This window comes from Coleofasciculus sp. A1-SPW-01, from assembly GCF_040217205.1.
GTDB classification, from domain to species: domain Bacteria; phylum Cyanobacteriota; class Cyanobacteriia; order Cyanobacteriales; family Coleofasciculaceae; genus Coleofasciculus; species Coleofasciculus chthonoplastes_A.
The window spans coordinates 1-57,671 of the sequence record NZ_JAVJNP010000015.1; the positions used below are offsets into that span (position 1 = coordinate 1).

Sequence of the window (57,671 nt, forward strand, 5' to 3'; positions counted from 1 at the left end):
CGCCCCAGGCAAGTCCCTAAACCCGCCCCTACAAACCATGCCCTTGATAGTCGCCAAGGGTGAACATTCGGTCAGGGCGGGTTTTGGACAAACGTTGTCATCAATCGCCCCAGGCAAGTCCCTAAACCCGCCCCTACAAACTCAAAATGTCTCCGGCGAATTTTGGCAGTGGCTTATCGCCCATCCCGAAATTCCGTTGTGTATTACTGAGGGCGCGAAGAAAGCGGGGGCTTTACTCACCGCCGGCTATGGGGCAATTGCCCTCCCTGGTGTATTTGGTGGCTATCGTGTCCCTAGAGATGAACAAGGAAATCGTATCGGCAAGTCTCGCCTAATCCCCCAGTTACTCAAATTAGCAACGCCGGGGAGAACGATTTATATTGCCTTCGACCAAGACACTAAACCCAGTACCATCAAAGCTGTTAATGCCGCTATTCGTCAGTTGGGATATTTATTAACCCAAAAGGGATGTTCTGTCAAGATAATCAGTTGGCATCCAGACCAAGGAAAAGGGGTGGATGATTTAATTGCCAACCATACTCAAACAGCATTTGACGAAGCCTATCAAACGGCTGTCCCCCTAGATACCTGGAAAGCCCAATCCTTAACCGGGCTGACGTATCCGCCCACGATACAGATAAATCGTCGCTATTTAGGGGAATTATCGATTCCTGAGGATGCCAAGTTGATTGGAATTAAATCCCCCAAAGGGACAGGGAAAACTCAGTGGTTAGAAACAATTGTTCAAGAGGCAATTAAGCAGCAGAAATGGGTTTTGGTGATTGGTCATCGGGTGCGACTCGTGGAGGCGTTATGTCAGCGCTTTGGCTTGAACTATGTCACTCAGATAGAGGATACAGAAACGGGTGCTAGGTTAGGCTATGGTCTCTGCGTTGACTCTCTCCATCCTACGTCTCAGGCTGGCTTTGAGGCGGTGAACTGGTCAGATGGCGTGGTAATTATTGATGAAGTGGAACAGGTTCTTTGGCATGGGTTGGATTCGGATACTTGCAGTAGTAACCGAGTAGCGATTCTGAAATCTCTGAAGACATTGATTCAGAATGTTTTGGGAGATGAGGGACAAGTTTATGTGGCGGATGCGGATTTGAGTGATGTTTCTATCGATTACTTGATTTCTTTATCGGGGGTTCCCCAACATCCTTATATTATTCACAACACCTGGAAACCCAGCGAGGCTGAATCCTGGCGGGTAAACTATTATCCAGAACGTAAGCCAGAACGCTTGATTCAGGATTTGGAACGACACATTGCAGCCGGAGGGAAACCCTTTGTCTGCCTTTCCGCCCAGAAACGGGGGAGTCAGTGGGGAACCTGTACGTTGGAAGCCTATCTACGTTCTCGATTTCCTGAGGCGAAGATTCTCCGCATTGATTCGGAATCTCTGACTGAACCGACTCATCCGGCGTATGGCTGTATGCGTGATTTGGATGGGGTGTTGAGTCAGTATGATATTGTTCTGGCAAGTCCGGTGATTGAAACGGGTGTCAGTATTGAGTTGCAGGGACATTTCACCTCGGTTTGGGGAATTGCGATTGGGGTGCAAAGTGAGAACTCGGTGCGTCAGGCGTTGGGGCGAGTGCGGGAAAATCTGCCTCGGTTCCTGTGGGTGGCGTCTTGTGGGTTTAATCGGGTGGGCAATGGTTCTACGTCGATTCCGGCGTTGCTGACATCGGGACGACGTTTGACTCAGCTTAATATTCGATTATTACAACAATCTGATTTTGATGCCCTGGATGATATTGAGACGGGTTTTCAGGCGGAATCGCTATTGTGTTGGGCAAGAATGGCGGTGAGGCATAATGCGTCGATGTTTCAGTATCGGGAATCGGTACTGGCGGCGCTGCGTGGGGAAGGGCATCAGGTGGTTGAGGCTTCGGAAGAGGAGATGGGAGAAGGGGGTAGTGTGTCCTCTGTTTCCCAGACACCGGGAAAGATTGAACCCGATTCGCTGACGGCTGCGATCGCGGCGGTGAAAGACCAAAATTATCAAGCAGAATGTTTAGCGATCGCGCGGGCTAAAAATCTGAGTGATCATCAATATCATACTGGGCAAAAACGATTAGTGAAAACCCTTGCCCAACGACGGGCGATTCGCAAATATGAGTTAAAGCAGCGTTATCGAATTCCAGTGACTGCCCAACTGGTGGCTAAGGATGATGAGGGTTGGTATCAAAAGCTATTGCTGCATTATTTTCTCACCTTAGGGCGAGATCATTTAGCGCAACGGGATGCGGCGATGGCACGTAAATTGATTGAGTTAGGCGGTGGAAGTATTTTCTTGCCCGATTTTAATCGTTCTCAATTGGGGGCGGCGGTAGGGACAATGGAACTTTTGGGGGTTCCCGTTTTGTTAACGGATCGGGGGCGTGAGTTAAGAGGGACAGATGAGGATTTGCAGGCGATGGCGCGATTGGCATTATCGAATCGGGCGTCGATTAAAACCACGTTGGGGATGGGATTGGCGCGAAATGCGACACCGATTCGGATTGTCCGGCGTTTGTTAGATAAAGTTGGCTATGGACTTCAATGTATTGGTCGTGAAAGTAAACGTTTAAATCGCGTGCGTGTCTATCAGGTGGTTCATCCCTCGGATGGGCGGTTTGAGGTATTTCAGCAGTGGTTGGCGCATAGTTGTGAGGTGTTAGAGAAGTCTCATCAACGACTTGATGCTTGTTCAAAAGAGGCAAAAAATAAGGCTGATGTTGATGCCGGGGTTGACTATGTACAGCTTTGTCTTAATTTGTCGGATTGTTGATTGTCATTTGTCATTTGTCATTTGTCATTCTGAATGAAGCGACAGCGGAATGAAGGATCTCATTAGTGCAGCAGGGGGAGAAACAGCTGACCCGTTAAAATATCCCCTGCTTGCAGGCAGTCAGGGCGGGTTTAGTTACTTATGGGTGATGTCAGAAATGATAGTAAGCTGTCATGCATTTAAATTGGGTATTAGTAGCGAGCAAGATGCTCGCACTACAAGGCTTTCGCCGTTATTGATATTAAGGTTTAAATGCCGAACAGCTTAGTGAAACCCGCCCCTACACATTCAAAATAGAGACGTATTAAGCTATGTCTCTACACGGTTTCACGCTTGAGCCGGCTGATATAATAAAGGATCTAACTTTCCCTGACTATCTAAACTGTAGAGATCATCACAGCCACCGATATGCTGGTTGTTAATAAAAATCTGGGGAACGGTTCGCCGTCCGTTTGCTCGTTCTGCCATTTTCATTCTGGCACTTCCATCGCCGTCGATTTTATACTCTGTGAAGTTAACGCCTTTCCACCACAGTAATATCTTGGCACGAATACAAAAGGGGCAAGTTTGCCAGGTGTAAATTTCCACGTTAGCGTTGATGCGTTCGGGATGACGTCCGAGGAGGGAGTTGATCAAGTTGAACATTTTATCACTATTTTCAAGGGTTCTATTTTCTATTCTAAGATATTAAGGTGTGTTAAGCCAATCCTTGTCCTCTATCATTTTTTACCGCTAGTGCTAGCGTAATTTAAAATTATTAAAGAATAATATTACATTAATTTATATAACAAATCAACATTATTTTTTCGGGGTTACGCACTAGGGAATACAGCAGTTCGTTTCATCGATTAAATGACCGCCTAAACCACCCTACAGAGAATTAATGGTTTTGCAATCAATGGTCTCTCAGTTTAGATTAAGTTATTTAGTTTACCGGAATTTTCACCAAAGAGCTTGATAGTAATGGTAACATGTTACCTCCAATCGCTATGTTGGAGTTAGCAGTTGGAGATGAAGGAATTCAGACGGGAGATATCAGACGGGAGATATCTGATGGGTTCAAAGCTGAAAACCTGGATTAAGCAGTGGCAAGGAGTATTATTAATCGCACCGAGTGTGACGTTGATTATCCTTGCCCTGAATGCGGCGGGTTTATTTCAGCTATTGGAATGGGCTACTCTGGATCAATATTTTCGGCTGCGCCCTCAGGAATCCCCAGATTCTCGTATTCTCTTAGTCACGATTGATGAAACGGATATTAATCAGGTGGGGCGGTGGCCCATTCCGGATGGGGTTTTGGCTGATTTAATTACTACGCTGAAAGCGGCTGAACCACGAGTGATTGGTTTAAATCTGTATCGAGATTTACCTGTAGAACCGGGACATCAGCAATGGGTGGAGGTGATGCAGTCTACGCCAAATTTAATTGGGGTAGAAAAACGAGTGGGCGATCGCGTGGCTTCTCCACCCACTCTGGACGCTTTAAACCGAGTTGCTTTGGCGGATCTGATGGTGGATGCGGATGGCAAGATTCGCCGAGGGTTATTGTCGATTAAACAGGAAAATGATGAGTTGCAATTAAGTTTAGCCGCCCGTTTAGCGTTACAGTATTTAAAGGCTGAGGGGATTACCTTAGAGGAGATTAATGCTAATCAGCAGCGTTATCGCTTGGGGAAAACTATCTTTACGCCTTTCCAGACTCATGATGGGGGGTACGTGGATGTAGATGCGGGAGGGTATCAAATTCTCTTAAATTATCGCGGTGTTTCAGACAGCTTTGATACCGTTTCCTTAAGGGATTTTTTAGCCGATCGCCTTCCGCCGGAAAAAATCCGCGATCGCATAATCTTAATTGGGTCTAAAGCCCAAAGTACAAACGATTTATTTTTTACCCCTTATGATAGCACAATATTTGCCCCTCCCCGTCGCGCCGCTGCTGTTGTTATTCACGCGAATTTAACCAGTCAAATTATCAGTAGTGCCATTGATGGACGCCCCTTGATTAAAGTCTTAGCCAATCCAGTCGAAGGGGTACTGGTTTTGTGTTGGTCGTTTCTGGGTGCAGCCGGAAGTTTAGTTTGGCTAAAGAATAAATGGTTGAATCCCAAAACCTTACTTCAATTACTTGCCCTAGGCATTTATATTGTATTAGCAAGTGGTTGTAGTTTAATTGGCACGTATCTCTTATTTCTAGCCGGGTGGTGGTTACCTGTAATTCCTTCACTACTCGCCTTGACGGGTTCAGCCGTTATCACTGCCGATTATCAGAGTCGGCGGTTACAGCAGGAAGCGCAACAGAAATATCGCCGTATCTTTGAAAATGCCCTAGAAGGTATTTTTCAGACCACTCTTGATGGACGCTATCGCAGTGCAAATCCCGCATTGGCAAAGATTTATGGGTATAAGTCTCCAGAGGAACTAATTACCAGTATTACTAATATAAAAACTCAGCTTTATGTTGACCCGAAGCGGCGAGATTACTTTATTCAACTAATGGAACAACAAGGAGAAGTTGTCGGCTTTGAGTCGCAAGTTTATCGCCGGAACGGTAGCATTATTTGGATTTGTGAACATGCGCGATCGGTTTGTGATGATCAAGGAAATGTTCTTTACTATCAGGGATTTATTGAAGATATTAGCGAACGGAAGCAAGCGCAAGTCGAGCGTGAAGCGTTTACTAGAGAACTTTTCCAGTTGAATCAATCGTTCTCCCAGTTTGTCCCCCGACAATTCTTGCAGTTACTCAAAAAGGACAGTATTTGTGATGTTAAATTAGGCGATCAATCTCAGCAAAATATGTCAGTTCTCTTTGCGGATATTCGCAACTTTACGAGTTTATCAGAGGCGATGAAGCCGCAAGAAACCTTTAACTTTATCAATCGTTATCTTTCCTATATGGAACCTGCCATTATCCAGAATCAAGGCTTCATTGATAAATACATTGGTGATGCAATTATGGCGTTATTTAGTGGCAGTGCCGATGATGCGGTCAACGCAGCAATTGATATGTTGCAACACTTAAAATGCTATAATCAAGAGCGACAAAAAGCCGGAGAATGTCCTATCGAAATCGGAATTGGGATTAATACTGGCTTGATGATGTTGGGGACAGTGGGCGGTAAAACCCATATTAATAGTACGGTGCTGAGTGATGCTGTGAATTTAGCCTCTCGCTTGGAACATTTGACTAAAGAGTATGGGGTATCGCTGCTGATTTCACATTACACCTTTGACCATTTGCGTGACCCTTCTAACTATTCGTTTCGTATCATTGGTCGGGTCAAGGTTAAAGGTAAATCCCAAACCGTGTCGGTGTTTGATGTGTTTGATGCTGATCCGCCTCCTGTGCGTCAGCGGAAGCTGAAAACAAAGACAATGTTTGAACAAGCATTATGCCTTTATTCGCAACGAGAGTTTAGTAAGGCGGCTAAATTATTTCAACGGTGTCTAGAGTTTGTGCCTGAGGATAAAACCGCTAAAATTTATCTGCAACGCTGCCATAAGTAGAGATGTAATAGGCTAGATTGGCACACAGGTAACATGCCGTTTTTAATTTTATAAAAATTTTAATCTTCCTCCAAAAGAGTACGGGTATGGTTACAACGGGACTGTATAGAGAAAAAGAACCGAATCATTGGGTTTAACCTCTTGTCAATGAATTTTACCGGATTTTTTGTCTCAAATCCAGTTCAACTGATGAATCCAGTTAATCTTAACTCTCTACCGCTCAAGCTAAACAGTCAAAAAGCATTAAAATGGTTCTGCTGTTTTGGACTTGTATCCAGTCATATTTTTTATGCGGCAAAGATTAATGCCCAACTGATTCCTGATGATACGTTAGGTGCAGAAAATTCAATCGTTGTTCCCCAAGAGGCGCGGGATTTGATTCAAGGGGGGGCAAGACGAGGGAGTAATCTGTTCCACAGTTTCCAGGAGTTCAATGTTGATCCCGGACAGCAGGTTTACTTTACTAATCCTGGGGAGGTTGACCATATTCTCACTCGTGTCACGGGAACGAATCTATCCAATATTTTTGGCACTCTCGGTGTGGAAGGGGCGGCAAGTTTATACTTAATTAATCCTAATGGAATTATTTTTGGTAAAGACGTTAGGTTAGATGTAACAGGTTCATTTATGGCGAGTACGGCGGATGGGATTCGCCTGGGTGAACAGGGATTATTTCGGGCAACAGAACCTGAAGAAAGTACACTCTTATCGATTCAGCCAGGGGTATTCTTTTTTAATTATTTGACGAGTGAATCGGCAACGATTACCAATGCGGGAAATTTATCGGTGGGAGGGAATCTTACTCTAGCGGCTAATACTCTTAATTTACAAGGTCAGCTTATCGCTGGGGATAATCTTACTCTGCACGCTAATCATACTATAAATATTCGAGACAGTCTGGTAAATCCGTTCATCGCTAAGGCTGGCGGAAATATGCAGGTACAAGGCGATCGCACAATTGATATTTTTGCCCTGAATCATCCGGATAGTGGTGTTTTCGCCAATGGGGATATGGTATTCCGTTCAGTTAATCCTGTGCAAGGGGATGCCCATTTCTGGAGTGGAGGCGAGTTTCGCATCGAACAGCTTGATGGGAATCTGGGAACTCTGAGGAGTCCCCATGATCCGGTGATTCGCAGCCGTGGGGATGTTTTAATGGGGGCTTATCAAGGCGCTTCACTGCATATTTTTGCGGGCGGAAGTGTAACGATTCCGGGTGGTGTTTTGATCAATAACGTCGATGCCGAAAATGGCATTGTTGAAAATGTTACTCTATCTGATGGTACATCAATATTAATTAATGGGAAAAATCAACCCACCCTGGATATCCGGGCTGGAACTACCGCTTTTGGGATTCCAGTTATCAATGGAATTCCATCGGATGGAATTATTGTCCCGCCGTTCCCCAATCCCCTGGAAAGTCCCACCAGTGCTAATATTACCATTGGCGATATTCTGAACTCAGGAGGAACTGTATTTTTAACTAATCAGTATCAGCCCAATCCCTCCTTATCTGGGGATATTACTGTTGGTTCAATAAATACCAGTTCCTTAGTTGGAAAAGCCGGTGATATCTTACTCCAATCCGTTGGTGATATTGCTGTGAGTGATATTTATGCTAATGGACTAATTGGGGGTCGTATTTCCCTAACAAGTGGCGCAACCCTAACCATCGATAATTCAATCATTGCTAGCGTCAGCAGTTTAGGAAAAGGCGGTGATATTGAACTCTCAGCCCCGTCTCTGGTGTTGAGTGGTGGGTCGAAAATTTTCAGCGTTACGGTTGGTTCTGGACAAGGAGGTAATATTGAGGTTAGCGCTGATTCAATTCGTGCTGACGATAACTCGGATATTAATACAATTGCAGCTAGTATAAATGATATCAATAATATCACTAATATTATCGAAATTATTGGCTCACCGACTGGTGATATTGGAGAACTCGATCAATTTTTTCAACCCAACACCCCATCTGGGAGTGTTTCCGGATCAGGAGGTAATATTCAGGTTAGTGCAGAATCGATTATCTTGGAAGATGAATCGAATATTGCGACAGCTACCTTTGCAAATGGTGGACAGGCGGGCAATGTGAGAATTAATGCGGCTTCAGTCAACCTGCTGGATGACGGTAGCTTAGGTTCTCTTACGTATGGGTTGGGTGATGCTGGAGATTTAACCCTAAATACTCGCCAATTACTGATTCAAAATACCAAAATTCAGTCAGGAATAGGAACAGGAATTTCTACCGCCGCCCAACCTTATAGCAGTGGTGATGCTGGGGATTTAATCATCAACGCTGAATCGATAAAAATTATTGGCAATCAACCCGGTGCGGCTGTTGCTCCAACTGACCTAAATAGCCTTTTAGAGTTGACTAATTTGGTCACAGGTTTAACCTCTGGAACTCAAGGTAGTGGAGATGCTGGAAATATTACAATTAATAGCGATCATTTGGTGGTGCGAGATGGTGCTGGAATTGTTACTTCGGCTGCCCCGAAAAGTACAGGAACTGCCGGAAACTTAAGCCTGGATGTGACTCAGATAGAATTACGGGGGAAGGGAGGAATAGGCACGTTTAGTTTAGCCTCTGGTGATACCAAGGCTGGTGATTTGTACATTAATGCCGAGCAAGTGAAACTTCGGGATGGCGCTGTAATTGGTACAGGGACGCTATCCGGAAATGGGGGGAATATTATCCTCACTGGAACGGATTTATTACTGATGCGAAATAATAGTTTAATCAGTACTACAGCCGGACAAACTGGGGCGGGTGGAGATGGTGGCGATATCAATATTGATGCTAAGTTTATCATAGCGATTCTGGATGAAAATAGTGATATTGTGGCTAATGCTTTTGAGGGAGATGGGGGGGATATTGACATAACAACACAAGGCTTTTTTGGCTTACAGGTGAGTGATAAACTTACCCCAAATAGTGATATTACAGCGAGTTCTCAGTTAGGCATTGATGGCAGAATTACGATTAATACTCCCAATGTTGATCCCTCTCGCGGCTTAACTGAATTACCGTTTAATTTTACTGATCCGTCGAATCAAATTATCGCGGGTTGTCCGGCTGATACCGGGAATCGCTTTACTGCTATCGGACGCGGCGGTATTCCCGATAATCCCCGTGACTATTTGCAAGGAAATTCGGTTTGGCAAGATCGGCGAAATGTGGCAGGGTTTTTGGATAATAAACCTGCTGTAAACCTGCCATCTGAGACACCTAAAAAGCAGATAATTGAAGCTGAAGGTTGGATTGTGGATGAAAATGGTACGGTGATTCTGACGGCTAAATCGAGTGGAGGTAACAGGGTGGATTTTGGGGAAGGATCGTCTTCTTGTGGGGGGAGAAATGACTTAGATTAAATTTAATGGGTGAGATTGCAATTATATTTTTTAACGCAGAGGAACGCAGAGGTTTTCGCTTCAGGTAGCAGAGGTGATTGAAGGATGGGGAGATAATTTTATAGAATGGGGGAAATAACTGGAAATGATCGGACAAAGGACGAATGACAAATGACAATAGTAACTCGTACTGATTTACCCCCAGCATTTCCTGATCATACTCAACTTCCTGAATCAGATGGTACGTTTGTGAAAAATTTTCAGGCGCATCCTCAAAGCATTATTTTAACCGATTCTATTGGCTCAGTTTTACGACAACTTCATCCTGATGGTCAATATGCTATTGGACAAGATTGTGGTATCTACTGGCGTGAAACTGACCCCCCAGAAAAAGGGGCTGAAGCACCGGATTGGTTCTATGTTGCTAATGTTCCGCCGCTGCTGAATGGAGAAATTCGCCGTTCTTATGTTTTATGGCGAGAATTCATGGCACCAACGATTGCGATTGAGTTTCCTAGTGGAAATGGAGAAGAGGAACGGGATGCTACACCTTTATCAGTTTCGGCTGAGGGTAAAACTACGAAACCGGGTAAATTCTGGGTTTATGGACATATTATTCGCATTCCTTACTATGCCATTTACGAAATTAAAAATGGCAAATTAGAAGTGTATCATCTGCAAGATTTTTCCTATCAACGGATAGAACCTAATGAACGGGGTCATTATTCTATTCCACCGTTAGAAGTCGAACTCGGACTTTGGCAGGGAACGTATCAAAATCAAACCCAACTCTGGCTGCGCTGGTGGGATAGTGAGGGCAATCTTTTACTAATTGGTGAAGAACGGGCTGAATTGGAACAGCAACGAGCGGAAACCGAACGACAACGAGCGAAAAAAGCCGAACAAAAAGTGGCAAAATTAGCTGCACGATTACGGGAAATGGGGATTGACCCGGATGCTGACGACTTAGAGTAAATGAGGGGTTATGAAACGGTTAAGAAGAAGCAGTAAAAAGCAACTATTTTTCTGGGGATTAGTCCTAGTCACTTGCTTCGTGGTGGTGACGGTTCGTCCTGTCGCGGCACAGTATTCTTCTAACCGTTTTTTGACCTCTCCCCCTACCCCTCTCCTACAAGGAGAGGGGAGACAGATAGACAATCTAGGAGAGGAGAGTATAGATACTTCTAACCTTGTCAGTCAAGGTAAAATCAATGAGGAATCTGGACATTTAGCTGATACAATAAAGACTTGGCAAGAGGCGGTAAAGGATTATGAAAAAGTTGGCGATCGCATGAATCAGGCGTTAGCGTTACATTACTTATCCTTAGCCTATCAAGACGGGGGACAATGGCAACAAGCAGAAGTGACGATTAACCAAAGTCTTGACTTACTCCAACCCCAAGCCAATCCCGCGATTCTAGCCCCCATTTTAAATACCAAAGGGAGTCTGCAACTAGCAATGGGACAACCGCAGGCGGCGCTAGACACCTGGAAACAGGCGGAAACGGTTTACGCCCAAGCCGATGATCAGATGGGGGTATTGGGGAGCAAAATTAATCAGGCTCAAGCATGGCAAAGTTTGGGAATGGTTCAGCGATCGCGGCAACTTCTCGAATCGGTACAGCCACAGCTAACCACCCAACCGGATTCTATCATGAAAGCCACTGGATTACGTAGTCTGGGTAGGGTCTGGGAAGCTATCGGTGATTTGCCAGCCGCCCAGACTATTTTACAAGAAAGTTTAGCTGTAGCACAACGCCTTAATTCTGCCCCCGATATCAGTGCAGCTTTGCTAAGTTTAGGTAATATTAGCCGCAATTTGGCAGAAATGCCAGCCGCATTAGCCTACTATCAACAAGCCGCCGAAATCGCCACGACTCCTCTATCTCAAGTCCAAGCAAAACTCAACCAACTTAAGCTAATAATTCATTTAGAACAGTTTACCGACGCCCAAGAATTAGTTCCCCAAATTCAACGTAATTTGTCCCAGTTGTCTCCGAGTCGAGAGGCGATTTATGCCCAGGTTAACTATGCTGAACGTTTAATCGAACTCGTCGAAACTGCCGACTTGCACCCTCAAGAAATCAATTATAAAACTATCGCCCAACAGTTAGCCGATACCCTGAAAGCGGCAAAACGCTTAAATGATAAACGGGCAGAATCGCTGAGTTTAGGCATCCTCGGAAAAGTATACGACAAAACCCAACAATGGTCTCAAGCTCAAGATTTAACCGAACAAGCCCTATTTTTGTCTCAGAGTATCAACGCGGCTGACTTATCCTATCAATGGGACTGGCAACTGGCACAAATCCTGACAAAGGTGGGCGATAAAAAAAGCGCGATCGCGGCAAATAAACAGGCATTTGATACAGTACAATCCTTACGGGGGGATCTGGTTGCCATGAATGCAGATGTGAGATTTTCCTTTCAAGAGGAAATCGAACCCATTTATCGTCACCTCGTTAGTCTTTTATTAGACTCTCCCTCACCCGAACATCTGCAACAAGCCCGGACTGTGATTGAATCCCTACAATTAGCCGAACTAGAAAACTTTTTCCGCACCGCCTGTTTAGAGACGCAAGCCGAACAAATTGATACCGTCATCGAAAAAGGTGATACGAAAGCGGCGGTGATTTACCCAATTATTTTACCCAACCGTTTAGCGGTAATTCTTTCCTTACCCGGACACCCTCTACAGACTTACCACACCAATGTATCTTCCCCAGACATTGAAGCCACAATCAGCCGTTTACGCCAAACCATGAATCCGGCGTTATCGAATAAAGAACGGCTCAAGCTATCCCAAACGGTTTATGATTGGCTAATTCGCCCGATTGACAATCAATTAACCAGTAATCAGATTAAAACCTTAGTCTTTGTTCTGGATGGCGTTTTGCGTAATATACCCATGACAGCCCTCTATGATGGCAACCAGTATTTGATTGAAAAATACAGTGTAGCGTTAACACCAGGATTGCAGTTACTCGAACCGCGATCGCTCAAACAAGTTCCCCTATTTTCTTTAACAGCAGGATTAACGGAAGCCCGTCAAGGGTTTCTTCCCTTACCGGCGGTTAAGCAAGAAGTTAAAGAAATTAGTGATGATTTACCTTCAGAGATTCTATTGAATGAAACCTTTACTCATGCCAAAATAGAAAAGGAACTCAAAAACCATTCTGTTAACATTCTCCATCTTGCCACCCATGGTCAGTTTAGTTCGCAACCCAAAGACACCTTTATTCTTACCTGGGATAAACGCCTCAATGCCAATACTTTATCTCAATTGCTTAAAACGAGAGAACAAAGCAATTCTGAACCGATTGAACTATTAGTTCTCAGTGCTTGTCAAACGGCGACTGGAGACAAACGAGCCGCTTTAGGATTAGCTGGATTAGCGGTGCGTTCTGGCGCTCGCAGTACAATTGCTACGCTTTGGTCAGTGAATGACCAATCCACTGCCGATACCATGATTAAATTTTATCGCCATTTGCGCCAAGGTGATGGCAACCGAGCGGAAGCCCTGCGGCAAGCTCAGTTATCATTATTAAAGCAAGAAGCCTATCAGCATCCCTATTACTGGGCACCTTTTGTTTTAGTGGGAAACTGGCTGTAATTCTTAATCAGAAAAAGCAGGGTTCAAAAACGTATTATTTTGGGGTCAGAGGTTGCTCAATTCCAACCAAACATAAATCCGAGGAGGATTGAAATCATGAACGTAGTTAAATCTTTATCCCTATTCGGCATTGCTCTATCCTTGGAAGTGTTAGTCGTTCCGGATTTAATGGCACAATCTGACTCAATTAATACCCAGTTGTGGGTAACATTTGAGCCGCCCAAAGAAGGCACTCCATACGATACAACTGGTGGCGCATCTCGGGGAACCTGTCCGGGGGATGAACTGATGGACAATGAAAGCTTATCCTCGTTAATGCCCACCCATAGCGAAACGGATGTTAAACGTCCCAGTTTTGCTGTATATCTTCCCAAAACCGGAGCTAAACAAGTATTTTTTAGCTTAAAAGATGCTGATGAAGACTATTTTTATCAGACACAACTGCCACTACCGACAACTCCGGGTACGTATCGTTTAGAGTTGCCAACCGATGCTCCAGCAATAGATTCTAATAGAGAATATCGGTGGTCTATAGGGTTGATATGTGGGCAAGCCGTCGATCCTAATGATCCTAGAGTTGGTGGGATGATTCTGTATAGGAGTCCCTAGTGCAAGAAGGCAGAAATAACGCCAACAGCTAACATCTCCCCCCGCGATTGCCTTACCAATAAGGCGGAGGATCGGTTGTAGGTTGAGTTGACGCTTGTTCCCCAACCAAACTCATTATCCCAGATCCCCGACTTCTTCAAGAAGTCGGGGATCTTGCTTGGACTTGGTAGTAGTATGAGTAAGGTGATTAGATCACGGTAAAATAAGTCTGGGTTAAACTATCAGCATTCACCTGATTGAGAATAGCTAACACCGTATTATCTGCCGATTTAATTAAGGTATTCCTATGTCGATGCTATCAGGAATAATCACACCGTTCTCGTCAAAGTCAACCACCAAGCGACCCACGTATTTATAGTTCCCATCGGTGTTAACCACAGCAACGGGATTGCCGTCAGATTCGGATTCACTACCCGGTGATTGAGGCGACGTAGGGGCGCATAGACGTGCGCCCTTTTCCCGGCTATGAATTCCCCTCATAAGTATAGGAAATTTCTCCATTCTTTATAAAGAGTTTAGCATTATATTTTTGTTTAAACTTTTTCTTTAGATTCTGTATTTCCGTTGAGTTAATTGGACATCTTGTGCTTGAAATAAAGCAGAGTTTAATGAGAGATTTACAATTACAGGACAACAACTCAATCCCTCGTTCAATTTGCTCCACTGCATGCTGAACATTAGAACCTTTTAACTCAATATAAACCTCTTCTTCATTGGGCAATATGAGCAAATAGTCGCATCTGATACCTTCTTTAATCACACAATCATCTACCTGAACAACTTTTATCGTAGCCCGATTGGGATTATGCAGTCGAAATTTACTTCGTTTATTTCGACTTCCAGGATCAGTCACAACAATATTGGTATCACTCTTGATTGTTTCACATCCGGCAAAATTTTTCATGGATTGATATCGAGGAGTTGATCAAACTGAATGGCTAGTTCATTTGATACGTCATCAATAATATTCGTATCTATTAATCCGGTTTCAAGATCAAGAATGGAATGGCAATAACCATCCGCTAAAGAATAGACAGCCAGATCATTAGGATCAAGGAATCTGGATGTCGGAACATAACGAGCTATTTCTTTTTTCTTTTCTTCAGTAGCATTAGCCGCCAAGAATCCGGCTTGAATAAGATTATTGAAAGCCGTTAATATATAAGGACTATGAGTTGTAATGAAAAACTGTAAGTTATCTTTCCCAGAGTTATAGACTGTAGAAATTAGCTCCACCATATCTCTCTGAGCGGCTGGAAAAATATGTGCCTCTGGCTCCTCAATATATATTGATTGACCCCCTATTTTGGTGGGTTTAGACAATGCAATTGATCTAAGAATAAGAGCTAATGGCAAGACTTCTTGCTGTCCCGAAGAAGAATTTGAAACACTAATCTTTCTGCCTCCATCCATCTCCAGATAGTCTTCCCCATCTTCTTGAAAATACTTGCCGCAAAGAATTTTTGTATTGAGTATAGCTATTTCCTTATTTAACTGTTTATTATCGCTCCTTCTTCCCAACCTTTCTAGTCTAATCGGATTTTTTACTCTTTCATAGTAATTCCCGAACTCAACCAGAAATGGATCGACAGCTTTGTTCTCAGATAAAAAAGTGAATATACTACTTTTTAGATTCGCAAAAAATGATCGACCTGCTGGAATATATAATTGTGTGAACGTGACAACTTGAGGAACTTTTTTGGCTACATCACGCAAAAATGATCGCTGTATATCATAGATAATATTGAAACGAGAGAGAACACTAACTGGCATATCTTGTTCAGCGGCTTTCTCATTTTGTTTCTGAATGATAGTTCTCAAATAAACAAATTCATCTTTAAAGAATTCTGAATAGTTAAGTACCACTTCCGGTGAGCTGTTCTTGTTTTTTCGTTTTCGGTAAATCTCAATAAAATCTTCACCGACATAATAACAAATTCTAAAATTTGCGTTTCCCCAGGATGATGACGGGAAATATTCATAAAATCGGCTTTTGAAATCTTGATCAAGCTCTTTTTTATATTTTGATCGTTCTGCTGCGTTAAGGATTTCAGATATAAAGCTCTTGAAGTAGAAGAGTAACTTGGCGACGACACTCTTCCCGCTGGCTTGGGGACCAATCAAAATATTAATGGGTTTGACATCTAGCGTAATATCTTTAATTCCCACAAAATCTTTAATTTCAATTCTTTCCATAATTCAATATCAGTAATATACTCTCAGCTTAGTGACAAAAGTGTTATCAGATAAGAGGTTCAGCCATCACAGCAGAAGATTGTATCCAGTAGGATTTTAACCGATCATCGTTCACACTATTACTGGATAAGGCGTTAAGCTAATTGTAGTACATCAGCATCAGAGAAATTTCAGTATAAAATTTTCACCCAAATACAGCAAATTTCTCTGCGTACCTCTGCACCATCCTTTGCGTACCTCTGCGTTAAAAAAATATAATATGAGTGCGAAGTCTCATGTACGGTTCTCAGGGGAGGGGAGAGGGGCGACCCTCAAACTTTACCCGACCATTACGCCCAGAAAACATAAGAAATTAGGGCTAAGGTTCCCTACTACGAACCCAAGCTAATCTACCCAATTAGGTGTGCCACGCCACTACAAAAGTGACATGCGTATCAGGTCATACAGAAAAGGGGAGAAATTTCTCCCCTGCTCCTCGGCTCTCCTGCAAGCTTCACCGAAAACGTTTTAGTTTACTGGCTGTTGAATCTGGGTTGAAGGAGAGGCGTCTGGAGCCACAGATTCGATCACATCGACTTCACCTACCCGATTGAGGGGCCAAAAGCGGACGATCGCTCGTCCAATAATCTTGTCACGCGGGACAAAACCCCAATAGTGAGAATCGTAGCTATTATTGCGATTATCTCCCAACACCAAATAATTGTCCTCAGGCACCGTCACCGGTCCATAGCTGTATTCGGGTTTCTCTTCGATATATTGTTCCCGCAAGGCTTGATCATTGACATAGACTCGTCCTCCCTTCACCTCCACGGTTTCGCCAGGAAGACCAATCACTCGCTTGATAAAGGCGTCTTTGAAATTTTGCTGTTTGAGCGCCTCTGTGGGAGAAAAGACCACAATATCTCCGCGCTGGGGTTGACGGAAGTTATAGCTAATCTTATCAATAATCAAGCGATCGTTAATCTGGAGGGTGGGTTCCATAGAACCTGAAGGGATATATCGCGCTTCTGCCACAAAGCTGCGAATCCCGATCGCGAGAAAAACACTCAAGCCAATGGTCTTGAATCCCTCTACCCAGGGATTTTCTGGCTTTTGTACCGATTGTTTTTCAGGGTCTCGATTTTGGGCACGAGTCATAGCCGTTGAATCACCTTAAGCAATCACGAGTTGGACGATGGAGGAAAATAAGCGGAGGAAAATCAGCCGATTAGTCGGCTCATCTCTTCCAATGTAACCGAAGCGGTTATAACCGACGGGGTTCCTCTAGTAACTGGACAAAATTCGCTCTAAAGTAGGAATACTGAAGCTATTGGGAATTTTAGCATTTTCTTATGTCCTCTGACTCAAGCTTACTCATCCGCCATGCTCGTATTCTCATGCCCACAGGGGACATTTTGCTGGGAGATGTCCTCACTCGTGGTCAAGAAATTGTCCAGATTGCCCCAGACATCTCAGCTTCGGCAGATAGGGAAATCGACGCAACGGGGTTAACATTGTTGCCGGGAGTCATCGATCCACAAGTTCATTTTCGCGAACCGGGCTTAGAACATAAGGAAGACTTATTTACTGCCAGTTGTGCTTGTGCCAAGGGAGGCGTTACTTCATTTCTGGAAATGCCCAACACTCGCCCCCTAACCACAACTCAAGCCGCCTTAGACGATAAGCTGAAACGGGCATCCGAGAAGTGCTTAGTTAACTACGGCTTTTTTATTGGCGCCACACCCGCAAATTTGCCTGATCTGCGTGAGGCACAGCCGACCTGTGGGATTAAGATATTTATGGGTTCGATGCGTGGGGGGCTATTAGTGGATAGCGAGGAAGCCCTCGACCCAATTTTTGCCGAGGGAAGCCGACTAATTGCGGTTCATGCTGAAGATCAACAGCGAATCCGGGAACGGCGGGAAAAATTTGCTGGAATTAATGACCCGGCGATTCACTCCCAGATTCAGGATAATCAAGCCGCCCTAAATGCGACTCAACTGGCGCTGAAACTCTCGAAAAAATATCAGCGACGGCTGCATATTCTGCATCTGTCTACCGGGGAGGAAGCCGAGTTACTCCGTCGAGATAAACCCAGTTGGGTAACGGCTGAAGTCACCCCCCAACACTTGCTCCTCAATACCAGCGCCTACGAGAAAATCGGCACATTGGCGCAAATGAACCCTCCCTTGCGATCGCCCCAGGATAATGCCACTCTTTGGCAAGCGCTATTAGATGGCGTCATTGACTTTATTGCCACGGATCACGCACCCCATACCCTAGAAGAAAAAGCCCAAACCTATCCCAATAGTCCCTCAGGAATGCCAGGAGTGGAGACATCCTTAGCCTTAATGCTCACCCAAGCCATACAAGGACGCTGTACCCTTGCCCAAGTCTCCAACTGGATGTCTACGGCTGTAGCTAAAGCCTATCGCATTCCCAACAAAGGCGCGATCGCTCCCGGTTATGATGCCGATTTGGTCTTAGTAGACTTAGAAAATTACCATCCGGTGCGGCGAGAGGAACTCTTAACTAAATGTGGTTGGAGTCCCTTTGAAAGCTGGAATTTGACTGGATGGTCAGTGATGACTATTGTGGGGGGTCAAGTGGCTTATGAACGGGGAAAACTGCACACAGAGGTACGCGGTCAAGCCTTGAGGTTTGATGGGTAAAACTGTGACTCTTCCTTTGGCTCAGTAATAAACCGTCTGCTTTAGAGTCTTCTACCCTCTGCCTTTTGCTATCCCTCAAACCCACCCTGTCTGAATGATTAATTAAGGCAAAGGACAAATGACGAATGACAAAGGACAAATACTATGACATTAGAAGCGCAAAAGCGATCACCACTTAAAGCTATTTTGATCGTCTTAATTGCTTTAATTTTAATTGTTTCTGCCTCTATAGGCGTAACCTTAACTGTTTCAGGAGGAGATATGTTTGCTGGAAAACGACCCACGAATCTTGGTGTTGAGTCAGGGAAGTTAACTACCTGTCCCGAAACGCCAAACTGTGTCAATAGTCAAGCTCAAGATGCCCAACATAAAATTGATCCGTTAACCTACAAATCAGCACCAGCTAAGGCAATAGCTGACCTGAAAACCGTGATTGAGAACATGGAAAGAACCAAAATTATCACGGAATCAGAGAATTATCTCTACGCCGAATTTACGACTAAACTGATGGGGTTCGTCGATGACGTAGAATTTTTCCTAGATGAAGAAGCGAATGTTATCCATGTTCGTTCAGCATCGCGTTTAGGACAATCCGATTTAGGCGTCAACCGCAAACGAGTGGAAACCATTCGCGCCAAATTCAACGAACTGCAAACCTAACAGGACTTACGCACAAACTCCACATATAGTAGGGGTACGGCAATGCCGTCCCCCTACAGGTAGTGCCTTCACTGCTTTTTCATGTCACGAGCCATTTTGCGGAACATATCCATGCTGGAATCCCTAGAGTCAGCGCGGCGGCGCTCAAAACTGTTTGGCTGTGACTCACTTACTTGCTGGTTTTGAGGAGTTGGCAACGGTTCAGGAGTGGCGCTGATTTGCTTATTGGAACGGATGACTTGCCCAAAAGCCGAGGTTTCGACCTCCTGCTGTAAGCCCTCCCCTAGGTTGTCTTTTTTCTTAGCAAACCGCTTCTTTACAGATGTGGGCGATCGCATATAGTTAATATCACCGAACGTCTTGGCGTCGTCTGGCTCTAAGAAGTAGGATCGCCGTTTTTGGGCTTCTGCGGCTTGTTCCGCTTCGTCTGTCTCCTCATCGACGTACTTGCTCTTTAACCCAAATAAATTACTTAGAAATCCCATAGCGAACTAATCCTGCCCTTAATTGATTACCTTTGTTACTTTATGTTAACAATAATTAATAATTATGTAAATGTTGTTCTAAAACTAGCTGAGTGAGGTAATAAACTGTGTAGTTCTTCTGCACTACATTGATCAGCGATAGCCTGTCAACCTGTAGAGACGTTGCAGGCAACGTCTCTACAGGATCTATGTAGTTCAAGCCGCAGAAAATTTAGCTGGATGGCACTAGCCGCTTGCGGAGGGATTCAGCTCGCCGCTTCGCCGTATCATTCTTCGGTTCATGCTTAATCGCTGTTTCATACGCCTCTAACGCTTGAGCGGTTAGCTGCTTGCGCTCGTAAACGTGACCCAAGTTATTGAGAGCTGTCACATAATCTGGCTCTAGTTTTAAGGCTTCCTTATACTGGCGAATGGCAATATCGTACTGATCTTGGGCAAAGTAGGCAAAACCGAGAGCATTATGAACCGGAGCTAGATTGGTTTCCTCAGCATCCGGAGCTTTAAGTCCCTTTTGGAATAGAATAACGGCTTGAGCAAAGAGTTTCTTGTCCAGATAGATACTACCCAACTCGTAGTAGTCTTGGACTGATCCTCGCTCTTTTTGCAGCTTTTGCTCCAGCTTGGAGAGGGTGCTTTCGATTTTACGGGTTTTGAACACTTGGCGAATTACTGCCAAAGCTGCAACGCCAAGCAGGACTAACAATATGATTAGATAAATTTGTGGCAGGGTTTCATCCATAATCCTGTGCAACTTATACGGGACGGGTTTCAATCTTTTATCATGGTAAACCCCAAGCGGCAGCGCGTTCAGCTAACCACCCTTCGGCGTGCCAACGTTCGATCGCCTGATTGACTTGTTGTCGCAGTTCGGTATATTGCAATCCTTTAGGCATTACTATCGCCAAAGCTGCACCAGATAAGCGATAGGGGAGCAATCGATAGTCTGGGTATTGCTGTACCCATCCAGTCAAAACCGTCTGATCAGCAGCAAAGGCGTTGGCTTCTCCCGCCTCAAGGAGAAATAACGCTTCTTGGTAGGAGTCAACGCCGACTAATTGGGCATTGGGTAAAGCATACTTGATCACTGGGATTGTACTCGAACCCTTGATCACCGCGATGGTTTGGTTGTCTAAATCACTCAACAGATTAATTGAGACATCGTTCGTGATAATTCCTGCACCATCCAAATAATAGGGGATACTGAAATCGACCAAGCGGGCGCGGGAATCCGTTACCGTTACTCTAGCGATCGCAATATCAACCTGATCTTCAACTACCACACTCAAGCGATCGCGATTTGCCACTGGCTGCAAAACAACAGCCTCTGGACTCCCTAGCAATTCTTTAGCCAGTCGTCGGGCGATATCAATTTCTAGTCCTTGTAGGCTTCCCGTCGCATCGCGAAAGCCCAAGGGACGCAAATTATCTTTTACCGCAACAATTAATTGACCCCGTTGCTCAATTTCTGCCAATTCAGCCGGATAAGCGGATGGAGGTTGTAAAACAGCCACCCCCATCAATCCAAGTACCACACCGACATTAAAAAACCTTTGGGCGATCATCTATCTGGGATTAGGGATTGGTGATTGGAGATTAGGGAAACCTTCGCAACACTCGATATAACCTGGTTTGTAGGGGCGGGTTTAGGGACTTTCGTTTCACTATTATTGATGATAACGTTGCTTCAAAACCCGCCCTCTGATCCCCCTGCTCCCAGACGTGCCATGGCACGTCTCTACATTGCTCCCTCTGGGATCTCAACCGACAAACTCTAACGAACTTACTTCGCGCCCTGGCTAGCAAGTTCTACAACCTTTTGAAAGCTGGCGGGATCTAACACAGCTAATTGTGCCAACATCTTGCGATTGATCTGAATATTCGCCTTTTTCATCTGACCCATAAGCTGACTGTAGCTTATGCCATTCTGACGAGCCGCTGCATTAATCCGAGTAATCCAGAGGCGGCGAAAATCCCGCTTGCGCTTGCGGCGATCGCGATAAGCGTTCCGCAGTGCTTTCATCACCTGTTGATTTGCTGTACGGAAGAGTTTGGAGTGAGAACCCCGATATCCTTTCGCCAGCTTGAGAACTTTCTTGCGTCGTTTACGGGCGACGTTACCGCGTTTTACTCTTGTCATTAACTCTTCCTAATTGATACAAGCTAGATGGTTATACCTGCCACGGTTAGAGTCTGTCATTCTGAACGAAGCAATAGCGGAGTGAAGAATCTCACCAGATGTTTCGCTGCACTCTGTTCGATTCAGTATGACAAAAGCTCAATTTGTGACCATAAACAGTATATTCGTCTAAAGCAGTCTAAAAATAGGGAAGCATCAGGCGCACATTATCGGCATCCCGTTCATTGACTAAGCTCAGTTTCGACAGACGCCGCTTCCGTCCGGAGTTTTTGCGCTCCAGCAAGTGGCTCTTAAACGCCTTGCGTCGTCTAATTTTACCGTTTCCGGTGGGTCGAAAACGTTTCGCGGCTGCTCTACGGCTTTTCAGTTTCGGCATAAACAACTTTGAATAAGGACACAATCTATAATTGTACTACTCTTCTTGCGGTCTGTAGATGAGGGCTTTTTCGAGATACCTTAATTCTCACGCCGCCTAGGATATGCAGCGAGGAGCCCCGACAACCATTGATTATAGTTTCTATCCAAAATCATAAAAACTTTTAAAAGGCTCACACTTAGTTTGGCGAGGGAGTCACTCTAGACAGTTGAGACTGCGCCGCTTCATAACAATCCAGCTTACCTAGATTACGGCAAAGTTGAGCCGCCTGCTGTAAATCGTTGATCGCGGCTAATCGATTTCCCAGTTGGGCTTGGGCTAACCCTCGTTCGTAGTAAGCTAAAGCATAATCAGGATTTCGTTCAATCGCTTGGGTGTAATCCGCGATCGCACCTAGAGTATCTTCTATTTCCTGACGGGCTACTCCTCGGTTATAGTAAGCGTCTGCCGCCTCTGGATTCAATTGAATCGCTACTGTATAATCCGTTATCGCCCCGCGACTATCTCCTCGACGCTGACGGGCTAAACCACGGTTTTGATAAGCTAGGGCTTGATTAGGTCGTAAATTAATCGCGGTGGTACAGTCGTCAATCGCACCCTTTTGATTACCTAAATTAGAACGAGAACGACAGCGTTTCAGGTAAGCCGTGACCAGATTGTGATCAAGTTGAATGGCTTGGGTATAATCATCAATGGCAGCTTGTTCGTGTCCTAAGTCGGCTTGGACTTGACCTCGATTCACCCAGGCTGGGGTAAAATTCGGGTCACGTTGCAAGACTTGGGTATAATCAGCCTTAGCCCCTTGGCGATCGCCTAACTCCAAGCGCAGATTTCCTCGTTGGTAATAGGCGTCCGCATTTTGGGGATTGAGTTGAATCGCCTGAGTCAAATCAGCCAAGGCGGACTGAGTTTTTCCCTGATTCGCGTAAATCTTTCCCCGATAATAGTAAGCTGTCGCATTTTGCGGCTGATAGGTAATCGCTTGAGAATAGTAGTCAATCGCCGCCTCAGGCTGTTGTTGTTGTTCTTGTAGAGACGCGCCATGGCGCGTCTCTACAGTTTTTCCTTGGTGGAGAAAGTATTGCGCCATTAGGCGTTGCGGAAGGCGCAGGGTATAAGCCAGAACTAACGCCATGATTCCTACTAATCCGATCGCCGTGAGGATAACCCAGGGTTTAAACTGACGACTGGGATAGGTAACTGTCGCGATCGCCGGATTGATATCCGGTAACGAGGGTAAAGAAAATTGAGTAACAGTGTTCCTCTCCGGGATACGACTAAGATCCGCCAGCACTGTTCTAGCTTGGTGATAACGGTTCTGGTGATCATCATGCACCATTTTCTCCAGAATCGCGGCTAACTCTGGGCTAACTTGGGTGTAAGCTTGCCAAGCGCTGGTTTCAGGTTGACCCTGGTTTGCTTGTTTGAGTTCTGCTAAATCGCTGACGGATAATCCAGTCATCGCTTGAATGGCGATAATCCCCAAGGCGGACAAGTCACGATTAACGTGGAGGGGTTCTGGGAATGGTTTGGAGGAGTGATCAACAAAAGTCGGATTGGGGGGATTGGGGGCTAATTTGTGGAATGACTGGGCGATTTGGAGACTCAATTGGTGGATAATTCCCCAGGTTGTTAGCACTAATTTGTCATCTCCTTGGCGGCGGATAATTGTAGAAGGTTTGAGGTTTCCCAAAACTGCACCCTGTTTATGGACAAACACTAAGAGGTTGAGGAGTTCGTTTAACAGGCTAATCACCTGATTTTCGGTCAGCGGATCACCGGGTATGAGTTCGTCAGTTAAAGGATGACCGCGAATAAACTCTTGAACGAGATAAAACTGATTTATTTGGGCAAACGAGCTGATCAATCGGGGAATTTGGTCATGTTGACCCAGCTTTTTCAGCAATTCTGAGGTTTTTTCCAGACGGCTGAGAATCGATGATCGAGTTGGAGAGGAGTTCGGCGGGAGTCGAATTTGCTTGACCACGCATTTAGGATGCTGGGGAGAGTGAATATCTACCACTAAATAAGTGCGACCCAATTCATCGGTATCCAGGACTTTAATGAATTGGTAACGTCTTGCTAAGAGTTTGCCCATATTGATGCACGCTGACGCTCTGTGCAAAAATTATGACACGAAAGGCAAAATCCCCATTTTTGAAAAAAATCTGTTATGATAGCACGACAGAAAAAGCTCCAGAGGCTATCTGGAGCTGTTTTGAACCCGTGAATGTAGATGAACCCGTGAATTAAGATTCAGTCGAAAGAGAAATTGTAATACATGTTGGACAAGATTGGCTACACATAAGCAGCCAATCTTTTACTTTTTGAGAAGCATTTTGGGTCGAGAGGGGCTGGAGGAACCGGGGGTGGATGTAGAGACGTGCCATGGCACGTCTGGAAGCGGGGGAAGATGGGGGAGCAAATAACCAATGACGTAGTTTGCTTCTCAAGGGAGCGAGTAGGACGAATGACAAATGACAAAGGACAAATGACGAATGACGAACATTTCTGTTAATTTTTCGTAACTTATTAGTGAGCCCAAATATTTTATAAAGCTACACTTAAATTATACGGTTAAGAAAAAAGTTATGCTGACCTCAACCCCTCAGACATCTACCCCAGTCCCTAAAGATAAATTATTGATCCTCTGGTTTGATCAAATCCGATTGGATGACCTACCCTTGGTTGGCGGCAAAAATTCCTCTCTGGGTGAAATGATTGGACAACTCACTCCCCAGGGAATCAATGTACCTACTGGGTTTGCGATTACGGCGTATGCTTATCGTTACTTGATCGAAAGCGCCGATTTAGAAGTCAAACTGCGCCACCTGTTTGCAGATTTGAATGTAGATGATGTGAGTAATCTGCAACAGCATGGGAAAAAAGCGCGACAGTTAATCCTCAGCATGGAGTTTCCCCTAGAACTGACCCAAGCCATTCGGACAGCCTATCAGGAATTGTGCGATCGCTATGGAGAGGGAACGGATGTGGCGGTTCGTTCCTCGGCGACGGCGGAAGACTTGCCAGATGCGAGTTTTGCAGGTCAACAGGAAACCTACTTAAATGTAAATAGTTTCAAAGGCGTGCTGGAATTTACTCATAAATGCTTCGCCTCCCTGTTCACTAACCGCGCCATTGCTTATCGGGAACATAACGGATTTGACCACTTTGATGTGGCGCTTTCGGTGGGAATTCAGAAAATGGTGCGGTCTGATTTAGCCTGTTCCGGGGTGATGTTTTCCATTGATCCTGAAACGGGATTCAAAAATACCGCCTTAATTACCGCTGCTTATGGCTTGGGCGAAACGGTGGTTCAAGGTGCGGTTAATCCCGATGAATACGTGGTCTTTAAACCCACCTTAAAACAGGGATGTCGCCCGATTCTGGAGAAACGCCTGGGAACCAAAGAAATTGAAATGATCTATGACGAAGGGGGTTCGAGACTGACGCGCAACGTGCGAGTCGCCCCCTGTGATCAAAAGAAATTCTGTCTCAAAGATGAAGAAGTCTTACAATTAGCGCGTTGGGCGGTACAAATTGAAGACCATTATTCCCAACTTCGGGGACTCTATACTCCCATGGATATTGAATGGGCAAAAGATGGGATAACCGGGGAGTTATTTATTGTCCAGGCGCGTCCGGAAACCGTACAATCCCAGAAATCAGCACAAGTCCTCAAAACCTATCAGTTGAACCAACGCAGCGAGGTATTAGTTACGGGGCGTAGTGTGGGTGCAGCCATTGGTCAAGGAACTGCCCATATTATTATGGATGCGTCTCACATTCATCTGTTTGAGCCGGGAGAAGTTTTAGTTACTAACCGCACTGATCCCGACTGGGAACCGATTATGAAAAAAGCCAGCGCCATTGTCACCAACCAAGGGGGACGTACTTGCCATGCGGCAATTATTGCGCGAGAAATGGGAATTCCGGCAATTGTTGGCTGTGGGAATGCAACCGAGGTATTAACTACGGGTCAAGGGGTGACAATTTCCTGTGCAGAGGGGGATGAAGGACGAGTTTATGATGGATTATTACCCTTTGAGGTGCAAGAAACACCGTTGGATAATTTACCTCGCACCCGAACCCAAATTTTGATGAATGTAGGTAATCCAGATCAGGCTTTTGGTTTAGCCGCAATTCCCTGTGATGGTGTGGGTTTAGCACGGTTGGAGTTTATTATTGCCAATCATATTGAAGTTCATCCCTTGGCGTTGATTCATTATCATCAATTGCGGGATGAATCTGTGAAAGCGAAAATTGCCCAAAAGACGAAGAATTATGCCGATAAACCCCAGTTCTTTGTCGATAAATTGGCGCGTGGGGTCGGGATTATTGCAGCAGCGTTTTATCCCAAGCCTGTAATTGTGCGGATGTCGGATTTTAAGAGTAATGAATACGCGAACCTTTTAGGCGGTCAAAGTTTTGAACCCAAGGAAGATAATCCCATGTTGGGGTGGCGAGGGGCGTCTCGGTATTGTGATCCGAAGTATCGGGAAGCCTTCGCCTTGGAATGTCAGGCGATACAGCGGGTAAGGGATGAGATGGGATTAACTAATGTAATTCCGATGATTCCCTTCTGTCGCACTCCCGATGAGGGGCGTCAGGTGGTAGCAGAGATGGCGAAAAATGGTTTACCCCGTGGCGTGAATGGGTTGCAGGTGTATGTGATGTGTGAGTTACCCAGTAATGTGATGGAGGCGGATGAGTTTGCTGAAGTGTTTGATGGGTTTTCCATTGGGTCAAATGATTTGACACAATTGACGTTAGGATTAGACCGGGATTCAGCGTTAGTGGCGCATATTTTTGACGAACGCAATCGCGGTGTAAAACGGATGGTGAAGTTGGCGATACAAACGGCGAAAGAGTGTGGGCGTAAGATTGGTATTTGCGGTCAAGCGCCTAGCGATTATCCAGAGTTTGCCAAGTTTTTGGTGGAGGAAGGGATTGATTCGATGAGTTTGAATCCCGATTCAGTGTTAAAAACGCTGTTGATGGTGGCTGAAGTGGAAAGTCATTTGTAGGGTGAATTTGTAGGGTGCGTTAGTAGTGAATTTGTAGGGTGCGTTAGCGCAGCGTAACGCACCGACTTACAGCAGTTTGCTCTGCTATGCGGTACATTGTCGATCCCCCTAAATCCCCCTTTTTAAGGGGGACTTTGATTGTAGACGATCTTCGCTCTTCCTAGACATGATAGAACGCAACTTGGTAAGCTGTTCGGCATTTAAACCATAATGTCAAGAATTGCGAGATCCTTGCCGTAGTGCGAGCATCTTGCTCGCTACCCAAAAGCATCTTGCTCGCTACCCAAAAGCATCTTGCTCGCTACCCAAAAGCATCTTGCTCGCTACTAATACCCAATTTAAATGCATTACAGCTTATGAGTATCCATGATAGCGCGATCGCACTTTAAATTGAAGCTTTTTAGTTCAAGTGTACTATATTAAGCGTCAAGCCTCCCTGAGTAGTGGATAAAGATAAATTGTAGAATGGAATTCAAAAAAATCCAATTAGCAAGCTAATAAGGTTAGCGATAATTAATTCAATTGTTGGCAAGTGTAAATTAAACAATAAGTAGTGTAGTTTTATACAGTTTTCAAATAAAAATGGTTAATATTTGTATAGTCTTGTAAGAGTACGCTTAATAGTTAAGAGACTTGGCGACACATACAACTATTGAAACAAATTTAGGAGTATAATTTCTAACCAGCTAATCGCTTAACCCGACTAAGGGAAAAAGGTGGGAAATATGGCACAAAAAACTCATCCGTTGCTGGTACAGGCATCGGAAAGTGAGGAAGCTGGAGAGGTAGAGTCCAGGGGAATACGGGAGATGTTGGGCAGATTGAGTCGTCAGAGTCGCTCAAAACTGGCAGGATACACCAGAGTAGGCAGTGTAGCGCTCATCAGTTATGTTTGGCTGGCTTGGGGTAGCAGCACTATTGCCCAGATTATCCCCGATGAAGCCTGGGGAGCCGAACAATCAGTTCTTACTCCTAATGTTGAACTTCCTGACGGGACTCTAGCTGATTTTCTGATTCAGGCGGGAGCGACTCGTGGCGCTAACCGATTCCACAGTTTTGAACGATTTGATATTGGGGAAGGACAGAATATCTATTTTGATTCTCCCCAGGGAATTGAAAATATTTTTAGTCGGGTAAGGGGAAATGACGCTTCGGATATTCTGGGGACGCTGGGTGTCAATGGTGGGGCGAATTTGTTTTTGATTAATCCCAATGGGATTATTTTTGGTGAGAATGCTTTTCTAGATGTTCAAGGTTCGTTTGTGGCAACGACAGCCAATGGGATTCAGTTTGGGGAACAGGGGTTTTTTAGTACCACACAGTCAGAGGCTCCTTCGCCCTTACTGACGGTGAATCCTTCGGCGTTTCTGTTTAATCAAATTACGCCGGGGAGAATTGAATCACGCTCAATTGCACGAGTTAATAATGGTCAGAGTCTGCTGCTAGTGGGTGGAGACATCCTTGTAAGTGGCGGAGTATTGGCTGCACCAGAAGGTCGAGTGGAATTAGCTGCTGTAGCTGGTTCGGGGACAGTGGAATTGACGGTTGATGGTAACACCCTTTCGTTAAATGTTCCCCCAGAAATACCGCGAGCCGATATAGCCTTGACCAATGGCGCTTTTGTCACTACGGCGGGTGAAGGTGGGGGTGATATTCAAGTCTGGGGTAAGGAAATTACCCTAACTGACTTTTCTCAACTTTTCTCGGGTTCTGTTGGTGCAGGTAAGGGCGGAAATATTGTGGTGAACGCCTCAGAATTGGTGGAAGCTAGTGGTTTTAGCAGTGGCTTTTTTGCAAACAGCTATGCAACCGGAGACGGAGGAGATGTGATAGTTACAACACCTAGGCTACAGCTAAGGAATGGCGCTCAGATTTCCACTGCTGCTTTTGATCAAGGCAATGCGGGTAATATAGTAGTGAATGCCTCGGAGTCGGTACAAGTCAGTGGCAGTGTTATAGACGTTAATGATATCCCACGTCCCAGTGGTCTGAGAACGGATACCCTCAGTGAGGGGAATGGAGGAGATATAACGATTAACACCCCTGTACTTGAGATGAAAGACGACGCTGTAATTGCTAGTAGCAGTTTCCCCGATAGCACAGGTGATGGAGGAGATATAACTGTATTTGCCTCGGAGTCGGTGCAACTGAGTGAGAGCCGTTTAACGTCTCAAACGACAGGGGAAGGTGATGCGGGTAATCTGAGGATTGATACGCCCTTACTGATGGTGCAAAATCAGGCAGAAATTACAGCAGATACCGACAGCAGGGGAAAGGCGGGAATTATAGAAATTAACGCCGCTCAAGTGCAACTCGATGGTGGCGGAATTATTGCAAGTGGTACGTTTGGCGAGGGGGATGCTGGAGACATTTTATTGCAGGTGGAAGACAGTTTAACTATCTCTGGAGATGGCAGTGGAGTGCTGGCTGAGACAGGAGAAGACTCCAGTGGAAATGGCGGCAGTATCATGATTGATTCAAGAACAGTAGTGGTTCGGGATAGAGGGCAAATCACTGTTGAAAGTGAAGGTATTGGAACAGGAGGAAATATTAGCCTTGAAGCCGATTCTCTTATCCTGGATACTAATGCTGGTCTTTTGGCAGACACTGATGCTAACACAGGTGGTAATATTGTGCTTACTATTGATGACCTGTTATTGTTGCGACGTGACAGTCGCATTTCGACAAATGCTGGTAAGGATGAAGAAAGGGGAGATGGCGGCAACATTATAATTGAAGCTGTTTTCATCGTTGCTGTTCCTAATGAAAACAGCGATATTACTGCCAACGCTTTTGAGGGACAGGGGGGTAACGTTACTATCACGACTCAAGGTTTGTTTAATCTAGTCATTCGCAGCCGCGAAGAGCTAGAAGCTTTACTGGAACCTGATGATCCATTAAATCCTCAGCGACTGGAATCAAATGACATTACTGCCATTTCACAAACGTCTCCTGAACTGAGTCGTATTCCTATCCTAATTTTGTTAGAACTAGACCCGTCTCAGGGACTGGTAGAGTTGCCAGCAGAACTTGTAGACGTGACGCGGCTGGTTGAACAAAATCTTTGTGCTGCTGCACAGGGAAGTCAATTTATCGTAACTGGACGCGGTGGTTTGCCTACGCCTCCGAATCAGGTGCTTGATGCGGATGCGACTTGGGAAGATTGGCGGATAACTACTGTGGGGGAATCAACGGAGGTGCAGCAATCTAACCGGAATAGTCGCCAAGAAGTTACAGGGAATAAGCCAAATAAATTTGTTGAAGCTCAAGGTTGGTTTAAAGATGCCAATGGTACGATTATTCTTACCGCAGAACCAACGGTTGTGACACCCCACGAAACGGGTTCGCCATCGTTCACCTGTCAATAGTTAAATGGTTTGTGAAACCTTACCGAAATTGAATGTGGTTGACTTAAGCGAGGTTCGTAGTTGCGATGCGAGCGTTATAAATGGTGCGTTACGCTCCGCTAACGCACCCTACAATTACCTGAGGTGTTTGTAGTAGGCGCTTCAGCGCTTGTGACAAACATAAATCTAAAAGGTTTAATGATATGAAACGCCTAGTATCCTTATCTGTAAATAAAATATCAAAGGTCAGTGTTCCTCGGCAGTTTAATGGCTTAGTAATATGGGTAAATTTACGCTTTTCTCGAATCATGCGATCGCTTAGGCTTGTAGTAAGCGCTTCAGCGCTTATGGCACTAAAGTGCCTACTACGAACTATGGCACTAAAGTGCCTACTACGAACGACGGCGCGATCGCTCCTGTTGGCTCTGTTGGGATTAAGCTTAAGTTTGGGTATCCATACAATACCTCTAGTCAGGGCAGAACTCCCTACCACTACTGAGACTCCCGCCTTAGTACAAGTCGGCAAAAATCACTATGATGCCGGACAGTTTACCGAAGCGATACAGATTTTACAACAAGCAGCACAGGAGTACGCCGAGGTAGGAAATACCCTTCAGCAAGCTCAAGTATTAAGCCTCTTGTCATTAACCTATCAGAAACTGGGACAGTGGCAAGCGGCTGAACAAGCAATTCAAACCAGTTTGTCTTTACTCGACACTGTACCTGAAGCTAACCCAAGGGTTCGCGCTCAAGTATTCAATGCTCAAGGGCGGCTCCAATTAGCTACAGGCAACGCTGAAGCCGCATTAGCTACCTGGGAAAAGGCAGAAACTCTCTATCAGCAAGCGGGTGATCCTGTCGGGGCGATTGGCAGTCAAATTAATCAAACCGAGGCAATGCAATCTCTGGGATTCTATCGACGCACCGAACAACTTTATCAGCGGCTAGAACAATCCCTCTTCGCGTTAGAGGATTCAGCCGTGAAGATAGCTGGGTTGCAAAATTTTGGGACTATTTTGCGACAAGGAGGGGATTTAGAAAAATCAAAAGACATTCTCAGCCAAAGTTTAGCCTTAACTCAAGCCTTAGCCTTACCGCAACAGGAAAGTCAGACATTGCTGAGTTTAGCTAATACAGAGCGAACCTTAGCCCAACGCGCCACAGTATTTGAGGAATCCTCAGCCGAACCCTATACCCAAGCTGCCCTGAGTCACTATCAACAGGCGGCGATGACAGCCACGCTCCCTTTAACCCGAATTCAAGCTCAACTTAATCAATTGAGTTTAGTGATTGAGACTGAATTTCTATCACCGGATCAAGAATTATTGTCCTCAATCTCAGCCGGATTATCAACTTTACCTGCTAGTCGCGCTTCTGTCTATGCCTATGTCAATTTTGCCGAAAGTTTGCTGAAGATGCCAGAGGTAATGACACAGCAGCAACGCAGGAATAATATTGCGGCAATCTTAACGACAGCGATTAAACAAGCTGAAGGTTTAGCAGACCAACGGGCAATATCCTATAGTTTGGGTACGCTAGGTAAGCTCTATGAAAAAAACCAAGACTGGACAAATGCCAAAACAGTGACTGAAAAAGCACTCCTGATTGCTCAACAGATGAACGCTGCCGATATCGCCTATCAATGGCAATGGCAAATGGGGCGATTACTGCAAGCCCAAATCAAAGAGAGTTCTCAAAATCTGCCTGTTAATCCAGACGCGATCGCATACTACAATGAAGCCGTTAAAACACTCAACAATTTACGCGGAGATTTAGTCGCTCTCAATCCCGAAATTCAGTTTTCCTTCCGAGAAACCGTCGAACCCGTTTATCGCCAATTTGTGGATTTACTCCTGCGTTCTCCCACTCCCAGCAAAGACAATCTGATCCAAGCTCGCAATATCATGGAAGCCTTGCAACTGGCTGAACTGGATAACTTCTTTCGGGATGCTTGTGCCACACCGGAAGCCGTGAATATTGATAACGTCGATCCCCAAGCCGCGATCGTTTATCCGATTATACTACCCAATCACTTGGACATCATTCTCAAATTACCTGGACAAGATAACCTGCGCCACTATGCTCATCAAGGTATCTCAGAAAATCAAGTGGATCAAGCTGTGGAAAAATTGCGCCAAGATTTAACCAAACGCAGTACGAGCATCCGTCAGATTAAACAGGATGCAGCCCAACTTTACGATTGGTTAATTCGCCCCTTTGAAGCTGATTTAGATTCCACCAACTCAGATAACCCCACCGTTAAAACCTTAGTATTTGTCCTCGATGGTTCCTTACGCAATATTCCGCCCTCTACTCTCTATGACGGAGAAAAGTATTTAATTGAGCGATATTCAGTGGCGTTGACTCCGGGTTTACAACTCCTAGAACCAAAACCACTCAGCCGCGAAAATTTCCGGGGGTTGATTGCTGGAACGACAAATGCACCTAGCTTTGAACAAGAAGGATTTTCTACCCTAGACAATGTAGCTAATGAGTTAGCCGGAATCCAACAGCAAATTACCCTGAATCAAATTTTAGAAAATCAGGACTTTATACAAGATAATATCCGCAATCAGATTCAGATGGCATCCTTTAATCTGGTACACATTGCCACCCATGGCAAATTTAGTTCTAATCCCCAACAAACCTTCCTTTTAGACTGGAGTGGGCGGATTAATGTTAAGGATTTAGATAGTTTATTACGCACCAATGAACCCAATCGTACCAGCGCTATTGAATTACTGGTTTTGAGTGCTTGCGAAACCGCAACGGGGGATAAGCGTGCCGCATTAGGATTAGCAGGAATTGCGGTTCGAGCGGGTGCCCGCAGCACATTGGCGACATTGTGGCAAGTTAATGATGCATCCACCGCCGAATTTATGCAACGGTTTTATCAACAGTTAAAAGAGCCTCAACTGAGTAAAGCTGAAGCTCTGCGGCAAACTCAAATTGCTTTCTTAACCGAGTATCCCGATGATCCCGACAAAGATTACCTACGCCCCTATCACTGGGCACCGTTTATTCTGATTGGGAATTGGTTATAACACTGTCCGGTATAACACTACCAGCAATGGATTCTTGTTCAATTTCTTTTAGCCCAATTCGTTCATCTCCCAAGAGTTCTAGCCAGATACTTTCCAATGTGGCATCGTCAGGGTATTGCAAGCGTAATTGAGCCAATTCTGTGAGCATATCGTACCAAATATCATGACTGGCGTAAGCAGCGACTCGTTCTAAAGGATTTTTTGCCCGATTTAATTCAGCTTCAAGTTCAGGAGGTTGGGAAACTCGTCGCACAAACCCAGTCAGCGATGCTGGAGCCAGTCGAGTTGCTGATTGCTGGGGTTGTGTTGAAGCCGGACAACTGATTTCAAAATACCAGCGATAGGTTTTACCTATTTCTAATGGCTTTTCTGTTTTAGGAATCGTTACACTAACAATTCCTGGTGTTGCTGGCAGTTTAAAGGTGGCGCGGTAAATATCATTTTCCCCCTGTTGGATGGAAAATTCTCCAGAGGATACTTTGTCTGAACCGTAGGGAACGTAAACCCAAAAAGTGGGATATTCACTCACGGTTAACTGAAAGTTCTTACCACCTGCCATGCGAGTCAGGAAAAGATCTCCTTCGGTGTATTCACAGTCACCACGGGTACCCGTACCATTGTTGGTTGTAGGAGTACCATTACCATCATCACCGGGTAAATTGGGCAGGAGAGAGGGAATCGATATTGGCTCAAAGATAGGATTCGACGACTCAACCTGTGCCATTGCTGGGGAAAGAGTAGTAATTAGGCTAACAATTATTCCTATAGCGAGTACGGGTTTGCTGGGAGAGATCAGCATAAATTTGAAACTGTTCATGTCTCTGTCCGTTACGATACTAGAGGATAGAACGTGCAGTTAGGGTCTGTAGGAAAGTTCTCTGAGTGGGAAAGCTGGGAAAAATTTAGAGGAGTTTCCGAGAGATACCTCCCCCCAGACAAGATTTTCACTGCAATGTTCAACTTTAGATGCACCCGTCATGTTTGCTTTTGTATTTTCCCTATTCTCAATGCACTAAATAGTTATTGCAAAAATGATACAAGGGATAGTGTTTGGAGGAGAAAATAGGGGAATTTGAACCAGAAATTAAATTGGATTCAAAAAAATTATAAAGGTAAAGAGCCATCGGGATGACAATATCTGTAATTGGCTCTTCTTCTTCAGGTTCATTTTGATTGTCCTGATTAAAAAATGTGAGAATACTATTTCTGGAATTATCTGACTCTGGACGCCAATTTAGTCCATTGTTAAGAAAACGGCGACGACGATTCCTGATATCAGGTGGAGGTGGAAGAGCACAAGGACGATCAGAAATACATCGAAGGCGATAAAATCGAGAGTTATAAGAGGGATTAAAACTATTTAGAAACAATCCTGAATACGCCGGATATAAGAGGAAAGACGTATCAGGAGTGTATGAATTCCAAATGCTAAGTCTCATCTGTGTACCAATTCTCCTTTTTTAGTATTTAGGAAGGGGTGGCTGAGTGAATTTGTTGGCTTTGCCTTCCCTTTTCAGTTTTCATTATCGATGACAATTCCCCCAAAGAAATCGGGAAAATTCAGGACTTGAAAATTCAGGAAAATTCAGGGTGTTCAGGAAACTTGAGGTTTATTTTGATAAATATTACGAATCATTCTATCGTACTTGAGTTCTGGAATATATTAAATTTTATAACTCAGTGCAACGATTAGCTTAATGGTAAGAAACCCGATCGCTATCTTACCCCACCATTCTGAAACTCCTTGACACTAAAAAGGTTGAGCCATTCCCAGCAAACTAGCTGAGCCCTAATTGTATCAAATATTACCTTTTAAATTCTGTCAGTGCTTCCCTGATAATTGTATCAATATGTAAAAACCCTAGTCAGTTTGCTATGGTTAAACTAGAAACTATCTATGACTCTATTCGGGCTGCCAGAGTCTCGCCAACGGCATTCTCAGCCAGAATGTCGAAAATGTAGAGACGTGGTGTCACCTTTCTAAAGGCGGCAAAACCGAGCTATTGGATAGTGATGATTTAACGATTACACAGCCAGTATTACCCGACAAAATCGCAGTTCAACTCCATCGGAATAATTCAGGAAAATTCAGGTTTATTGGCTTGTGTAATTTTCGCAAAATCTCACTTCATCTCAGGGTGTATTCGTATTTACTAAGATAAGATAAATAGGTTAGTCTGAGCATCCATACCAATGACATTTGATATCGATGACGCCATTCAAATGGCGAACCAAGCCATATCCCGCAGCGCTCACCGCAGCTTAACTGATGTAGAAGTCATTGTCCTCAAAGGAGCATGGCAACGTCAGGACTATGATGAAATTGCTGCTAAACATCAATATTCCACCAGCTATATTAGTCAAGATGTTGCCCCGAAGCTGTGGAGACTCTTGACCAAATCTTTAGGAGAGAAAGTGAAAAAAAATAACTTCAAACAAGTATTGGAACAACATTGGAAACAACACCAGTTTTTCGATGCTTCCTTGAATTCAAGTTCTCAATCCAAAAACCCTTATCTTTCTCGCCCCAAACAGCTCAAATCCTTCGCCCCTGACTACTATGTAGAACGCTCTCCCCTGGAAACCACCTGTTCTCAAACCCTCTTACAACCTGGTGCATTAGTGCGGATTAAAGCACCCAGTTTAATGGGTAAAACCTTACTCGTAAATCGGGTATTAGCTGAATTAGCAACTCAAGGCTACCGCACCGCTAGTTTAAGCTTTAAGCTAGCTGATAGTAAGATTCATTTTACTCATCTGGATAAATTCTTACGCTGGTTTTGTATCAATCTCTCGCGTGAACTTGGTTTACCCAATGCCTTAGATGAGTATTGGGATGAAGAGGATATGGGGTCTAAAGTCAGTTGTACTACCTACTTTGAAGACTATCTCTTAGCTTCAGGGAATAATCCCATCGCCTTGTGCTTAGATGATGTACATTTACTCTTCGCCTATCCCGAAATTTATGAAGACTTTTTTGGACTCCTGCGTTCCTGGTATGAAAAAGCTAGGAGTCGCAAACGGTGGCAACTATTGCGTTTAATTATCGTCCATTCCACTGATGTTTACATTCGCCTCAATATTAATCAATCACCATTTAATGTTGGCTTACCCATTGAACTTGCAGATTTTACCTTAGAGCAGATACAAGAGTTTGCCCAAAACTATGGACTAAAGCCCGATTTGAGTTACCTTCAACCCTTAATCAACATGATCGGAGGACACCCTTATTTAGTCGAACGCGCCTTTACTCACCTAAAAAATGACCCCAACATGACCCTTGAACAACTCTTAGAGACTGCGCCAACAGACGCAGGAATTTATGCTAGTCATTTGCGAGAAAATTGGTTGTATTTACAGTCTCATCCTCAACTAGCAGAGGCGTTTAAAACCGTTGTTACGACTAAAACGCCTGTACAACTTGAACCCATGCAAGCCTATCAACTTCATAGTATAGGTTTAGTCAAACGGTCGGGAAATAAGGTCGAACCCCGCTGTGATTTATATCGTCAATATTTCTGCAATCATTAAGGAGCGAATGCCTAATGGGAGCGGATGAACTCAACAGGGCTGATCGGTATCATCTGGGTGGAAGCTTATCCGCTGATGCACCAACTTATGTAGTCAGAAAAGCAGATTCTGAACTCTATAACGGTTTATTAGCCGGAGACTATTGCTATGTCCTCAATTCTCGGCAAATGGGAAAATCATCCCTGCGAATCCGTACCATGTGCAAACTGAAAGCTCAAGGAATTGCCTGTGCCGAAATTGAATTGAATGGTATTGGTAGTCAACAGATTAGCGCCCAGCAATGGTACGGTGGGATTATCCAAGAATTAATTAGTGGGTTCGATTTACAAGTGAATCGACGTAACTGGTTACGGGAGTATGAGGATCTCTCCCCGGTGCAGCGTTTGGGCAAATTCCTGGAAACAGTATTGCTGGCACAGATTCCCCAAAACATCGTTATTTTTATCGATGAAATTGATAGTGTTTTGGGATTGAGCTTTCCGGCTGATGATTTTTTTGCCTTGATTCGTAACTGTTATGATAAACGGGCAGCTAAACCTGACTACAAACGTCTTACCTTTGCCTTATTGGGAGTCGCCACGCCATCGGATTTAATTCAAGACAAACATGCGACACCTTTTAATATTGGTCGAGCAATTGAATTGAAGGGGTTTCAAGTTCACGAAAGCGCGGCTTTAATTCAAGGGTTAGTCGGACGAGTTAGCTGTCCCCAAGCTGTATTAAGCGAGGTATTATATTGGACAGGAGGTCAACCGTTTCTCACCCAGAAATTCTGTTGGCTTCTGGTGAATCGTTGTAATCAGGAACAGAATGGACTCTGCACAATTCCTGAAAATGAAGCCCCGCGATGGGTGGAACAGTTTGTGCAAACGCAGATCATTGAAAATTGGGAAGCCCAAGATGAACCGGAACATCTGAGAACGATTCGCGATCGCCTGCTGGGGCAACCTCACTGTTGTCAACAATCACTCCAGATTTATCGAATTATTTTAGAACAGGGAAGTGTTGAGGCGAAAAATAGTCCTGAACATATCGAATTGCGGTTATCGGGATTAGTGAATAAACACCAAGGCAACTTAGTGGTTTATAATCCGATTTATCAAGCCGTTTTTAATCTTGATTGGATTGAAAAGCATTGTCCCAAAGAACGGATTCTTGCCATCGTTTTTACCGATGTGGAATTATTCTCGACAAAAATGGCAGCCGATGAGAAGCATACCTTGGCACTTCTCCAAAGGGATTTTCAGCTTATCCGTAAATGCTGTGAGCAGTTTTCCGGCGAGATACTCAAAGGGTTGGGAGATGGGTGGTTGATCCGCTTTGATAGTGCAGAAAACGCTGTTGATTGCGCGATCGCGATCCAACAAGCCATCAAAACCGCTGCGGCGAATTTACCCAAGCGTGACATTCTCCGCCATCGCATTGGTATCCACCTGGGGGAAGTATTTTTCTTGCAAAATGATTTCGGTGTTTCACCCTCCCGTAATTTTATCAACACCTATCAGGATGATGTGATGGGTAATGTGGTGAATGTGGCGGCGCGGCTGCAAACCGAAGCACCAGCAGGCGGGATTTGTATTTCCCAAACCGTCTATGAAGCCGTTCAGGATCATCTGAATGGAGTGAAGGATCAGCAACAGCTTCAGATTACGAAAGCCGGAGAACGCCTGTTAAAGAATATTCCCCGACCTATCCCCGTTTATATTATTACCCTTGATCCATACCTGCAACCCTGGTGGTGGAAAATACTCATCCTCTTGATCACAGCCGCGATCGCGACGAGTCTGGTTTTGGGAGTGCGATCGCGCGGTGGGTTGGAGTCTTGGGAACTCACCGCCTTTGATCACCTGATGCGGTTACAACCCCAGGAAAAACCCGATGAACGACTTTTAATTGTGGAGATTACCGAAAAAGACGTTCAGGCTCAACCCCCTGAAGAACGAGTGGGTGCGTCTCTCTCAGATCGCGCCTTGGCTCAACTCCTTGCCAAATTAGAGTCGTATCAACCCCAAACCATTGGCTTAGACATTTATCGCGATCGCCCAGTAGACGCTAATTATCCCCAATTAGCCCAAGCCATGAAAAAGAGCGATCGCTTGTTTACTATTTGCCATTACGGTAATCCTGGCGTTGTACCGCCACCGGAAGTGTCAGGGGAACGACAAGGGTTTAATAATGTTGTCCTCGATACCGATGATATTCTGCGTCGTCATCTTCTCGCGGTTTCTGACGCCTCACCCTGTCAAAATCAATATGCTTTTAGTATACAGGTTGCTGGTCATTACTTAGCCGCCCAAGGAATTGAGCCACACCTGAATTCCGACGGGTATCTTCAGCTTGGCTCAACCGTATTTAAAACCTTAGATCCAAACCCTGGAGGCTATTCTAATATTGATTCGGGTGGTCACCAAATCTTACTCAATTACCGCGCCACGAATCAGATTGCTGAGAAAATTACGCTCACAGACGTTCTCAATGGTCAACTCAATCCTGAACAGGTAAAAAATCGTATTGTTCTAATTGGTACCACGGCTCCCAGTTTTAACGATCATCGTTGGTTCACTCCCTACAGTAAAGGACAAGGAACCGTTCAAACCATGACCGGAATAGAAATTCAAGCCCAGATGGTCAGTCAAATTCTTAGTGCTGTTTTAGATCAGCGATCGCTGATCTGGTGGTGGTCAGAACCCATTGAGATCCTCTGGATTTGCGGCTGGTCTTTAATCGGCGGACTACTCGCCCACAATTCCCGTTCACCGCGAGGGTTTCTGGTTCGAGGCGGAGTCGCGATCGCTATTTTATACGGAAGCGGCTGGGTTCTTTTCCTGCAAGGGGGTTGGATACCCCTAGTTCCCGCCGCTTTAGCTTTGGTTATGACTGGCGGTGTACTCATTGTTTTCTCTCGATTTAATTTTTAGTTTGTAGTAAGCACTTTAGTGCTTCTGGCACGCTTCGTGCCTACTACAAAGCCAGCTTCAACGACATTCCTGTTATGACTGATTACTTTTTTGGGATAGTGGGGAAGAACCTGCCGGACATTGAATCGTATTCTCCACCACTTCAGGTTGACTCGGAGGCGTTTTTGACGGTTGATTCGTTTGACAAATTTGATCACTCGTTGATTCTCCAGTGACAAACACTGCTCCGGTATAACTCCTTAAATCCGGTTTTTTTGCTTGCGCCGTAACCAGCGCCTCCTGTTGATTCGCGGAGACGATCTGATACTGGTAAGATTCAGGTTGTGATTGCAAGGGAATTGCCAACTCCTCGAAGCTAGAGGCAAATTTTTCATGTTGTAAATAGAAAATTTGTTGGCTTTTATTCACCGAATTAATAAACGATTTTGCCTCTAATTCTCCCGCTAAATCAATCGGGGGTAATGGTGAGGGAGTCAGGATAGTGTGGGTGGGTAAAATCGGTTGAGGTTCATTGGGAGATAGGGTAGATTTTGCAGTGTTTTGATTCTCTGAGACAGTTGACTCGCTATCGTTGGCGGTGTCTGTAGATGGAGAAGAAACCTGATTAGAAAACGGACGCTGTTGCCAATACACATAGAAAGGAGTCACCGCTACTCCCACAATCAGCAAGCCAACGGCTGCTATCCATTTTGCTTTTTTCCCTTTCAGCAGATTGAGCCAATTCGACTGAATCGGTTTTTGGGCTGGGGAGAAGGATTTAGAGGGATTGGACTTGGACGCAACCGCTCTCCGGGGACTCGCCTCCGATTCATCCTTGATAATCTGCGTTGGTGCGTCCGGAGCATAATCCCATTGCGCCGTAGCATCTTGGTTATCAAGATTTGTCTCTGATGTGGGATTGTTGACGGCTGAATTTCGAGGATGTTTGCGCGATGTCGCTGCCGAATTTTCTCCGGTTCCGGTCAACGATTGGGCAGAATTTCTCATGCCCGACTGACCCGTTGCTCCGCTAGTTTTCTTTAACATCCGAGTGGGCATATCGGTCAATTTTGACGCTGGGGTTTTCCCCCTTTGCCCAAGGTTCCCTTTCCCAGCAGGGAATGTAATGATACCCGAATTGTAATGACTTAAATTATTCAGATCAGCCAGAACAGCTGTGACGGAAGGGTAACGCTGACGGAAGTCATAGCGCACCATTTTATCAATGACATAACCAAGTCCTGGGCTAATATTGAGTTGATTGCGCCAGCTAAATTCACTGGTTTCAGGGTCTTGGGGCAATTGTTTGGGGTGTGATCCGGTCAAGGCTTGGAGACCAATCATCCCCACCGCATAGATATCACTGCTAAAGCGAGGTTTTCCGGCTAATTGTTCATTGGGCATATAGCCGGCTGAACCAATGGCAATCGTCAGCGCCGTTGGTTCATGAGTTTCCACAGGTTGAGTACTGATTTGTTTAACCGCGCCAAAATCAATTAAAACAATTTTATTATCGGATTTGCGTTTGATGATATTGGCGGGTTTGAGATCCCGGTGAATCACTTGATGCTGGTGAACAAATTCCAGAATCATTAAAATCTCTTGTAATAGCCGAATAACAATTGCTTCTTTTAATGGCTTACCCTGGGGTAAAAGTTTAGATAGACTATCACCTTCGATAAACTCTTGGACTAAATAAAATTCTTGATTTTCTTCAAAGTGAGCAAACAGTCGTGGAATTTGCTCATGGTTTCCTAATTTGTACAGAACCTCGGCTTCGGTATTAAATAAACGTCTTGCTGTCTGCAACATCGCCGGATCAGTGGTTTTTGGCTTCAGTTGCTTGACAACACACCAAGGATGACCTGGTAATTGTTGATCTTCTGAGAGAAAGGTGGTTCCAAACCCACCCGCTCCAAGCTGACGAATAACGCGGTAGCGCCCACTAAGTATAAGATCGGTCATGAGAGTTTTATCTAGGTTGTCAGCGTAAGCCATCTGATCCAACGAGACTGCAATTTGCACATTAATCTAACTTTATTGTCGCTGCTAATTCGGCAAGCTAACAATCAATCGGTGTTGAATGCATCACGAATTCCCTCCATGTTCGCTGTTCGCGCCTTTATTCACTCTATGGCATCCTAGCACCCAGTATCAGTCAAAGCGCTTTGTGAACCAACCGATGAGCGCTTCCTTTCTGAAATTGGATTCGATAGAGTTTTGCACCCCTCCTTTCTCAGGATAATCGCAATCGGGCGATCATTGAAAGGCTTACTCTATCACCAGGTCTATCACGAGTACCCGATCGAGTATTCCCAGTTTGAGCGATCGCGGTAGCGATTGGTTTGAGTTCAGCCCTTTGCTGGCAATGATCTGGATCACTGATTTTCAGTTTATCCAGAGTAACGGCTAGAAGATTGCTGCTGATATGCCAGATACACCGCCTCAAGAAAGACATTTGCCGTCACCTTTTGAGGCACATTTTCCAGGTCAATGATGTCTTTCACCTGACTCGCCAGTTGTCGGCTTAACTGGGTGCGGGCTTCTGCTGTCATCCCGTCACGTCGTTGCAAATACTCTCGAATGACAGCAAAATCATCGGGTAATAAGCGAGATAAATCAGCTTGAGTCTGGAGTTGATTTGCCAGAGTTGTGGCTGATTCCGATACCGAAACGTTGGCGGCGGTAAGGGGTTGTTCTTCCTGAATCACTACGGTTCCAGCAACCCAATCTCCAATTCGCTTTTCGCGTTTTCCTAAGGCGATAAAAAATACTCCCAGAAAAAATAAATCATCAACGGGTCGTAGTAAAGCCCGTAACGTCGCTTGCTGGAGTCTCGCCGGTCTGCCATCATCGCGAATGACGCGAATTTTCACATAGCGCTTTCCTGGCGTTTGCCCTTGCCATAAGGTTTCAAAGAAAACAAAGTAACCGACATAGATAAAAAATGAAATTAAGAGTTGGATTGAAACCAACCAAAGCTCTAACTGAGTATCACTGCCGATTAAATCTTCAATAACATCAATAAATTGAATCGATAAAAATACCCACGCAATTAGGAAAATAATTAGAATTAAGCCCCAGACAATATAGTCAATTAACAGGGCATAGGCTCGATTGCCGATTCCGGCGAGCGTGAATTCCAGTTCAACACTTTCTGGAGTTTGCAGCGTAATTCGGTTAAAAAAGCGCATGGTCAATAGAATTTATCAGTTTAACGTGAATGCCACTGACTGGTATGCTGGTGGGTTGAGCGAAGTCGAAACCCACGATGGCGGACTGACACAGCTAAAATAGTGGATTATATTGGTCGATTTTAGGCGCACAACCTGCGCCCCTACAGTTTATGGATGTAATTCTAATCCACCAAATAAGATGTGCCACGCCACTACCGTATATCATAAGTTTCGGCGATTGATTTATTAATGCTGATTGAGTGTGCTATTCAGTTTAACGTAGCTGCATTCCCAATCCTTCCCGACGACTGCGGAGGTCATAGTAAACCACAGCTTTAATGGCTTGCCAGAAGGGTAAGACTAAAATTCCCCCCACTAAACTAGCAATAAACGAAACTAAATAAACCATCCAGTACAGACTTGATCCAGGTTCAAGTTGTAGGAGAAAAATCTGCGGTGCATAGCCCGTCAGTATCAGAATCGGTAAGGTAACTAAGAATGTAATTAAAACGACTCCTTGAATTCGGAAAGCTGAGTTTTTACTTAACTCCCAACTTCTATCAATACTTTGTTTTCCATTAACTTCCTCTTCAACCGCTAAAGGAACTTCAGCAATCAGCCACCGAGCAAAAAACCAGGTTAATCCACCTAAAAGAATAACCACGGCAATGACTCCACCAAGAATTGTTGCTACGACAGAACCTGTGAATGGATTAGCGAAGAGTCCGCCCAAGACTAAATCGATGATGATGCGGAAAATAACCATCATTAAAACGGCGACAATAGCTAGGGCAATATAGACTAAAAATAATAACAGTCCGACTTGAAATGCCACTCTAAAAAATGACCAATTGCGGTCATTAAGCTGACGGCGAGCGTCACTCATCCGTTCAGGTTGACTGATTAATTCCCCAAATGCTAAACGCGATATTAACGCCGAATTCACCAAATATTTAGACAATCCCCAAATTATCAAGGGTATCCAAATTAAAAAGAGTAACCAAGATGGTAGAAGTGGAGAAGCTATTCCCGACCAAGCTGAAGACAGCAAAAACAAGATTATGTTGGCTGGTGCTAACCATAATGTTGCGATAAGAGCAATACCGAGATACATCTGTAAGTGAGAACGGTAAAGCACCAAGCCAGCGCTAACTACATTACCCACACTCAAGGGTCCCATGGATTGGCGGGGGTCGGGATTCTGGGACATTGGCTAAACATCTCCTGATCGGTGAAATGCTGAATTTAAAGCTATCTTAAGCTAAGTTAGGCAGAATCTTCAGTGAAATTTCATGAATATTCAACGTTGGATTGCGCGGCGAGAACCCAATTGGAAGCGGTTGGATACTCTGTTGCGGCAAGTGGAAAAAAAAGGGTTAAAGTCGTTACAGGCGGCGGAAATTCGGGAACTGGCGAGTTTATATCGTTCGGTATCGGCAGATTTAGCCCGGGCAAGAACCAACCAGGTGGGAACTCTCCTGGTGCAAGATTTACAACGGTTGACCTCTCGCGGCTATAACCAAATTTATCAAGGTTCTCGACGTCAGGAATGGCAAGCGGTGTGGCAGTTTTGTCGCTGGGGGTTTCCAGAGGTAGTGCAGCGCACCTGGGGTTACACTGCCATAGCTACAGCAATTTTTTTGGGGGCGGCGCTGGTGGCGTGGTGGTTGGCTTGGACTGATCCGGTGTTTATGTCGCTGGTGGTTCCGGATCATTTGATCGAGAAGGTGCGCGATCGCGGAGAATTATGGATGGGTTCGATTGTGGGTATTGAACCCTTAGCCTCTAGCAATATTATGATTAACAATATTCGCGTCTCCTTTGGCGCGGTTGCGGGTGGCATTACAGCAGGTGCCTATACGATCTTCTTGATGGCATTCAACGGATTGCATATTGGTGCTGTCGCCACCTTAGTCGGTCAAAATAATTTAGCATATCCCTTTTGGGCGTTTGTATTCCCTCATGGTTCCCTGGAACTCCCCGCCATTTTCCTCGCTGGGGGTGCAGGCTTGTTAATCGGTCGAGGAATTCTGTTTCCTGGACAATATCGTCGGGTGGATGCGATTAAAGTGTATGGGTCTCAAGCCGCCCAGTTAGTCTTTGGCATTGTACCCATGCTGATTATTGCTGGGATTATTGAAGGCTTTTTCTCGCCGAGTCCTCTGGTTCCCGATTTGATTAAATATGTGGCTGGCGTGGGACTATTTACCCTGTTTGTCCTTTACGTTACTCGTCCCTTAAGCCGTAATCCATCTTAAAATAAGGAATTGGCAATTGTAAAGGAATAATTTATGGCTTACTTCTGGTATAAGGCATTTCACTTAATTGGCATTGTTGTCTGGTTTGCTGGGTTATTCTACCTGGTGCGTCTGTTTGTCTATCATGCAGAAGCCTCTCAGGAAACAGAACCCGCGCAAACGATTCTGAAAAATCAATATCAAATCATGGAGAAGCGTCTCTACAACATCATTACCACACCGGGAATGGTGGTGACGGTTGCCATGGCAATTGGTTTACTCACGACTGAACCAGAGGTTTTAAAATCCGGTTGGATGCACGCGAAGCTGGGGTTCGTCTTAGTCTTGCTGGCGTATCATTTTTACTGTGGTCGGTTGATGCGACGGTTAGCTTCTGGAGACTGTCAATGGACGGGTCAACAGTTTCGCGCCCTCAATGAAGCGCCGACTGTCCTACTCGTGGCGATTGTTTTACTGGCTGTATTTAAGAATAGTTTACCTACGGATATCACCGCTTGGGGAATCTTTGCTCTGGTGATTGCGATGGCAGCATCAATTCAACTCTATGCGAAAAAACGGAAGCGGGATAAGGAAAAACGTCTGGCAGAAGCCTCCTCAGCAACCAGCGACGAGATGACCGAACAGGTATCTGCTTGAACGATCAATTCAGTAACAGTTTTCTATAGTAGGATACATATCGCTAAGGACAAACCAACTGTGGTGGAGACGTTCTGCCGGAACGTCTCTTCTGGTTAAGAAGAGTAAACATTGGGATTAACAGTTCCTTATCTTTTGTGGAAAACTAACGGGTTTCTGTGGAAAAGTGGCAATATCTGTGGAAAAGTCAGGCTTTTTCCAGGGCTGCTGAGGGGTTAAAAGGTTATCTGATCCGACTCGTAAGCTGGAGGTTCGACATGAATCAACACGCGCACTGGATTAAAGCGTTCTTCTAATCGATCCTCCACCGCTTCGGTAATTTGGTGGGCGGTTTCCACGTCTTTGGCATCAACAATCAGATGCATTTCCAGAAAGACTTGACGCCCCAAAACGCCACGAGAGGCGATATCGTGGCAGTTGATGACTCCAGGAACTTGCATAACAATGACTTGAATCGCTTCGGGTGCGATCGCGACTTCATCAACTAACCAGGGTAAGTTATCCGTTAACACTTCCCAGCCACAGCGAAAGACTAACAGGGCGACAGGAAAGGCGAGAATCACATCCAACCACTGAAGTTGGGGCAGATTCCATACTTCTCCTTGCCAAATACCAATCAATCCTAGCAAAACCGTAATCGTTACCCACACATCACTCATCGTATGTTGAGCATCCGCTATCAAAATCGCACTTCCCACCCGCTTCCCCACATTTCTTTCATAGAAGGTAACGAAAATATTCACGCCTAAGACAATCAGCAGTAACCACAACTCTGACACAGAAATCGTGATTGGCGTTAAACCGTTGACAATCCTCTCGATTGTGCTTTTGAGAATTTCAAAACAGGCGATGCCCAAAAACGCCGCAATCCCCAAAGCGCCTACTGCTTCAAACTTCTGATGACCATAGGGATGTTCGCGATCGGGATGAGGAGACGAAAATCGATTCGCCACTAAACCCAAAACATTATTGGCACTATCGGTGACACTGTGCAACGCATCAGCTTGTAAACTCAAAGATCCGGTTAAAATGCCCACACCGGCTTTCAATACCATCACGAATACATTCAACAGCAGGGTAATCAGCAATACCTTGCGAATTTCAGCGCGTTTGTCTGCTGGCATGATAGTTGCCCTCGATAAGGAATTTCCCCTATCCTTAGTTTAGTCAGGAAAATGACTCAAACTCTTGTCCTTTAATGCTTTTAATTCTCCAAGCTCCCTAAGTTTTTGTCGGCTTCTTGCGAGTTTTTCTAGGAATTGTGTGCCAAAACGTCTCATTCTTTGGTAGATTTTCGGAGGGACTCAATTACCATCTTCTATCAGTAAGCGCTCGTTATTAAGATTTATTGCTCATGGTTCCAGCTCAACTTACCCTCAATCTGGCTCAAGGGTCTGTATCATTCAAATTTACACCGGAAGCTGCCCAAAATTTACAAAAGGCACTTGCCCAACTTGTACAAACCTTAAAAGCTACGGCTCAAGCCCCAGGCAGTACCAGCAAGCCCAGTCCACAAAAACCAATAGAGTACCAATATACTGGGGATGTTTTCTTGGAAATTTTCTGCAATCCCAATATTTACCCCAGTCCCTTTGCGGCTAAAGTTCTAATCACACTGAGGGATGAACGCATCCGTTTGAGTACGGAAGCTGAACTGACTCGGGTGATTGAGGATGTCAATCAGTATCTCGAACAAGTTGGCTGATGAGTGACCAAAATCAAGAGATCTCCGGCTCCTCGTCCTTGCCTTTCGGCTGGATAGTGTAAAGTATTGTAAAATAAGCAACGGGTCAACTTTATTGACGCTATGAATCCTAACAATATCCAAGACACTTTACAAACTGGCTTTCGTGTATCCTTAGGGGCGACCACTTCCCTCATCGAAAGTCTCCAAGATGAGCAAAAGCGGGAAGAAAACCTGTCCCTGCTCAACTTAGACTTCAACCAACAGGTTGCTGAGTTGTCGAAAAAAGGCGAAAAAACCGAGCAAGAGGCTCAACGCTTGATTGGACAGATGTTCAGCCAAATGAACCAACCGACAGACTCAGCTACACCATCAACACCTAGCGATAGCGGTTCAACACCACCAACGGGAACCACGTCTAGAAGTACCCAACAAGAACTTGAAGAACTGACGGTGCAAATTGCTCTGATCCGTACTGAGTTGGAGCAGATGCGTAATCCCGACTCGAGTCAACAATAAGTAGGGCTTACTGCACAACCCGGAAACCCTGATCCATCAATACTTTGAGGCGTATGGACAGTGGATAAAGTGCCAGGAAATGGGGTAGCATCCTTCATAAGTATGGCATCACCTTGCTCAGGGAAAATGTACCCTTGCTTCCCCAGCTCCCCCAGCTCCCCCTACTTCCCCTGCTCCCCCTCACCTCACCACTTATTCAGCAAGCCCTAGTTAGGGGATCGGTTGTCAGACATTGGTAAGGGCGCATGTCTATGCGCCCCTACATTATTTCAGGTTATCCAAATTTTAATATGCAATTACATTGGTGCTTTGTTAAGCGGTCTCCTTTTTTAAGGGTTGTATCAGGAGCAATAGCTAGGGCTGAAGCCTAATGATGAAAGGGTTTGCCAAACTAAATCCGTACTTGTCCTTGACTCGGCAATTCATCAATGACACAACCAATGACAACGAACCGATAACAAACGTTTACGGAGCAAATTTTGTCCAAGTCCCTATATATAAGCGCCGAGCCAAAATCCCTCTCAACTGAGGCTATCTAATCATTTTCCCATTCTTCGGAACCAATTAAATCACCAATGCGGTCTCTCAGCAAGAAATCGCACAGCTCTAGTTCGCATTCGACACAAACCCATTCGCGAGCGGGAATGTATTGACAAAGAACGTAGATGGGTTGCTGACGGCTGACTACTCCTTTCTCCACGAGTTGACGTGCTTCTTCTTGAATCACATCAATGGAATATCGAATCGAGGGAGTAGAGGGAGCAGAAGGAGTAGAGGGAACGGTTTGAAGGCTCATCGGACTCATAGATATCATCCTGACTAAATATCAAGCTACGTTCTAACTATAAACGAATTTGGCTAGCCTGAAAAGGTATCTCGTTCCGTATAGGAGGTTACAAAGTTATTCAATTTATGAATAAAAATTACCAAAGATAAAAATTATATCCCCATCGGCTAGCTACCGATTACAGGCTGAAACCCTAGTCATGTGGTTAATTTAGGGAATTGACACTCATACCGTCTCTGAGAAAGGGAGCGGGATCGCGGCAAACTAATTAATAAAAGTTAAATAAATTCTGTTAACCCATAACCAGATTCAATCTGATCAAATAATACCTTAAGTGCGATCGCCTGTGCCTCTGGCATCTGTCCGTAGGAGTAAACATAAGGCGTTTGGGCGGGGAGGTGGGGTCGGAACTGTTCTAGGATGTAGGGGCTACCATAAATCACCAATGCCTCTAATATTTGATTTTTTAATAATTGCTGTAGCCAATTCATCGCCACGGTGGTTAATCCAGCCGTATTCCGGAATGGATTACCGCGAATAAAAAGCTGTAGCAGCGTGGGAATCAGCCGATCATTCTCCTCCCTGGATATCCCTGGCGTATGGCGATCCACCCATTGCAATTGGTAGCCAAACTGTTGAGGTAGGATAACGGCTGGAGCATTTCGCCCCAAAACATCACAGGTGAGAATATCATCCACAATGATTAGGTTACGTCCCTGGGAGCTATTGGGGAGCGGTTTTGAGCGCAGGGGAAGGGAACCGCCTACTTGTTGAGAATCGCGGAGGATCTGAGTAACCGTCTGCATTGCCGTCGGTTGAGCGAGATGATTCAGAAATGATAACGGTTGAGAGGGATCACTCCGGCTCACTGGTACTTCTGCACCCCTGCTAATCTTCGCCTTCGCCTGCCAAATTCGTTCAACAGATGCCAGAATGCGATCGCGGGAAATTCGTCCCGCTGTTACTGCGTCACAGATGGCTTGAATCGTGGTTTCTGGATTAACAGGCATCAATAAAATATCCGCCCCGGCTTCCACCGCCTTTACCGGGGCTTCCGTTGCGCCATAACGATTGGCGATCGCACCCATAATTAAAGCATCGGTGACAATTAACCCTTCAAACCCCAACTCTTGGCGCAGCAGTTGGGTTAAAACTTTTTCGGATAACGTCGCCGGAAATTGCTCATCCAAGCTAGGGATCAGCAGATGAGCCGTCATCACCGCATCCACACCCGCCGCCATCGCCGCTTGAAACGGGGGAAACTCGATTTCGGCTAATCGCGATCGCGAATGAGATAATATCGGTAAATTTAAATGAGAATCGATCGCCGTATCCCCATGACCAGGGAAATGTTTCGCCGTGGTTAACACCGGAGAGTCTTGGGTTCCCCGGATAAACTGACAAGCCAATTGACTCACGGTTTCCGGTGTGTCAGAAAACGCCCGCACATTAATCACCGGGTTTTGCGGGTTATTATTCACATCAACCACAGGGGCGAGAATCCAATTAATCCCAATCGCTAAGGCTTCTTGAGCCGTAATTACCCCCTTGTGTCGAGCATGGTTTTGGGCTTTATCCAGACTCTCACAGGCAATCGCCCCAATTGCCATCGGTGGTGGAAACCACGTCGCCCCAGCAAATCGTTGACCGACTCCTTCTTCAATATCAGCGGCAACCAATAAGGGAATTGGGGCATACTCTTGTAATTGTCGCGATCGCAGTGCCAATTCTCCAGCACTCGCACCCAATAAAATCACACCGCCCACGCCCCAATCCTGTATCCAATGCTGCAATTTAGCGGCTGGAGGCTCCCAAGCCGGATACTGAATTTGATGGTCAAACAGGTAGCCAGACGCCCGCACCACAACCATCTGCGCCACCTGCTGCGCCAAGGAGAGAGACTCAATATCGGGTAAGGAATTCATATCATGTTTGGTTAAATACTTACACGTTGGTACTCTCCCAGGCAGAGGGCAGAGGGCATAAGGCTCCTAGTGCAAGAAGGCAGAAATAATCTGAACAGCTAATATCTCCCCCAGCTCCCCCAGCTTCATCGTGTGGCAAGTTAGACAAACATGATATCACTCGTTTTCTGCCTCAAACTGATCATCGAGTCCCTTACGGCGACGTTCTTGTGAGAGTTGATTCAATAGTGTCAACATACGAGCGCCACGTTCTAAGCCTCGGTCTTCAATAAAGACGACTTCTGGGGTACGACGCAAGCGCACCCGCCGACCTAATTCGCGGCGGACAAAACCCGTAGCTGATTGTAAACCTGCCATCGTTTCCGATTTTGCCTCTTCGGTGCCATAGATTGAGACATAAATTTTGGCATGTTGCAAGTCACCCGAAACATCGACATCGGTAACACTGACCATTCCAGCACCAACACGGTCATCTTTGATATCGTGCAATAACATTTGACTGACTTCCTGCTGAATCAGCGAGGAAACCCTAGACACACGGCGATTTGTAGCCATAACGCCCCCTTTACTAAATAGTCATTTATCATTCGTCATTCGTCATACTCGCTTCGCGAGAAGCAAGCTACGTCATTTGTCATTTGTCATTTGTCATTTGTAATCCGCTCCCCCAGCTTCCCCAGCTCCCCCAGCTCCCCCAGCTCCCCCAGCTCCCCCAGCTCCCCCAGCTCCCCCAGCTCCCCCAGCTCCCCCAGCTCCCCCAGCTTCCCCAGCTTCCCCAGCTCCCTCACTCCCTAATCTCCTAAACTGGATTCAGTCCTAGCATGGCACGCAGGGTGAAAACTAGGAACAGAAACGTCCCCACAACCAGACCCACGAGCGCGATCGCACTCACTGGATTACTCAGGACTGGCTTAAAGCGTTCAAATAAGGCAAAGAAGATGCCCAAGGATATACTAATCAGGTAACGGGGATATCGGCTAATGTTTTGCAAAAAGTCTTTCATTATCTCCTACCTCTAGTTTATTTTGCCTTTTAACTGTACCTTGGAGTTCTCAGACATACCATGGCATGTCTGGAACATGGCTGCGGTTCGCACAGAGGCAGAAATATCTGCCATTATGCACTATATCTTATTTCTCGGAATCTCTAGCTTGAGGTGGTTATTGATTTATAGAAGTAAACTTTTTGATAGAAGCCGCCGCCTCTTCAGGTTTCCCCGATGATGGGAATACTAAAATGCTCTTGATTTTGCTGTTATTCACCAGTTCTTTTAAACGATACAACTGCTGATCAGAAATAGCCACTCCGGCATAATTTTCGGCATAGTCTAGCTCTTGCTGAAAATTGTCGTCGTTATAAACTTGAATAAAAGCTCGATCGACATTCCAGTTTTTCCAATCTGCCGCAAAATAGCGTTTACTCCAATAAGGATTATGATGGCAAAGGTCAAAACTAACGGCTGGGTTAGCTTTCTTCATGTCAGCGATCATTTGCTGAACAAAATTAGTTAAATGGGTTGTGCGATCGACTTTTCCGGGTAAGTCAGCATGATATCCTAAGTAATCATCCCACTGCACAGCATCAATCGTCGGATACTTTTGCACAAACTCAACTAATATCTTTTTGAAAAAAGTCGCTACCTCTGGCAATTCTACATCCAGTAAGTAGTGATCAATACCCGCATAAGTTTTATCTACCCCAGGCACAATCCATCGTTGAGCGATCGCCCTGTCAAATATCGGGCTATTTTTATCAATTTTAATTCCCTTCTCAAAATAAGCGTGAACTTCCATTCCCTGCTTGTGCGCTTCATCAATCAACCACTCTAACCATTGCTCTTGAAACTCATTGGGACAACTGTTGTATCCGAAAGTTTGCTGCATCACCTCACTGGGATACATGGTGCAACCATTGCCCCAAACTCCATGAATAATTGTATTGATTCCTTGAGCGCGATAATAACGGACTCGTTCACGAATCATTTTTTCGGTCGCATTATTCGTGGCTTGATATCGACTTAAATAAATTCCCCTGATTTCCTTTTTCTGCCAAGGTGTTTGAGGGGATGGCGATGGCTTGGGGGTGGTGGGTAATGGTGAAGCTTGGGGATTAGGTGTGGGTGTCTCAGTCGGACTGGGTTCTAGGGGAGAAGCAGCAACCGATGCGCTTGGACTAGGTGTAGAAGTTAAATCAGTTGGGGTTGGGGGTTGAGGATTCGATGGAGTGGGTTGTTGCTGATGTTGTTGATTATTTGGCAAAAATTGGCGGATATTGAGATGAGCAAGTAGAGTGTCTCGCTGCATAAATCCCCAATAACCAGCACCAAACAAAACAAGTATTAATGAAATGGGAATAGAAGCACATCCACATCCCTTCTTTTCTTTTTTCGCTGGCATGACAACAAAGCGTAATGGTTTAATGATGACACAGCTTGGAGAAAGAGATTCTGGTTGCAGTTGCTTTAGGGGGTGAGGAGCAACCTGGCTAGAAACCTAGATCCACTTACTCCTAGCTTAACCCATTGCTTCATTTGCTCATTCTCGGTTGCGATCGCGTTCTTCACCCCATGGGGAGAATGTCAGGGAACGTTGAGGAGAGGGTGATCCCACCCAATTGAGTAGAAAGCAATTGTTAATTGATGCAAGGGGGTTGTCCCTACAGTAATGACAAAGGACAAATGACGAATGACAAAGGACAAAATTTTAGCGTTTTGGTTTGGAGAGCCAGATCATCCAGGGTATGGGAAACCGCGTCAGGCTTGGTTTACCAAAAATTTAGCCTTTGATGAAGAAGTGCGATCGCGCTTTTTGGACGAGTATCAACAAGCGGCGACGGGTCAACTCAACCACTGGCAGGAATTGCCTTATAGCTGTCTGGCACTGATTCTACTGTTAGATCAATTTCCCCGCAATATGTTTCGGGGTCAACCTCAAGCCTTTGCTACTGACTCTCAAGCTTTAGCCATCGCCCAACATGCGGTGTCACAGGGTTTTGACCAACAATTGCTCCCGGTACAGCGTTGGTTTATTTATATGCCCTATGAACATAGTGAGAACTTAGCACACCAGCGTCGGTGTGTTGAGTTATTTTCCACACTGAAACATGATCCAGATAGTGCCAGTACGATTGATTACGCCTATCGCCATCTCAAGGTAATTGAACGTTTTGGGCGATTTCCCCATCGTAACCCGATTCTAGGTCGAGAAAGTACACCGGAAGAAGTGGTGTTTCTTAAACAACCCGGTTCCTCATTTTGATCTGCTTTTTGATTGCTGATTGGGGAAGAGGTAATTAGACATGCAAGATTGGTTACATTAATGTGTAGGGGCGGGTTTAGGGATTAACTTTGATCGTTCCTACTAACTGGAATACAAAACCCGCCCTGCCTATAAACGTTATGAATAAGATTATATTGATTGACCAACGAACGGATTAGAGGGCGGGATTGGTTACATTAATGTGTAGGGGCGGGTTTAGGGATTAACTTTGATCGTTCATATTAACTGGAATACAAAACCCGCCCTGCCTATAAACGTTATGAATAAAATTATATTTATTGACCGAAGAACGGATTAGAGGGCGGGTTTTGACATACATCTTATCGACAGTATCCCAAGTGAACGGCTAAACCCGCCCCTACCGAGGATTTGTAGGAGTAGATGTCCACAGTTTGAGACTTACCGATCGCTTATTTTTTGGGTAACACTGGATCAGGTAATCACAGAGCAAGATTGGTTACGTTAATGTGTAGGGGCGGGTTTAGGGATTAACCTTGATCGTTCCTACTAACTAGAATACAAAACCCGCCCTGCCTATAAACGTTATGAATAAGATTATATTTATTGACCGACGAACGGATTAGAGGGCGGGTTTAGGGATTAACTTTGATCGTTCATATTAACTGGAATACAAAACCCGCCCTGCCTATCAATGTTATAAATAAGATTATATTTATTGACCGACGAACAGATTAGAGGGCGGGTTTTGACATACACCTTATCGAAAGTATCCCAAGTGAACGGCTAAACCCGCCCCTACAGCATATTTGTAGGAGCAGATGTCCACAGTTTTAGATTTGCCGATCGCCTATTTTTTGGGTAACACTAGATCAGGTAATCACAGATCAGGATTAAACTATGCTCGTATTTTTTATTCATGGTGTTGCCACATCTAACGTCAGATATGCCGATCCACTACAACGTCTTATTCAGGAAGAGTTTGACCAAATAGGACAATCTCGTCCCCATTTTTATTCTTGTTTTTGGGCAAATGTCCTAAAAGATGTTGGCAAGATATGGAACTGTATTCATCAAGACTTGCAGGAACTTAAGAGAGAATATCCCCAAACTAGCCCAGATGATATTTTCCGCTATCGAGAATTTCGGGAAGGATTTCTATCGGAGTTCGGCGGAGATTTTTTAAGTTACCTAAATCCTGAACGGGGTGTTGCTATCAGAAAGCTAATTGCTCAACAGCTAGCCGATTTTCTGACTAAGAATCCTACAGAAACCGAACTCCATATTATTACTCACTCGCTGGGAAGTGTTATCCTATGGGATATCTTATTTTCCGATAGATTCAGCACTGAAGATCCAGCTCATGATATTCGCGCCGTGATTCATGGCTTAAGCCAATCTGAACCAAGGAGAAAAGTACATCTCAAAAGCATCACAACCATGGGATCACCGATTTTGTTCTTGAATATGATGTTAGAGGTTAGTCCAGATAAACTTAAACAATTTGCAAATTGTGATCAAAACCAACCCCTAAGATGGCGGAATATCATTCATTCCTCAGATTTGGTTGCTTATCCGCTGCGGTCAAGCTTAAATCTTCAACCCTCTGATAACATCTTTTTTCGAGATGAATATATCTCGACTGATGCTAATCTAGCTGAAAAAGCTGCCCGTGCTATTGGTCAATTTGAAGCAGCACTTGCATTAGGTGTCGCTGATGCTCATGGTTCTTATTGGCATTGTTCCCAAACTGCTAATATAATTACGTCTAATATTCTGGGGAGTCAAGGAATTATCCGAGATGTGATTAATCGTTTATATAAAGTTCGCGGTATGACCAAGAAAATGTTGGATTTTACCAAAGATAGTCCGATCGATAGAAGTTTACAGCCGCTCAATTTCACAGATAGTAGTGGAATCCTATACCTCGTTGTCAATCCTCTTCAAGTGCATCATGTTTATGTTTGTGACGCTCAAGATAACTGTAAATTTGCTGGATATGTTGGTTGGATGGATACTGGGGGATTAAAAGAAGAAGTTGAATGGATTAAAATGAATTTGTGCCAAGTCACGGAATAATCCTTACCCTAAGGATAAACACTCAGGAGCGCTAAATGACACAACGACATTTTCCAGGGAGCAAGTTAGCCACAAGATCCAATGATGACGATGATGACGAAGATCTATTTGAGTATTTCTATGATGAGCCGGGGAGTTTACCGGGAACCTTAAGCATTGATGAGGATGCTTGTCCGTCATTCATCGTTCTGATTGACTACGATGAAAGTCACGCCAATCGGGTAACCAATTTAACCGCAGACGCCTGTACTCCTTATCTGACAAGCGATTCCGTATCTTGGCTGGATATTCAGGGGTTAGGTAGTGAAGATATTTTATTAGGCTTGGGGCGAATTGTGGGGTTACATCCCTTGCTATTGGAGGATGTGGTTAATGTTCCGCAGCGTCCCAAAGTGGAGGATTACAGCGACCAGTTATTAATTATAGCCCAGATGGTCATGCCTAAACCCACAGAAGATGGGTTTTGGATTGAGCAAGTGAGTTTTGTCTTAGGGAAATCCTATTTGCTAACGTTTCAGGAGGAACCAGAACGGGATTGTTTTGAACCAGTACGCGCTCGAATTCGGGGACATAAAGGTAAAATACGGCAAGCGGGTGCGGATTATCTGGCGTATACGCTCTTGGATGCGATCATTGATGGGTTTTTTCCAGTGCTGGAAGACTATGGGGAACGCATCGAAGCGTTAGAGGATGAAGTGATTCTCAACCCTAATCACCAAACCCTGGAGAAAATTTACCAGGTTCGGCGGGAATTACTGGCATTACGCCGTTCAATTTGGCCCCAACGCAGTGCGATTAATGCATTAATTCGCGACGGTAGTAATTTGATTAGTTCAGATGTTCGCATTTATCTACGGGACTGTTATGACCACACGATTCAGGTACTTGATATGGTAGAAACCTATCGGGAATTGGCTTCGGGTTTAATGGATGTTTACTTGTCCTCCGTCAGCAATAAAATGAATGAGGTGATGAAAGTCTTGACCATAATGTCCACGGTTTTCATCCCAATCACCTTTATCGCAGGGGTTTATGGGATGAACTTCCAATATATGCCAGAATTAACCTGGCGTTGGGGATACTTTGTCTGTTGGGGCGTGATGATCGCGATCGCGGCGTCTTTATGCTTCTTTTTCTGGCGTCGCGGCTGGTTCGAGGATTCTC

43 protein-coding genes (1 of these 43 running past the window's edge) are annotated in these 57,671 nt (G+C 44.9%); 20 read left to right on the top strand and 23 right to left on the bottom strand.

Annotated features, from left to right (window positions below; translation table 11 throughout):
• A partial coding sequence (locus tag RH949_RS02670; RefSeq protein ID WP_446351833.1) for a plasmid replication protein, CyRepA1 family occupies positions 1-2,776 on the top strand: 2,776 nt, incomplete at its 5' end.
• A gap of 327 nt (positions 2,777-3,103) precedes the next feature.
• Here RH949_RS02670 and grxC read toward each other — a convergent pair.
• A complete protein-coding gene (gene grxC, locus RH949_RS02675) occupies positions 3,104-3,421 on the bottom strand; it encodes a glutaredoxin 3 (protein ID WP_446351834.1) in 318 nt (105 codons plus the stop codon).
• A gap of 408 nt (positions 3,422-3,829) precedes the next feature.
• Here grxC and RH949_RS02680 point away from each other — a divergent pair, with 408 nt between their 5' ends.
• From RH949_RS02680 to RH949_RS02700, 5 genes are all read left to right on the top strand, one after another.
• The gene (locus tag RH949_RS02680; protein ID WP_446351835.1) at positions 3,830-6,283 is read left to right on the top strand and encodes a CHASE2 domain-containing protein; all 2,454 of its coding nucleotides are present in this window, start codon (positions 3,830-3,832) and stop codon (positions 6,281-6,283) included.
• 147 nt (positions 6,284-6,430) lie between these two features.
• A complete protein-coding gene (locus RH949_RS02685; protein WP_446351836.1) occupies positions 6,431-9,655 on the top strand; it encodes a two-partner secretion domain-containing protein in 3,225 nt (1,074 codons plus the stop codon).
• Positions 9,656-9,805: 150 nt separating this feature from the next.
• Complete coding sequence (locus RH949_RS02690) at positions 9,806-10,609, top strand: Uma2 family endonuclease (RefSeq protein WP_446351837.1); 804 nt, start codon at positions 9,806-9,808, stop codon at positions 10,607-10,609.
• 10 nt (positions 10,610-10,619) lie between these two features.
• Positions 10,620-13,247 (top strand): CHAT domain-containing protein, encoded by a 2,628-nt coding sequence (locus RH949_RS02695; RefSeq protein ID WP_446351838.1) that lies wholly within the window; start codon positions 10,620-10,622, stop codon positions 13,245-13,247.
• Between the two features lie 96 nt (positions 13,248-13,343).
• The gene (locus tag RH949_RS02700) at positions 13,344-13,856 is read left to right on the top strand and encodes a DUF928 domain-containing protein (protein ID WP_006100209.1); all 513 of its coding nucleotides are present in this window, start codon (positions 13,344-13,346) and stop codon (positions 13,854-13,856) included.
• Positions 13,857-14,129: 273 nt separating this feature from the next.
• Here the strand turns inward: RH949_RS02700 and RH949_RS02705 are convergent, their stop codons facing one another.
• The 4 genes from RH949_RS02705 to lepB all read right to left on the bottom strand — a co-directional run bounded on the left by RH949_RS02705 (position 14,130) and on the right by lepB (position 17,189).
• Positions 14,130-14,336, bottom strand: a complete 207-nt coding sequence (locus RH949_RS02705; protein WP_446351883.1) for a hypothetical protein — start codon at positions 14,334-14,336, stop codon at positions 14,130-14,132.
• Entirely contained in the window at positions 14,320-14,760 is a 441-nt protein-coding gene (locus RH949_RS02710; protein WP_044206229.1) for a hypothetical protein, read from the bottom strand. Before RH949_RS02710 ends, RH949_RS02705 begins: the two co-directional genes overlap by 17 nt.
• Entirely contained in the window at positions 14,757-16,052 is a 1,296-nt protein-coding gene (locus tag RH949_RS02715) for an AAA family ATPase (RefSeq protein ID WP_006100057.1), read from the bottom strand. The genes RH949_RS02710 and RH949_RS02715 overlap by 4 nt, the downstream gene beginning before the upstream one ends.
• 507 nt (positions 16,053-16,559) lie before the next feature.
• Entirely contained in the window at positions 16,560-17,189 is a 630-nt protein-coding gene (gene lepB, locus RH949_RS02720) for a signal peptidase I (RefSeq protein ID WP_446351839.1), read from the bottom strand.
• 194 nt (positions 17,190-17,383) lie between these two features.
• Here lepB and RH949_RS02725 point away from each other — a divergent pair, with 194 nt between their 5' ends.
• Entirely contained in the window at positions 17,384-18,703 is a 1,320-nt protein-coding gene (locus RH949_RS02725; RefSeq protein ID WP_446351840.1) for a dihydroorotase, read from the top strand.
• A gap of 144 nt (positions 18,704-18,847) precedes the next feature.
• Positions 18,848-19,363: a DUF1499 domain-containing protein gene (locus RH949_RS02730; RefSeq protein ID WP_446351841.1), complete on the top strand. Its 516-nt coding sequence runs from the start codon at positions 18,848-18,850 to the stop codon at positions 19,361-19,363.
• 68 nt (positions 19,364-19,431) lie between these two features.
• Here the strand turns inward: RH949_RS02730 and RH949_RS02735 are convergent, their stop codons facing one another.
• From RH949_RS02735 to RH949_RS02760, 6 genes are all read right to left on the bottom strand, one after another.
• Positions 19,432-19,848 (bottom strand): hypothetical protein, encoded by a 417-nt coding sequence (locus RH949_RS02735; RefSeq protein ID WP_446351842.1) that lies wholly within the window; start codon positions 19,846-19,848, stop codon positions 19,432-19,434.
• Between the two features lie 211 nt (positions 19,849-20,059).
• A complete protein-coding gene (locus RH949_RS02740; RefSeq protein WP_006100325.1) occupies positions 20,060-20,587 on the bottom strand; it encodes a tetratricopeptide repeat protein in 528 nt (175 codons plus the stop codon).
• A gap of 40 nt (positions 20,588-20,627) precedes the next feature.
• Positions 20,628-21,365, bottom strand: a complete 738-nt coding sequence (locus RH949_RS02745; RefSeq protein ID WP_446351882.1) for a transporter substrate-binding domain-containing protein — start codon at positions 21,363-21,365, stop codon at positions 20,628-20,630.
• A 263-nt stretch (positions 21,366-21,628) separates the two neighbouring features.
• Positions 21,629-21,985 carry a 50S ribosomal protein L20 gene (gene rplT / locus RH949_RS02750; protein WP_006100089.1) on the bottom strand — a complete coding sequence of 119 codons (357 nt, stop codon included), beginning with the start codon at positions 21,983-21,985 and terminating at the stop codon, positions 21,629-21,631.
• A 178-nt stretch (positions 21,986-22,163) separates the two neighbouring features.
• A complete protein-coding gene (gene rpmI, locus RH949_RS02755) occupies positions 22,164-22,361 on the bottom strand; it encodes a 50S ribosomal protein L35 (RefSeq protein ID WP_006100150.1) in 198 nt (65 codons plus the stop codon).
• 178 nt (positions 22,362-22,539) lie between these two features.
• On the bottom strand, positions 22,540-24,459 hold the full coding sequence (locus tag RH949_RS02760) for a tetratricopeptide repeat protein (RefSeq protein WP_446351843.1): 1,920 nt from the start codon (positions 24,457-24,459) through the stop codon (positions 22,540-22,542).
• A gap of 493 nt (positions 24,460-24,952) precedes the next feature.
• Between RH949_RS02760 and ppsA the strand changes: the two genes are divergently transcribed.
• The 3 genes from ppsA (at position 24,953) to RH949_RS02775 (ending at position 33,779) form a co-directional block, all read left to right on the top strand.
• Complete coding sequence (gene ppsA, locus RH949_RS02765; RefSeq protein ID WP_446351844.1) at positions 24,953-27,388, top strand: phosphoenolpyruvate synthase; 2,436 nt, start codon at positions 24,953-24,955, stop codon at positions 27,386-27,388.
• Between the two features lie 725 nt (positions 27,389-28,113).
• Positions 28,114-30,756 (top strand): two-partner secretion domain-containing protein, encoded by a 2,643-nt coding sequence (locus tag RH949_RS02770; RefSeq protein ID WP_446351845.1) that lies wholly within the window; start codon positions 28,114-28,116, stop codon positions 30,754-30,756.
• Between the two features lie 353 nt (positions 30,757-31,109).
• Positions 31,110-33,779, top strand: a complete 2,670-nt coding sequence (locus RH949_RS02775) for a CHAT domain-containing protein (protein WP_446351846.1) — start codon at positions 31,110-31,112, stop codon at positions 33,777-33,779.
• Here the strand turns inward: RH949_RS02775 and RH949_RS02780 are convergent.
• Positions 33,754-34,596, bottom strand: a complete 843-nt coding sequence (locus RH949_RS02780; RefSeq protein ID WP_446351847.1) for a DUF928 domain-containing protein — start codon at positions 34,594-34,596, stop codon at positions 33,754-33,756. The genes RH949_RS02775 and RH949_RS02780 overlap by 26 nt on opposite strands.
• 187 nt (positions 34,597-34,783) lie before the next feature.
• Complete coding sequence (locus RH949_RS02785; RefSeq protein WP_446351848.1) at positions 34,784-35,218, bottom strand: hypothetical protein; 435 nt, start codon at positions 35,216-35,218, stop codon at positions 34,784-34,786.
• Positions 35,219-35,972: 754 nt separating this feature from the next.
• On the opposite strand from RH949_RS02785, the gene RH949_RS02790 reads away from it, so the two are divergent.
• Together RH949_RS02790 and RH949_RS02795 are read left to right on the top strand one after the other, a co-directional pair.
• Entirely contained in the window at positions 35,973-37,310 is a 1,338-nt protein-coding gene (locus tag RH949_RS02790) for an AAA-like domain-containing protein (RefSeq protein ID WP_446351849.1), read from the top strand.
• A gap of 14 nt (positions 37,311-37,324) precedes the next feature.
• Entirely contained in the window at positions 37,325-40,228 is a 2,904-nt protein-coding gene (locus tag RH949_RS02795; RefSeq protein ID WP_446351850.1) for a CHASE2 domain-containing protein, read from the top strand.
• A gap of 72 nt (positions 40,229-40,300) precedes the next feature.
• Here RH949_RS02795 and RH949_RS02800 read toward each other — a convergent pair whose 3' ends face one another.
• The 4 genes from RH949_RS02800 to RH949_RS02815 form a co-directional block, all read right to left on the bottom strand.
• Positions 40,301-42,172: a protein kinase domain-containing protein gene (locus tag RH949_RS02800; protein ID WP_446351851.1), complete on the bottom strand. Its 1,872-nt coding sequence runs from the start codon at positions 42,170-42,172 to the stop codon at positions 40,301-40,303.
• 271 nt (positions 42,173-42,443) lie between these two features.
• The gene (locus tag RH949_RS02805) at positions 42,444-42,665 is read right to left on the bottom strand and encodes a hypothetical protein (RefSeq protein WP_446351884.1); all 222 of its coding nucleotides are present in this window, start codon (positions 42,663-42,665) and stop codon (positions 42,444-42,446) included.
• Complete coding sequence (locus tag RH949_RS02810; RefSeq protein WP_446351852.1) at positions 42,601-43,401, bottom strand: RDD family protein; 801 nt, start codon at positions 43,399-43,401, stop codon at positions 42,601-42,603. Before RH949_RS02810 ends, RH949_RS02805 begins: the two co-directional genes overlap by 65 nt.
• 256 nt (positions 43,402-43,657) lie before the next feature.
• The gene (locus RH949_RS02815) at positions 43,658-44,593 is read right to left on the bottom strand and encodes a hypothetical protein (protein ID WP_446351853.1); all 936 of its coding nucleotides are present in this window, start codon (positions 44,591-44,593) and stop codon (positions 43,658-43,660) included.
• 82 nt (positions 44,594-44,675) lie between these two features.
• Between RH949_RS02815 and RH949_RS02820 the strand changes: the two genes are divergently transcribed.
• Positions 44,676-45,641: a stage II sporulation protein M gene (locus RH949_RS02820; RefSeq protein WP_446351854.1), complete on the top strand. Its 966-nt coding sequence runs from the start codon at positions 44,676-44,678 to the stop codon at positions 45,639-45,641.
• 33 nt (positions 45,642-45,674) lie between these two features.
• Positions 45,675-46,277, top strand: a complete 603-nt coding sequence (hemJ, locus tag RH949_RS02825; protein WP_006100166.1) for a protoporphyrinogen oxidase HemJ — start codon at positions 45,675-45,677, stop codon at positions 46,275-46,277.
• 215 nt (positions 46,278-46,492) lie between these two features.
• Here the strand turns inward: hemJ and RH949_RS02830 are convergent, their stop codons facing one another.
• Complete coding sequence (locus RH949_RS02830; protein ID WP_446351855.1) at positions 46,493-47,401, bottom strand: cation diffusion facilitator family transporter; 909 nt, start codon at positions 47,399-47,401, stop codon at positions 46,493-46,495.
• A 230-nt stretch (positions 47,402-47,631) separates the two neighbouring features.
• On the opposite strand from RH949_RS02830, the gene RH949_RS02835 reads away from it, so the two are divergent.
• On the top strand, positions 47,632-47,982 hold the full coding sequence (locus RH949_RS02835) for a hypothetical protein (RefSeq protein WP_006100292.1): 351 nt from the start codon (positions 47,632-47,634) through the stop codon (positions 47,980-47,982).
• Positions 47,983-48,084: 102 nt separating this feature from the next.
• Entirely contained in the window at positions 48,085-48,480 is a 396-nt protein-coding gene (locus tag RH949_RS02840; RefSeq protein WP_446351856.1) for a hypothetical protein, read from the top strand.
• Between the two features lie 535 nt (positions 48,481-49,015).
• Here the strand turns inward: RH949_RS02840 and RH949_RS02845 are convergent.
• The 5 genes from RH949_RS02845 to RH949_RS02865 form a co-directional block, all read right to left on the bottom strand.
• Positions 49,016-49,276 carry a DUF4327 family protein gene (locus tag RH949_RS02845; protein ID WP_044206360.1) on the bottom strand — a complete coding sequence of 87 codons (261 nt, stop codon included), beginning with the start codon at positions 49,274-49,276 and terminating at the stop codon, positions 49,016-49,018.
• 269 nt (positions 49,277-49,545) lie between these two features.
• Positions 49,546-51,192 (bottom strand): glycoside hydrolase family 3 N-terminal domain-containing protein, encoded by a 1,647-nt coding sequence (locus RH949_RS02850; RefSeq protein ID WP_446351857.1) that lies wholly within the window; start codon positions 51,190-51,192, stop codon positions 49,546-49,548.
• A 156-nt stretch (positions 51,193-51,348) separates the two neighbouring features.
• Positions 51,349-51,747, bottom strand: a complete 399-nt coding sequence (gene rbfA / locus RH949_RS02855) for a 30S ribosome-binding factor RbfA (protein WP_006100005.1) — start codon at positions 51,745-51,747, stop codon at positions 51,349-51,351.
• Between the two features lie 244 nt (positions 51,748-51,991).
• Positions 51,992-52,195, bottom strand: coding sequence for a DUF751 domain-containing protein (locus tag RH949_RS02860; protein WP_446351858.1), 204 nt, complete (start codon positions 52,193-52,195; stop codon positions 51,992-51,994).
• 157 nt (positions 52,196-52,352) lie between these two features.
• On the bottom strand, positions 52,353-53,588 hold the full coding sequence (locus tag RH949_RS02865) for a family 10 glycosylhydrolase (RefSeq protein ID WP_446351859.1): 1,236 nt from the start codon (positions 53,586-53,588) through the stop codon (positions 52,353-52,355).
• Between the two features lie 288 nt (positions 53,589-53,876).
• Between RH949_RS02865 and RH949_RS02870 the strand changes: the two genes are divergently transcribed.
• The 3 genes from RH949_RS02870 to corA all read left to right on the top strand — a co-directional run.
• Positions 53,877-54,449 carry a DUF924 family protein gene (locus tag RH949_RS02870; RefSeq protein ID WP_446351860.1) on the top strand — a complete coding sequence of 191 codons (573 nt, stop codon included), beginning with the start codon at positions 53,877-53,879 and terminating at the stop codon, positions 54,447-54,449.
• A gap of 879 nt (positions 54,450-55,328) precedes the next feature.
• Entirely contained in the window at positions 55,329-56,507 is a 1,179-nt protein-coding gene (locus RH949_RS02875) for a hypothetical protein (protein ID WP_446351861.1), read from the top strand.
• A gap of 35 nt (positions 56,508-56,542) precedes the next feature.
• On the top strand, positions 56,543-57,671 hold the 5' portion of the coding sequence (corA, locus tag RH949_RS02880; RefSeq protein WP_446351862.1) for a magnesium/cobalt transporter CorA. Its footprint extends 20 nt past the window's final position; only the first 1,129 of its 1,149 coding nucleotides appear in the window; it begins with the start codon at positions 56,543-56,545; the stop codon falls past the right edge of the window.

Excerpts from the sequence above, each read along its gene's own strand:
- RH949_RS02870 (WP_446351860.1), top strand. The coding sequence starts at position 53,877 with ATGACAAAGGACAAAATTTTAGCGTTTTGGTTTGGAGAGCCAGATCAT.
- RH949_RS02790 (WP_446351849.1), top strand. The coding sequence starts at position 35,973 with ATGACATTTGATATCGATGACGCCATTCAAATGGCGAACCAAGCCATA.
- RH949_RS02860 (WP_446351858.1), bottom strand. The coding sequence starts at position 52,195 with ATGAAAGACTTTTTGCAAAACATTAGCCGATATCCCCGTTACCTGATT.
- rpmI (WP_006100150.1), bottom strand. The coding sequence starts at position 22,361 with ATGCCGAAACTGAAAAGCCGTAGAGCAGCCGCGAAACGTTTTCGACCC.
- RH949_RS02715 (WP_006100057.1), bottom strand. The coding sequence starts at position 16,052 with ATGGAAAGAATTGAAATTAAAGATTTTGTGGGAATTAAAGATATTACG.
- RH949_RS02865 (WP_446351859.1), bottom strand. The coding sequence starts at position 53,588 with ATGCCAGCGAAAAAAGAAAAGAAGGGATGTGGATGTGCTTCTATTCCC.
- RH949_RS02780 (WP_446351847.1), bottom strand. The coding sequence starts at position 34,596 with ATGAACAGTTTCAAATTTATGCTGATCTCTCCCAGCAAACCCGTACTC.
- ppsA (WP_446351844.1), top strand. The coding sequence starts at position 24,953 with ATGCTGACCTCAACCCCTCAGACATCTACCCCAGTCCCTAAAGATAAA.
- RH949_RS02800 (WP_446351851.1), bottom strand. The coding sequence starts at position 42,172 with ATGACCGATCTTATACTTAGTGGGCGCTACCGCGTTATTCGTCAGCTT.
- RH949_RS02830 (WP_446351855.1), bottom strand. The coding sequence starts at position 47,401 with ATGCCAGCAGACAAACGCGCTGAAATTCGCAAGGTATTGCTGATTACC.
- RH949_RS02785 (WP_446351848.1), bottom strand. The coding sequence starts at position 35,218 with ATGAGACTTAGCATTTGGAATTCATACACTCCTGATACGTCTTTCCTC.
- RH949_RS02850 (WP_446351857.1), bottom strand. The coding sequence starts at position 51,192 with ATGAATTCCTTACCCGATATTGAGTCTCTCTCCTTGGCGCAGCAGGTG.
- RH949_RS02760 (WP_446351843.1), bottom strand. The coding sequence starts at position 24,459 with ATGGGCAAACTCTTAGCAAGACGTTACCAATTCATTAAAGTCCTGGAT.
- RH949_RS02685 (WP_446351836.1), top strand. The coding sequence starts at position 6,431 with ATGAATTTTACCGGATTTTTTGTCTCAAATCCAGTTCAACTGATGAAT.
- RH949_RS02740 (WP_006100325.1), bottom strand. The coding sequence starts at position 20,587 with ATGGATGAAACCCTGCCACAAATTTATCTAATCATATTGTTAGTCCTG.
- RH949_RS02845 (WP_044206360.1), bottom strand. The coding sequence starts at position 49,276 with ATGAGCCTTCAAACCGTTCCCTCTACTCCTTCTGCTCCCTCTACTCCC.
- RH949_RS02700 (WP_006100209.1), top strand. The coding sequence starts at position 13,344 with ATGAACGTAGTTAAATCTTTATCCCTATTCGGCATTGCTCTATCCTTG.
- rbfA (WP_006100005.1), bottom strand. The coding sequence starts at position 51,747 with ATGGCTACAAATCGCCGTGTGTCTAGGGTTTCCTCGCTGATTCAGCAG.
- RH949_RS02805 (WP_446351884.1), bottom strand. The coding sequence starts at position 42,665 with ATGTCTTTCTTGAGGCGGTGTATCTGGCATATCAGCAGCAATCTTCTA.
- hemJ (WP_006100166.1), top strand. The coding sequence starts at position 45,675 with ATGGCTTACTTCTGGTATAAGGCATTTCACTTAATTGGCATTGTTGTC.
- RH949_RS02795 (WP_446351850.1), top strand. The coding sequence starts at position 37,325 with ATGGGAGCGGATGAACTCAACAGGGCTGATCGGTATCATCTGGGTGGA.
- RH949_RS02835 (WP_006100292.1), top strand. The coding sequence starts at position 47,632 with ATGGTTCCAGCTCAACTTACCCTCAATCTGGCTCAAGGGTCTGTATCA.
- rplT (WP_006100089.1), bottom strand. The coding sequence starts at position 21,985 with ATGACAAGAGTAAAACGCGGTAACGTCGCCCGTAAACGACGCAAGAAA.
- RH949_RS02735 (WP_446351842.1), bottom strand. The coding sequence starts at position 19,848 with ATGGGATTTCTAAGTAATTTATTTGGGTTAAAGAGCAAGTACGTCGAT.
- RH949_RS02810 (WP_446351852.1), bottom strand. The coding sequence starts at position 43,401 with ATGCGCTTTTTTAACCGAATTACGCTGCAAACTCCAGAAAGTGTTGAA.
- lepB (WP_446351839.1), bottom strand. The coding sequence starts at position 17,189 with ATGACTCGTGCCCAAAATCGAGACCCTGAAAAACAATCGGTACAAAAG.
- RH949_RS02770 (WP_446351845.1), top strand. The coding sequence starts at position 28,114 with ATGGCACAAAAAACTCATCCGTTGCTGGTACAGGCATCGGAAAGTGAG.
- RH949_RS02745 (WP_446351882.1), bottom strand. The coding sequence starts at position 21,365 with ATGGGGGTGGCTGTTTTACAACCTCCATCCGCTTATCCGGCTGAATTG.
- RH949_RS02705 (WP_446351883.1), bottom strand. The coding sequence starts at position 14,336 with ATGAGGGGAATTCATAGCCGGGAAAAGGGCGCACGTCTATGCGCCCCT.
- RH949_RS02730 (WP_446351841.1), top strand. The coding sequence starts at position 18,848 with ATGACATTAGAAGCGCAAAAGCGATCACCACTTAAAGCTATTTTGATC.
- RH949_RS02820 (WP_446351854.1), top strand. The coding sequence starts at position 44,676 with ATGAATATTCAACGTTGGATTGCGCGGCGAGAACCCAATTGGAAGCGG.
- RH949_RS02815 (WP_446351853.1), bottom strand. The coding sequence starts at position 44,593 with ATGTCCCAGAATCCCGACCCCCGCCAATCCATGGGACCCTTGAGTGTG.
- RH949_RS02875 (WP_446351861.1), top strand. The coding sequence starts at position 55,329 with ATGCTCGTATTTTTTATTCATGGTGTTGCCACATCTAACGTCAGATAT.
- RH949_RS02840 (WP_446351856.1), top strand. The coding sequence starts at position 48,085 with ATGAATCCTAACAATATCCAAGACACTTTACAAACTGGCTTTCGTGTA.
- RH949_RS02710 (WP_044206229.1), bottom strand. The coding sequence starts at position 14,760 with ATGAAAAATTTTGCCGGATGTGAAACAATCAAGAGTGATACCAATATT.
- RH949_RS02680 (WP_446351835.1), top strand. The coding sequence starts at position 3,830 with ATGGGTTCAAAGCTGAAAACCTGGATTAAGCAGTGGCAAGGAGTATTA.
- grxC (WP_446351834.1), bottom strand. The coding sequence starts at position 3,421 with ATGTTCAACTTGATCAACTCCCTCCTCGGACGTCATCCCGAACGCATC.
- RH949_RS02725 (WP_446351840.1), top strand. The coding sequence starts at position 17,384 with ATGTCCTCTGACTCAAGCTTACTCATCCGCCATGCTCGTATTCTCATG.
- RH949_RS02695 (WP_446351838.1), top strand. The coding sequence starts at position 10,620 with ATGAAACGGTTAAGAAGAAGCAGTAAAAAGCAACTATTTTTCTGGGGA.
- RH949_RS02690 (WP_446351837.1), top strand. The coding sequence starts at position 9,806 with ATGACAATAGTAACTCGTACTGATTTACCCCCAGCATTTCCTGATCAT.
- RH949_RS02775 (WP_446351846.1), top strand. The coding sequence starts at position 31,110 with ATGGCACTAAAGTGCCTACTACGAACGACGGCGCGATCGCTCCTGTTG.